This window comes from Pseudoalteromonas sp. GABNS16E, from assembly GCF_028598715.1.
GTDB lineage: Bacteria > Pseudomonadota > Gammaproteobacteria > Enterobacterales > Alteromonadaceae > Pseudoalteromonas > Pseudoalteromonas atlantica.
Map to the genome: position 1 here is coordinate 1 of NZ_JAQREZ010000020.1, position 57671 is coordinate 57671.

A 57671-nucleotide genomic window follows, 5' to 3' on the forward strand; every position below is an offset into this window, starting at 1 on the left:
ATAGCAGTTTCGCTCGCGCGGAGAAAATTGCGATACTGAGAAAAAATCGATCGCAACCATCTTAAATGGTTTCAAACTAAGAACATACCCAAGACAATTTATTAAAAATTAGTTTTCACACAGTCTGTGCCATGAACGGACCTTGATGAATAGTATTGGATAATATTCCATTATCAAAGTGTCCTGTTTGATTACAGCAGATAATTACTGATATTAGAAATATAGGCGGACATCTCTAGATGTCACTATTATGCAAAAATGGATAGATAAATCACTTAACCATAAAATTCACGATACCAGTCAACAAAGTTATTAACGCCCTGTTCAACACTCATTTTAGGCTTATAGCCAGTAACATTAAATAAGTCATCAATATCTGCAAAGGTTTGGTAAACATCGCCCGCTTGCATCGGCATAAAATTTTTCTTGGCTTTAATTCCTAACGCGCTTTCAAGTGACTGAACAAAATCGAGATCATCTTTAAATAAAAAAGCTTCTATTTCTTTATCGACAAAGGGAGATTTACGACTATTAATTAAATCTACTTTCGCTGGAACGATATCGTAGATAACCACCTTATTATGCTGAGCAAGTAAAATGGCATTAGACAAACCAACAAAACCTGCTCCTACTACAGCTATTTTCATTAATACGCTTCTCTAGGAACACTAAAACGCTTAATAACTTTTGGCGCTTGGCAGTTTTCTGCCATTTGCTTAGCACTTAATAATAACCAGTGCTGCCTGTGAGCGTAGCCCATATCTTGCCCGTTAGACACATCGAAACACGTTAAGTTGGCATCATCTGGCACTAAAATAAATCGACCCGCCTTCTCGCCCATCCATAGCCATGCGTTACGCTCTTCTTCTTCATCCGTTGCTAGGTAACTAAAATGCGTTATTGGTAATTGTGAAAACAATAAAAATTGCTCTTTAAATTTCACTAACCCAAGTTCACCGCGCTCACCATGCTGACCTAAGGTGTTTTCCACTTCTTCAATAACATGTTTGGGTGTGCGCAGGGGCTCGGCTAGCCAATATCCTAAGGTACTCACTATTAACCAAGAAGCGACAATTACCATTCCTAAATTAAAAAAGGCGTTTTTCGACCGTAATCGCCATAAACTAACTAACCATATCGCTGCTAAAATAAACGCTAAACCTGCCGCCCACGGGATCATTTCAGGGTATGCGGTTAATGGTTTCACTAATTTTTTATGACCCGTTAATAAACCAATGCAAGCGACAACAAGCACAATAGCAATTAACCATAAAATGCTTTTGCTGATGCGGTTAAACCATAACGGTAGTTTAACTTCATGGTAAGCAATGGTGGTAAACAGCGACAACATCGGCAATGCAGGTAACACATAAACCCCGCGCTTGCCCGGACTAATACTGAAAAAACACACCACAAGCACAACCCAAGCAAACAATATCATCAATACTGGATCTGTTTTTAATTTGTGATAAACATGCTTTAGCGAGCTCAACAATAAAATTGGTAATGGAAACCACATCACGGGAATTACACTAACAATAAAATAATACCAAGGCTCAAGGTGATGCCAGGCATTGGCGTACCGTTCGCCCGTTTGCTTGAACAGAATATTGTTTTTGTACTGAATTAATTCAGGGGTCGCTTGCTCTGCCACCGTAATCATCATCGGTACAAACCAAGCCGCCAACACCAAGAAAAAGGGCACAAAACCTAACCAACAAGCGAAGGTGAGCCTGCCTTTAAAATAGTCTTTATTCGCCAAGCGATAAGCAATGATGGGAATAAACATGAGTACAGGTAAAAAACCTACCCCTTTAGTAATAATGCCGAGCGCCATAAATGCCCACGAAATAAAATACCAGCGCCAATTGGGCCCTAAAATGAAATGACGGATAAAGCCATAACAACCAATCGTTATCCAACACATCACCATCGCATCAATTTGGGCAGCTTTAGCTTGGATCAAAAATTGTGGTGTAATTAATAAAAGTAAAGCGGCATTGCGACCCACGCGAACACTATGGAGTTTTGCCCCAAGATCATACACCAAAAATAAAGTGATCAAGCCACAGATGGCGTTTGGCAGTAAAAATGCCAGTTTTAGGTTGCCAATAAGTGAATAAAAAAGAGCGATTGACCACATAAAAACTGGTGGTTTATCAGGATAAAATTCACCGCCACGCATTGGAAATAGCCAATTGCCAGTGGCAACCATTTCTCTGGCTACTTCAACAAATCGAGGTTCATCAGCAGGCCACGGTGAACGAATACCAATACCTAATAAAATAATAACAGCGGCAAAGGCCAGTAAGATTTTTAAGACGGCGTAATAATCATCTTGTTCGAAGGTTTTTATTATATTTTTCATAACCTAACTTCTTTATAGTTCTTGTACTTTACGACGAAATTGACTGCGATAAAGCAGTGAGCCAATTACCGATGAAACAATAAACAGCGCAATACTGATGAGTATTTTTTCGTGCTCTGATAAACCAATTCCAGCGCCAGCGTAGGCAAAAATTAAGGTTTGTGGAATGTAGCCAATAAAGCTACCAAGAAAAAACCCCTGAGCCGGTACTGTAGTTGCTCCAGCTGCGACATTAGTAAACAAGTTACTGCCGATAGGTAACAACCGAATCATCAATACCTTTAAGGTGGTATTGTCTTTAACCAAGCGTTCAAATTTCATTAAACTTTTATTAAATTTGCGTTGCAAGCTTGAGCGAAACAACCATTTGGCGGCGTAAAATGACAAAATACAACCGAGCTCTGTTGCTACTAACGCTAAAAGTGCCCCTTCAACAGCCCCAAAAGCAAAACCAAACGCAAACGCTAACAATTGGCGTGGCGCACCAAGAGCGGCATAGGCAGCCCCCATCGCCATCAATACAACAACGGCTTGTTTGCCTTGTTCTTTAACAAACTTAGCGACCCAGTTACTGTCAGCGATATGTTCAAAAAAACCTTGTTGAACTGCAAACGCTATCGCAATAAATAACGACAAACTAACAATAAATTTAGCGAGCCTGTTAATCGTCACTAGTGTTACTCGTTTGAATTTCATTAACCATTGGCACTTTGCCACGACGAATAAGCCACATCATGCCTAATACATCAACAATACCGACCCAAGCTCGATTCCAAGCCGTGTATTTTGATAGACCATGTTCACGATCGCGGTGGTTCACTTCTTGCACTTGCACTTCGCCTCCCATACGTTTGACCAAAGCAGGAATATAACGGTGCATATGGTTAAAGTGTGGTAGCCTTAGGTATGTGGCTGTGGGCACTACTTTCAAACCACAGCCGGTATCTGGCACACCATCATGTAAAATAGCATCGCGGAATTTATTAGCAAAACGCGACTGAAAACGTTTCCAAGGCGTGTCTTTTCGGTTTTTACGGTAGCCAATTACGCAAAAATTAGCGGCTTCTATTTGTTGAGCGCGCTCAACTAATTTAGGCAAATCAGCCGGATCGTTTTGTCCGTCGGCATCAAGGGTCGCCATCAAGGTGTATTTCGCCTGTAACACACCCGACACAATCGCTGTGCTTTGTCCGACACTGTAGGCATGTTTGATAGCTTTTACATCACAGCCTAATGTTCTTCCAGTTTCGAGGGCGGTTTCAAAGGTACTATCACTACAGCCATCATCGACAACGATAATCTCAAACGGGTATAAATCAGCAAGGCTGGTATGAATTTCTTCAATAAGATGGCCAATATTTTCGGCTTCGTCTTTGGCAGGAAGTACAACTGATAACATATATAAATCCCTGTTTTTTAGTTATTAGCGATAATAAATTTGCAAATTAATCACCGATAAGTCAAGCAATTAAAGAAACCTATCGGCTAAATAAAAAGTGTCTTAATAAAATATCAGGCAAACCTTAAGATTTACTTAAGAAAAACTGAAAAAATGATTTACAGCACTACACGCAATATTACTCTGAATATTAGGACTCTTTTCTCGGGTAGATTTCATCATACTTTAATGGCTACAAGTCCATTAGTTTTGTTGAGACATTTTTTTTTAACTGTAAAATATTAGAATATCCACGTTCACCAGCATATGTTCAATGTCCGTAACTCGCTCTAAGCAGACTAACCGTCTTTATACCAAAAGAGATTTTGATGACTAAAGCTCAGAAGGCTGAAATATAAATACTCTCTTTCGGAGTTTTTCAAGTTAGTTGTTGCATAAGCTGTACTAGCTCTTTACTTGTACTCAATTTTGTTAATAAACCACTCTTTTATCCCTACTGGCGTTTTAACTTGAAAATCATCATCAACTTCCTTTTTTAGCATCGCTCTGGCCATAGGAGAGTCAATAGAAATGTAATCGTTACGACCATAGATCTCATCAGGGCCAACTATGCGAAAAGCTTTTGTTTCACCATTATCATTTTCAACCTCTACCCATGCCCCAAAGAAAACCTTGCCGACTTGTTGAGGAGAGTAGTCAATAACTTTGACTGCTTCGATGCGCTTTCTAAGGAACCTAATTCGAGAATCTATCTGTCTAAGTAATCTTTTATTTTCTTTATAATCGGCATTATCTGAACGATCGCCAAGGCTAGCAGCCCAAGCTACTTTTTTTGTTATTTCAGGTCTGTAGTCGCGCCAAAGGTAATTAAGCTCTTTATTTAGCTTGTCTAATCCTTCACGCGTTATTAGATTGGTATACAATTAGTTTGCCCCATCCCAATATTACAAATACTGCAATGCTTTTTTAACAGCATCTAAAGTTGCAACCGGGAGAAAGTTATCTTTATCATTACTTGATAATATACTACCGTTTGGCCCCACTTCCAAACCTGCTCGGCGCATAAACTCTTTAGATATGAGGTATTCAAGATCTTCTACTTCTAAGTCAGTCTATTTTGAGTTTGGTGACGAAGACTACCCACCTCCATAAAATTCTATGACTGGACCAATCGGTACTATATCTCCTTTGCTAGTTTTTCAGCTGCTAATGCTTGAGAGGAGAAAATGTTATCTTGAAGCCTAACTATAGGGTCTTTTAATTTTTCTATCCAAATGAAGCTTTCCTTTATTGAAACTACAAAGATTATAATAACCAGACAGCAAATTAAATTTTAGCGTGTGTTATAGATATTACGGCTATAAAAAATCTAAAGCTTTTTTTATAGCGTCAAGGGTAGCCGCTTTAAAAACAGCATGCTTATTTTCATCAATAAGCTCCCCATAATCCGTTGGCGTTAATTTCCATTTGCTTTGAAAGCTATTTGATAATAAATATTCTAATGCTCTGCGCTCTTGATTCGATAGTTTATGCTCAGAACCAAGCCCAGTAGACTTGTAGTCATAAATATCAATTTGAAGGTTTGGTGGAATAATTTCTTGTAGCTTTTTTCGAGTCGCAATTAGCTCGGAAGCTTGAATTTTTGCTAGTAATCGATGCTTTGGATTGTTTATTTCATCTATCCAGTCTAACCCTTGATGCTTTTGCTTACCAAGATCTTTTACTGGGCTGTTCTCTGCAAATGATGCAATAAGTGCTCTATACTTTTCACCCGATTTATTACGAATACTTTGTGCTTTTGGAACCCCTCGTTGAGTGCCTAACTTTGATATTGTAGAAATAGAATAGTCATCAACACCTCTTTTTCTTTGCTCCATACAAACCCTATAGATTGCTTCGAGGGTTTCACTAATCTTAGTAGAGCAACCTTTTTGTAATTCAGTTAGTAGATCTTCAGGTGACATACTCATAACTCACTATTAATTAACGTATTATTTTTATTAATAAATTCGATTTCAGACTTTGAAATCTGTTCATCACCAAGAAGGTCGGAGAGCTTAATATCACAATTAATTACACGACTAACTTTTGACCATGTTTTTAAACGAGACTTTAAAAGGCGCGCTAATTGATTTCCAGCGTGCAATTGTTGCTCTTCTGTGAGTAAGAATAAGCCGGGAGATATTTCATTGAATACAGCCATTTTATCCAACTGTTGAGATCTTGGAATTATGGCATGCGATGCATTGGCCGACTCATAAATCGTTGCATTCTCACAAACCTCTTGAAGTTGCTCAAATGAAGATGTCTCTTCTAAAGATATTTCTATTTCTGAATCACTCATTTTAACGAGGGACAAGCTGTCTTTTTGATTAGCTATTGATTGTGTCATTTTAATTAGCTTGTAGGACGACTGTAAGTCACATAAGAGCATATCCATTTTTTTTGCTGCACTTTCATATTCTGACTCAGTTTTTCTTATTTTTAACTCAAGAATTTTACGCTCTGATAAGTCAATTTTTTCATTTTTTAAATTAGCTACGTATTCTCGGCGATCTAATTCGTCTAAACTTTTCTCAAGCATAGTAATTTTACTTTGTAACTTTGTGCATTGAGATGACTGGGTGTTAGAGTGAAATAATATTTCGTTAGTGATGGATAGCAACCCACCAATAAATGCGGGGCCTGTAATAAAATGACGACAGCGAAGACAATTTTGCGTCCCTAGATAACCAGATGGAGCCGGTACACGTAATGATGTACCACTACCATTAAGTTCTCCGCCATCTTCACAGCGAGTTGCGGCATATGGGCAGATACCATAATCCCTGAAAATGAAGTTCCCTGCTGGAATAGAGTTTGTTAATGAATTTAGTAACTCTTCATTATTTGATACCAATTCATTTTTTACTTTCTCTATTTTATTTTGTTCAATTAAACTCTGAGTAGCGTCAACCCTCGTTTTTAATGCTTCTTTCTCGCCCTGCTCTAATCGCTTTCTAATATCGCCTTGCGTAATTTTGCAGTAATAAATAGACATTACAATTGATGAGTGCCCCACAACTTTCATAACTATTTCAATAGGCATCCCCATTTCCATTATATAAGCCGTTATAAGGCTCACACGCATTGAGTGAGGGGTATACTTAGACTTATACTGATTTAACGTTGCTTCCTTCCCTGATAGCGTTGCAAGCTCTAAATTTGATGGTTGAACATTATAAAGTGCGGCAGCTAACCTTGGTGTTAGGGAATTACCAACACTTTGTGGCTCAATATCCTGATACGCCCTAAATAAAAAACAATTTATTCCTTTAGCCTTAAGTTGCAACTCATTTAAATTTGTTCTTTTACAACTAGACCAGTTCGTAGGGTTATCTATAGGATTATATTTTTGCTGCCACTTACGAAGTTTTACTAACCAATAAATAAGGTCTTCAGGTATCCAAGGTATTGAATAACCTTGACCATTATTACTTGTTTTGTTTGTAGTGATAAACATCCCTGCGTTTTCGTCAGGCATTCTTTTAATAAACGCTTGGTTTTTTGTTAACCCCGAAAAAATAGATTTATTTTTTTCCCAAATTATTTTTCCATTTTGATCAACATTAGCTATTACATCATCTGCTTCACCTGAATCATTATATGCAATCTGACGACCCCGCAATGGAACTTTTGTTAAAGTGAACGTATGCAACCAATTTATTGGAGACCACATATAAAGCTGATCTCCAATCTTTTTTATCACGCAATCAGGGTCACTTCGATCTACTTCCTTCGATGATACTTTCAGCCAATCAGCATCAAATTTTTGCAAATGCTTTAGGTCTTTAAAAGTTTTTGCATTAGCTGGAATTATCCACTCTTGGGCCTTTTTAACAAAGTAATACTGCAAGCAAGGTTTAGTTGACTCAGCGCGTTGCGGAGACATCACACTTGCTGAATTTGATAGCAGCGATAAAGGATTTCTAGCATCCATTACACGAATGATCTCTCCAGTCTCCTCATCTTCACTAGTTAGATCGTTGGTAATTACAAAGTCTAAAAATTCATTCACTGCAATTATCAAGTTACGCCGCATATTATCGGTATTCAACTTTTCTAATTCTTGCTTTAAGGGTCTAATATTAACCTTTTGCTTTGTAAGAAATGCTTCTGGAGTTAAGCTTTTATCGTGTTTTTCTATATAAATTCGAACGAATCGACAAAGCAAAGAGTTTTTAGAACCTCCGCCTAATGCTTGGGTCATAAATTCTTCTATTTTTACAGCCCAAGCTATATATGGTTTTGCAATAAATTTTAAATTGTAAGGCTCTTTTTTACCTAAAAATTTAAACCAATTTTCCCATTCACTTTCCCATACCCCCTGTGGGTCATTTGGTATTTGAGGGTCATCTTGCTTTTTAACAAATGCCCTGTATTCCTTTTGTGATTTAAGAGCTAATGGCTTAATAATACTCTTTAACTTTTTATAGGAATAAAAATCAGGGACATCAAATGTATCTTTATAGCTCACCCACTCATCCTTAAAAACCCTCTCTGGATGTGCAATTAGGCCTGGTATGCTTTTGTAATTTTCTAAATGTAATCTTGAGTTAGTAATACCGTTTTTTTTGCATATTGCTTTGTATTCACCCAATGTTTTTATTGATACAGGTATATTTAATGGAAGGCTCGAGTCACCTTTAAGTTTGCTCATTTAATCTCTCTCATCTTACTACGAATATCTTCTGAGGTTGGTTGTATATATACCAAGCAGGATAGAGAGCTCTTATGATGCATTGCTTTTTGAATTTCAACTTGGCTTAAACCAAGTTGTCGTGCGCGATAACCATATGCATGCCTGTGTCCATGCTCTGTAGTTCCAAGCTCTTTTTGAACTTCCAACCCAATTTTTTTTACTGCTCTTTTATGAATTCGCTGAAAGTTTTTTATCGTTTCAGGCGCTCCTGTGGAGTTGGTAAATGCAAATGGGTGAGTGTCTGTTTTTGCCGGCTCTACCCGTTGATATTTAAGATAGTTAACCCAAGATATTAAAAATTCTTTTGCTTTTTCAGGCGGGTTAAATATCACTTCAAAATAGCCGTCTTTATTTGTGAGTAAAGGTGACTTCCAACCCGCATATAGTCTTTCTGATAATCGGTATGTATTTCTTGGTTTATAGAAAGTGCTTTCGAGTAAGTATTCTCGCCTATTTGCAAAACTACTGTCAGGTGAGCGGCCTATTTCTGGATGATAGACCCTAACTAATGCTTCATCTCGATATATTGGGTGTAAAGTTATATCTGAAACATAAAGGTGAAATAGCTCACTTTTACGTAATCCACCATAATTTAATAACATGGTCATAGCTTGAGATTTATAGTCTGGTGTTGAGCCTTTTACCATTCCAATATAAAGAAGCTTTTCAAAGTGCTCATCGGGGAATTTCATCGCTTTTTCATTATTTATTTTAGGCTCTAATAACCGATCAATGAATCTTACTCTCTTCGCATTAAAGGCAGCGTCATTTTGATTAGATAAATGATTTAGGAACACATTTGCGTGCTTATGATAATATGCACACCAATTTAATCTCTCTTCATAACTGGTTGCTTTTCTGAAGGGGTTTATCCTTGATGAGTCAAACCCTTCCTGTAAAGCTAAAAAATCAGAGTAATGCGTTATATGAAATAATATATTATTTGCATCTCTAGGCTTTCTTGCCTTCCAATACAATCCAAGTTCGTCATCCATTTTATCGTAATCGATTGTTCCTACTAATAGTGCTTTAGTAAAACCTTTTAATAATAAAGTTGAGTTTTCAAAGTTTGGTACGACATCAATATATGTGAGTAGGAGCTTTAAAGAAAATATAGAGCGCTCTTTCCATGACTCACTTTTAGAGCTGTACCAAGCAAGATATCTTATATGTGATATCACGACACCTTTCTCTGTATAAAGAGCTGGTAACTCACAAATACTACCAGCCTCTTTATCATGATACTTTACGTTTATTTTTTGGATGTATGCCATACTTTTTATTATATAGTATATTTACTTTTCCTTAATACTAACTCTTTTCTATCATCTAACAAGTATTAAAGTAGTGATTTTAGTATATATTTGGGTGGGGTTATAATATCAATATAATAAACGCTTACTGCGCCAAATTGATCGTCGTGTTCGGTATTTGCGCAAACGCCTACCCGATTTAAAAGTTATTGATTACTCGCCGCAGCAAGACGATAAAGTATTTTTTGGCGCATGGGTAGAAATAGAAAACGAGCAAGGCGAGGTTAAAAAATTTAGAATTGTAGGGCCTGATGAAATATACGACCGTAAAGACTACATATCAATTGACTCACCTATGGCGCGCGCCCTGATAAAAAAACAAGTAGACGATGATTTTGAGGTACCTACACCGCAAGGTAAAAAAGAATGGTATGTAAATAGTATTGAATATCAAAAATAGTCCCCCATAACATTATTAATAAATAACTACTTTGATTCAGATCAGGTAAATTTTTTATTGTGTAATATATCTCATTAGGATATATATTGGTTTAGCAGGTTTATCTTTAACCTGATTTTTAAGGTAGTGGCTATGTCAAACTTAGTACAGCGCATATGTAGTAATGCCGTATTGTTTGCACTTTTAATGAGTGTGAGTTTGACTCTGCATGCCAATACCACCGAAGTAAGTATAGATAACGCCAGTATATCTAATCATTTTATCGCTTGTGAATTTCCTGACCAAGCAACCCCCGACATTGACTTAGATTCTCATGTTAATGCATTTGCTATTAGGTTGTTTCAACCGCTACCTAATGCTGTTTCATCTTTTTACCAAAGTACAAACCTAAGCCGTCCTTTTAGTACGGCATATCAACGTGGTCCACCTAGCTATTTAATTTAATTCACAATTTTACTTTTTGATTAAATTTTATAACTAATAAGGTGACTACTATGTCTAACTTTAAAGAATTACGTACCCAAAATATTTCTCATGGCGTTATTGCAAGCACGTTTGAAGATCAACAAGCCACTATTGATTTAACATCTCCGGCTTTAACCGTAATCAATAACTTTACCCAAAAAACGCCAATTCGGGCTCAATACGACACTCCTATCAGCGAGGCGCTTAAACAAGTACTAGCAGAGCATTCTGACTATGTATTGGTGACTGATGATGCGCAAAAATTAATTGGTATTGTTTCAAGTGCCGACCTACAAAGCGCTAAAATTACGGCCATTGCACAGCGTTTAAATACCAGCCGCAATGAAGTAAGCTTACGCTACATTATGACACCTACTAGCCAACTTAATGGCGTAAGTATGCAAAGCCTAAGCTATGCAAGTATTGGCGATGCACTACAAACAATGGAGCATCAAGGCAGCATGTTTTTATTAGCAACAACCACTAATAACGAAATATGCGGGTTAATTTCGGCGCGTCAAATAGCTAAAACGTTACACATTCCAGTGCATATTACCCCTATTGCTCACACGTTTAGTGATGTTTTAGAAAGCGTAGAGCACCCTCACTAAAGCGCGCTTTTACGCTTTGTCAGCTCAGCCAAGCCAACCATCTTAAAGCAAGCAAAATTGCTTGCTTTAAGAGCTTTTTATTACAACCTGCTGTGATATTATTCAACTAATAAATACCTGCCAAACTCATTAAATAGCAACTTTAATAAGCTGGGTATAACAGTACCAGAGGGATTTTCTGGTTTTATTTTTTGTATTAAAAGGTTTATGCATGAGCGATATCTCTGCACGTTTAGCCACTGAGCTAAATGCACAACAGCAACAAGTTGTTGCTGCTACAAAATTACTTGATGAAGGCGCAACGGTTCCTTTTATTGCGCGTTACCGTAAAGAAATTACCGGTGGATTAGACGACACGCAATTACGCCTTTTAGAGCAACGTTTGTCGTACTTGCGCGAGCTGGAAGAGCGCCGCAGCTTTATTTTATCAACCATCGAATCACAAAATAAATTAACGCCAGCACTTAGTGCCGATATAACCAGCGCACAAAGTAAAACTGAGCTTGAAGATTTATACCTTCCTTATAAAGCTAAACGTCGTACCAAAGGGCAAATAGCCATTGAAGCAGGCCTTGAGCCACTTGCCGATGCGCTATTTAACGACGCAAACTTAGAGCCAGAGCAACAAGCGCAGCAGTTTATAAATGCCGACAAAGGCATTGCTGATACCAAAGCAGCCCTTGATGGCGCTAAATTTATTTTAATGGAACGCTTTGCAGAAGATGCCAAGTTATTAGCTAAATTTAGAAGCCACATTAGCCAACACGGCGCTATACAAAGCACACTTATTGACGGCCAAGAGCAAGCCGGTAGTAAATACCGCGACTACTTTGACCATCAGGAACCTCTTAAAAAGGTCCCTTCTCACCGCGCACTTGCTATGTTGCGCGCGCGTAACGAAGGTATTTTGCAGCTGAGTATTAATCCAGAGCCAAGCAGCGAAAATGCAGCCCAGCTATGTGCGCAAATGATTGCTGATCACTACCGCTTAGATGTGAAATATAAAGCAGCTAGCGCATGGCTATTAAGTGTTGTGCAGTGGGCATGGAAAATAAAGCTTGGCCTACACCTAGAAAATGAATTTTTAGCAGCCATGCGAGAAAAAGCCGAAACTGGCGCTATAGATGTATTTGCTAAAAACTTAAAAGACTTACTTATGGCCGCCCCTGCTGGGCCACGTACCACGCTTGGTCTAGATCCTGGTTTGCGAACTGGCTGTAAAATTGCCGTAGTCGATGGCACAGGTAAATTGCTTACAACCCAAACTATTTTCCCCCACGCGCCACAAAATCACTGGGAAAAATCGTTACGTACATTAGAGCAACTATGCCGCCAGCATAAAGTAGAACTTATTGCGATTGGTAACGGAACCGCATCACGCGAATCTGACAAGCTAGTAGGCGAACTTATTAAGGCCAATACTGAGCTTAAATTAAATAAAATTATGGTAAGCGAAGCCGGCGCGTCTGTTTACTCTGCGTCTGAATTTGCAGCAAATGAATTTCCTAACTTAGATGTGTCGTTGCGTGGCGCGGTATCTATTGCGCGTCGCCTGCAGGACCCACTTGCCGAGCTTGTTAAAATTGAGCCAAAATCAATTGGTGTAGGCCAATACCAGCACGATGTATCGCAAAGTCAATTAGGCCAAACACTGACCGCAGTGGTAGAAGACTGTGTAAACTCTGTGGGTGTTGATTTAAATATGGCCTCGGTGCCGCTTCTTACTCGCGTATCGGGGTTAAATAAAACCTTAGCGCAAAATATAGTAAATTACCGCGACACTAACGGCACGTTTACTAAGCGTAGCGAACTTAAAAAAGTTGAGCGTTTAGGACCAAAGGCGTTTGAACAAGCAGCAGGCTTTTTGCGTATTAATCAGGGTAAAGACCCACTTGATAACTCATCAGTTCACCCTGAGGCTTATCCTGTTGTTAAACTTATTTGTGAGCGTAACAACCTTGATGTAAATAGCTTAATAGGCAATAGCGAGTTTTTAAATAAGCTGGTTGCTAATGACTACACCGACGAGAAGTTTGGTTTACCTACCGTTACCGACATCATTAAAGAGCTAGATAAGCCTGGGCGCGATCCTCGTCCTGAGTTTAAAACTGCTGAATTTAAAGCCGGTGTAGAAAAAATCACAGACCTAAAACCCGGTATGATTTTAGAAGGTGTGGTTTCTAACGTTGCTAACTTTGGTGCGTTTGTTGATGTAGGTGTTCACCAAGATGGCCTAGTGCATATTTCGGCAATTACTAATAAGTTTATCTCTGATCCGCGCGAAGTAGTAAAAGCCGGTGACATTGTAAAAGTAAAAGTGGTTGAGGTAGATGCCCCACGTAAACGCATTAGCTTTACTATGCGCTTAGATGATGAAATAGACACAAGCAATAAACCCGCTGCCGCGCCACAAAAGCAACGCAGTAATCAGGGTCAGCAACCGCGTGCAGCAAGACCAAAGCGCGATAACGGTAATGCCATGATAGGTAATGCCTTTGCCGATGCATTTGCTAATGCAAAAGTAAAAAAATAATACCCTTTTGCTTCATTAAGTGATGTCTCCTCAAACTAAAAAGCCGCTCATTGAGCGGCTTTTTTAATAATGCTTAGCTGGTTTTAACCAAACGCAGAAAAACCACTCTCGTTTTGGGGTGAGCTAGTCATTTGATAAAAATTGGCTATATGGCCAGCTCGTGCGTCTACTTCTGGGTCGCGTGCTTGCTCTGTATTAGTATCGCTTTGAGACTCCGCAGTGCTGGTTTCGTTTATTGATAACGCACTTTGTGGCTCTTGAGCTTGCGCTTCATCGTCAGCAAGGGCTGATAATTCAGCTTGCGCTGCGGCCATTTTTTGGGTTGCATCAGCGGCAATGGCTCTATCGGCACTAGAAGGTTCAGCAGGGGCAAGTGCGGCTGCTCGTACCGTTTGCATTTTATCTATAGTGGCTTGCGGATCGCCAGGGATTTCAGATACATCAATTTGTACCTCACCGCCAACAGCGTAATTAGTGCCATCTGGTCCACGTTGGTATTCATAACTTGGTGAGCCTGCATACTGCCCACCCACCGATGCATGAGCTTGTTCGTGCACACGCACTTCAGTATCGCGCGCTTTAAGCTCTTCAATTTGCTGCTGTTCTAATTCTAGCTGTTGCTGATCTTGCTCTTCTTCGGGGGTGTCTTCGCTTGCTTGTTGCTGTTCGCTATCTGAATTTTCGCTGCCTTGCTGGCGCTGCTCAACAGCTTGCTCATCACTGAGTTTACCGGTTGCGTCGTAGGTGGCGGCTTCTGCACTGCTTGGCAGTTTTGCTTTATCAGCATCGCTTTGTGCTTTGGTTTCGGTATTACTGGCGCTATTGGGTGCAGGGGCAGGAATAACTTCGCGCAGTTGGTTGTCACGCCGAGCGGTTTCCGTATAAACATTGGCGGTGTTTATATTGATAGACGGAAATGGCGTGACAATATTCATAACGTTTAAACTTTAATATCGATTAGCGTACCAAGCACTTCATCTGCAGTTTGAATAGATTGGGTGTTTGCCTTGGCATTAAACTCTTCAACTTTTAAATTAACAAGCGCTTCGTCAACCCGAGCTGGTTGTGCAACAGGCGCTGTTACAGCCTCTTCAGGTCGCGCAGCTGTTAACTGGCGCTGTTGGGCTAGTTGCGTATCGTCTTGCTCTTCAATGGTGGCACGGTTTATCTCTGCGCTTGCTCGTTCTATACCTTGGCTTGCACGATTAAACCCTTCTACACCACTATTAAATACTGAACCAATAGCCATGCTGTACCTCCAAAAAATAAATATTGTTTAATTATCGCTCACTTCATGGGCAAAATAAAGCTTTAAACAGCACCTTTCTTTAGGCTATTTTAAAGCATTGATTTAACGGCAGATAAAAACTCTTTTTTATGAGAAATAAACGGTGCATGGGAGGCTTTGTCTAGTACTTCGTATTCAAACTCAGTATTTAGTGCTGCCATTTTATTAATTGCTTTGTAAGGTACCAGCGCATCTAAACGGCCAAATATCGCTTTTATAGGCACTGGGCAATGCGCAAACACGTTGCGTAAATCATCATTTTGTAAAATATTTAAACCCGCACTTAACGCCTCACTTTTAGGCGCGCTGTACTGATTTAGCAAGTGCTTTAGCTGCTTTATATCATCGCGTGCCGACTCGCTACCCATGGCCTGAATAGCTAAAAAGCGCTCTATGGTTTTTTCTCGGTGATTAACTAATTGCTCTTTAAATTGCTCAAGCACGCTGGTTTTTATTCCGGGCCAATCATCTGCCTCGGCAAAAAAAGGGCTTGAGGCAACTAAAATTACTTTTGCTACTTTATTTGGCCAATGTTTAGCAATATAAAGTGCAAACAATCCTCCTAGCGACCAGCCCATTACAATAGAGCCAGGGCTAAGTTGCTCGCTTACGATTTCAGCTGCATCGTGTAAATTATAAGGGCTTGGGCAGCTATTGCTGTTGCCAAAGCCAGGCAGGTCAATACTGCGCACCGAGCCACTGTATAAAAACGTTAACTCTGGCTGCACTAATTGCCATACGCCTTGGTTCATGCCCCAACCATGTAATAAAACTAACTCGCTTTGCATATTTGCCTAACCTTAACCAAACTTAGCCACATCATAACGCTTACATTGACGAAAGCAACGCAAGGAGCAACCAATGCAACACTCATTTTTTAATTGGTTATTTCCCTCTTATTGCGTGCAGTGTCAGGGAGTTATTAGTGCTCAAGAGGGATTATGCGACTATTGCTTAGCGGATTTAAGCGTGTTTGATTTAAATAAGCACAGTAACTTATTGCACCGCCCGGATATTGTAGAAATGTTTCCGCATTGCGAGTTTGATAAGCTCTTTGCCTGTGCTTTTTATCAGCCCCCTTTTGAGCATTGGCTTAAACGGCTCAAATTTAATAATCAAATTCACTATAAAAAAGCGCTGCAACAAGTAATTAAACGCCAGCTAACGGTGTTTTTTGAAAATTTAACTACCCAGCCCGACATAGCTATTATTTTACCTTTGCACCAAGGGCGCTTTTTAACGCGCGGGTTTAATCAGGTAAGCCAAGTGTGGCAACCGTGTTTGGCAAAACATATTTGTATAAGTAATGCGCTAATACGCAATAAAGCCACGCAAGCACAGTCACAATTATCTAGATCCAAGCGGGTTAAAAATGTAAAAAATGCCTTTGTATGTACACAAGATATGAGCGGTAAAACGGTGGTTATTGTAGATGATGTAATGACCACAAGCGCCACGCTCAACGCGGCTACCCGGGTATTAAAGCAAGCGGGCGCTAAACAAGTCTGGGCTTTTGCTACGTGTTTAACGCCACTTTAAAGGGGTAGTTAATCACCTCTTACTCTAAATGTGTGGCCAAAAAATAAAGCATTACTGAGTAATCGGCTTGTGCCGTACCAATATCCTCTAAATACAGGGTTATCTGTCATCGCAATAACACTGCCACGCCCGTATGAGTGGGCAATCATGGCTGCTGCACCGGCAATTTGCTGCTCATTTACGCCATCGGTAAACCCTGCTAATAGTGGTTTTTGCGGGTAAGTGAGTATGTTTACAAACGGGGCGGATGATTTTTCTAATAACCAGGTACTATTTTTAAATACAGGCAGCGTTTCACGATTAAGCGAAAACGTTAGTGGATGCGTGGTGTCTACATCGGTATTAAAAATAGCGCCGGCTATACGTTGTCGCCCAGCTAAATGATCTTTATCTGCGTAATTTAGCCCTTGAGTATTAAAAGCGCTGGCTACATCTTGCCTAGATAAATAATTAGCCTTGAGTAATTGCTGATCAGCTAAAAATTTAGCGCCGCCTTTGTGGCCCCAAATTACGCCGCCTTTTCTTACCCAGCTTTTAATAGCAACTTTATCACTATCGGGTAAGCCCGAATAATTGCCATTAGCTAGTACAATGTGGCTGTAATTATTTAAATCTAAGCTACCTAAACGCTCCATTTCTACAATGGTCGGAGAAATACCAACAAAGCGGTCAAGGTAATACCATACTTCACCCGCTTCGTATTGGCTTACGCCTTTACCGCCCACAAGCAGTACTTTTGGCTCGTTTAATACCGCCATAGTGCGCGACCCTAAATCGGCGCCTTTCCCTGTAAGGCCCGTGGTAATAGGCTTTATCGCAATACCAAATTGCGTTTGAGCATCGTTTAAAATAGCCACCCAATCAGGGTTTGTTTGCAGCCCTGCGGGGACAATAATGCTGCCAGGTGCAAAGTCTATTTCGGTGGTGCTGCTTTTAGCTGTTAAGGCGCTTAACGCGACACGCGCTTTAATGCCTTGCTTTAGCAAGCTATTTAGCATTTTAGGCGCTAAGTAATCGTCCCAGGCAAAGCCAAATGCATAACTTTGCTTTAACGCAGCAAATGATGGTTTAACTGCTTTTTGCCACGCAGTGCTGGCTACTTCTAAGCCCCAACTACTTTTTACTTGTGCAAACTCTAAATTAAAAGCATGGGCGAGTGTCCAGCCCGACACATCATAAAATGTGTTATCGGCAAAACTTTTTTGCTCACTAAAAATAGCTTTTACTAAACGAAACTGTGGCTGAGCTAACGGCACAAAATAGCTCTGGGTGCTAAAGTTTTTGCCATTGGCTTTTAGCGCTTTTGTAAGTGGATAGGCGTTAATTTGATGCTGCTTTAACAGGTTTAAAAATAGTTTAATCCGGGTGTTATCTTTAGCGCCCTCAACCACATAGCCTTCAAAACTTTCATCATGTGCTAAATCAACTGCTTGGTTATAAAATTTTGCCTGATAGGTTAATAGCGCCTCGCGGTTATCTACCGCTGCTTTAAAGGTTGACAGGCTTGTTAATAACTGATTTTTAATAGTAAAAGGAAACGTAAGCGTACCATTTATGGTTTCTTGTACATGCCCACGTGAGCTGGCTTGCTCAAATAAAATACCTATACCGCCGTTTACATCGGGGTAGGTTGAACCCTTGCCGTAATAAAAGTCGTCAAAGCTTTCTTCGGTAAAATAAAGGGCATTATTTTTATCTAAAGTTTTAGCATGGTAATTGGCTATGGCTTTAGTAAGCGTTACGTTTTCATCTGGGGTAATTGGGTGCTTGCGACTGGCAATGCCAGGTTGAAAAAAGTAGCTGCTGTTTGGCCCCATTTCATGAAAGTCGGTAAGAATATTTGGCTTCCATTGATGAAATTTAGCAATGCGTGCACGCGACTCCGGGTGTTGTAGTAATAACCAATCGCGGTTTAAATCAAACCAATAGTGATTTGTACGGCTACTTGGCCAGCTTTCTACATGTTCACGCGTTTTAGGGTCGCTTGATAAGTTCATCCCCCGATTACTATTAGCCCAATTGGCAAAGCGAGCCAAGCCATCAGGGTTAAGTGAAGGGTCGAGCAAAATAACGGTATTATTTAATAATTTTTCTATTTCTGGGCCTTGCGCTGCAGCAAGGTAATACGCAACCAATAAAGCGGCATTGCTGCCTGATGACTCATTGCCATGCACACTGTATCCCATCCAAACTACAGCAGGCTCATTTTGTGTGTTTTTAGCTTGCTCACTGTTTGTTAAACGGGCTAAGTGCGCTTGGCGAATTTGCTCTAAGTTAGCTAGTTTTTCAGCGCTGCTAATACTTAGCATCACAAGCGGACGTTGCTCGTGTGTGCGCCCTATTACTTCAAAGTTTATACGATTACTTTTTTGCGCCAGAATTTCCATGTAACGCACCAGTTGGTCGTGCCTTACATGCCACTCACCTACTTCGTAACCAAGTACGTCTTGTGGGGTGGGTATTATTTTATCAAACTCTACATCTTGTTCAAAATAATACGAAAGTGGTTTTGCCATACTTGAAAAGCTAAGCATTGCCACCATTATAGTTACTATCCAGCGCATATAAATCACTCTAAAAATGTTTGTTATTTGCACGCTAGCATTGCTTAAAATAGATGCCAACTTTTTACGCTCAACACTAGCCGCAACACGATGAGCGGAGTATGATATGCAGTATCCGAGTAATTTAGTCAAGTATAGACGGTTTTATGATTTCTATTTCCGAAACAGCACAAGCGCATTTTGCTAAACTTTTAGCAGATCAAGCACAACAAACTAATATTCGTGTGTTTGTTGTAAACCCTGGTACATCACAAGCGGAATGTGGTGTTTCTTATTGCCCAGAAGACGCCGTAGAAGACAGCGATATTCGTCTTAACTTTAATGGTTTTGATGCCGTAGTAGATACAGAAAGCGCTCCTTTTTTAGAAGAAGCTGAAATTGATTTTGTTACCGACAAAATGGGCACTCAGTTAACTTTAAAAGCACCTAATGCAAAGGCACGTAAACTAGGCGATAACGCATCGCTAAATGAGCGTGTTCAACACATGCTAGAAACCGAAGTAAACCCGCAGCTAGCTAACCACGGTGGCCAAGTAAGCCTAGTTGAAGTAACCGCTGAAGGTATTGCAGTACTTCAATTTGGTGGTGGTTGTAATGGCTGTTCTATGATCGATGTAACGCTTAAAGAAGGCATCGAGAAAGAAATGATTGCAAAGTTTGATGAAATCACCGGTGTTGCCGACATTACCGAGCACCAAGCGGGCGATCACTCTTATTACTAAGCAATAATGTTAAAGCCGCTTATTTATCGCTTAGGGAGTAACCCTAAGTTGAGTTTAACGCGCTTTTTTCGCGGCTTAGCACTGTTTGTGCTAGCCGTGATATTTATTGCCCTTGGCTACTACACCCACTTTAGTTTACAAATTATAGGTGTGGTTATTTTAATCCCGGCATTATTTTTTGCTGCATGGGGTTATAGCGGTATTTTTGCCAATCGTTTCTCGCAAGTTTTAAAAGATATGGGGCCAAAAAATCACGACCCCGACCTATGGAAATGACACGTTCGCTTAATCTAGCAGCTGATTAGTTGCTTTTAACTGCAAATACTTAATAATTAACGTAACGCCGCGCATAAGCATAAAGCAACTCATAGCCAGCCATAACGCATTATTTTGCCACTCTATAAACACCCAAAACACCCCAAAAAAGCCAATAGCAGCTGAAAGAATCATACTGTTACGCATATTTTTTGCCCGTGTAAGCCCTACAAATACGCCATCAAACAAAAAACAGCTCATTGCTAACATAGGCAATACTATTACCCACGGTAAGTAATTTGTCGCAGCTTCTATCACCTCGGGTACATTGGTTAAAAGCTTAATAATAGCGCTGCCAAACACAGCAAAAAATACGCTGTAAAGCACGCCAAAAAGCATCCCCCAAAACACACTTATTTTTACCCATAATCTAATGTTATTAACGCTTCGCTGGCCTTTAGCTTGACCAACTTTGGCTTCGCTTGCATAGGCTATTCCATCAAGTGCAAAGCTTACCAACATTAAAAAGTTAAGCAACACGGCATTCGCTGCAAGCGCTGTTTCACCTATGCGGGCGCCATAAAAGGTCATAAAGCTAAAGCACAATTGCAAAATTAAAGAGCGAATAAATATATCTCTATTTAAACTAAGTAGCTCTGCCATTTTGCTAACACTGAGCCAGTTGGGCACGCTTAGCTCCACGCCTTGCTTTTTAGCGAGCTTAATCACTAGTAGCAACGCAAAAGCCAACGCGCTGTAATCCGCAATTAACGACGCCCACGCGGCTCCCGCTACTGCCCAGTCTAAATACACCACAAAATATATATCGAGCACTATGTTGGTAATATTGGTCACTAGCAGCAAGTAGAATGGTCCTCGCCCATAATGTACGCCAAGCATCCAGCCAAGCAGCACTAAATTACAAAGTGCGGCAGGGGCACTAAATATACGAATACTATAATACTGATATGCTTGAGCAAGAACCTTACTATTTGCGCCTGATAAAAATGCAATAGCTTGTTTTATCAAAGGCGATAAAGCTATAAGCGCTAACGCCACACACACGGCAAGTAATAAGCTGCGTTTTAAAAGCGCTGCCAACTGTGTTAAGTTATTTTGCCCGTATGCTTGGGCCACTAACCCTGTGGTGCTCATACGTAAAAAACCGGCGAGCCAAAATAAAATAGAAATAACAGCTGAGCCAAGTGCGATGCCCGCTAAGTAATGCGCGCTACCTAAGTGGCCAATAACAGCGGTATCAACAATTCCTAACAGTGGGACAGTAATATTTGATAATATCATTGGACCCGCTAGCAACAGCAAGCTTTTATGGTGTGCATTATTATGTTTAAGAAATTGTTTCATTTAGTTTTAATTACTCTCATTTGTTTATCAGTACGTGCTCATGCGGCGGTTATTTTACAGTATCACCATGTAAGCGAAACCCTTCCGGCTGTGACCAGTGTAAGCGCAAATACGTTTACCAAGCATTTGAGCTACTTAAAAGAGCATAATTTTAATGTTATTGCACTAAATGAGCTAATAAGCGCTATACAACAAGGCAAAACCTTACCTGAGAAAACAGTCGCTATCACCTTTGACGATGGTTACAACAATAACTACGAACAAGCTGCGCCTATTTTAGAAAAATTTGGTTACCCCTATACTATTTTTGTAAACCCTACCCTTATTGATGAAGGCAAAGGCTACGTAATGGGGTGGGATAAATTAAAAGAGCTCGCAGGCAAAGGGGCGTTAATTGCCAATCACACTGCCCAGCATGACTACCTGCATATTAAGCTAAAAGATGAGAGCGATGCACAGTGGCAAGCACGTATAAAACAAGATATTTTGCATTCTCAACAGCGTATTAAAGAAGAAATAGGCCACGACTATAAATACCTAGCGTACCCGTATGGTGAGTTTAATAACAAACTACAAGCGCTTGTAGAAGAGCTTGGCTTTATTGGCATTGGTCAGCACTCAGGCGCTGTAAATAAAAACGCTAACTTTACCCGCTTACCGCGTTTTCCAGCCTCTGGCTTTTACAGTAAATTAGATACGCTAATTACAAAATTAAACTCTCGGTCGTTTAGTATTAAAACCCTAGATTACCAAGACAGTGTAACCTCACAAAACCCACCAACGCTCAGCATTGAGTTTGAAATGGGTGATTTTCATAAAAGTCAGTTTGCGTGTTATGTCTCAAGTGTTGGGCAGGCTAAGTTAACTTGGATAAACGACACAACTGTAAAAATTGACTCACCAAAGGCGCTAAATAAAGGCCGTTCACGCTTTAATTGTACCGCCCCTTCTATTGAGCACCCTGGTAGTTACTATTGGTTTTCGCAGCCGTGGGTTATTCAGTAGCAATTACACTTTTATAGTCTGATGCAATAAGCGCTGGGTTACTTTATCAAGCGCAACAATTTCGTGAGCGGCGCCTAAATCAACCGCCGCTTTGGGCATTCCCCACACCACAGAAGAAAACTCATCCTGTGCAATGGTGTAACCACCCGCTTGTTTAATACTAAGCAAGCCCTTTGCTCCATCGCTCCCCATACCGGTTAGTAGCGCTGCCACAATGTTTTTTGCACCGCACTCAAGTAACGAGTTAAATAATACATCTACCGCCGGTTTATGGCGGTTAACAGGCTCAGAATCATCAAGCTCGCAATATAAACTTGCCCCTCTTTTTTTTATGCTTAAGTGCAAACCTCCTGGGGCTATATAAGCCCATCCCGCAGTGAGCTTGTCGCCGTGCTGCGCTTCTTTTACGTTAATTGCACAGGTGCGGTCCATACGCTGGGCAAACGAGGTACTAAATACCGGAGGAATATGCTGGGTAATCACAATCGCAGGGCAATTGGTCGGCATTTTTATAAGCACTTCTTTTATTGCTTCTGTACCCCCTGTTGAAGCCCCTATCGCTATTACCTTGTTTAATAAAAATTGTGCATTGCTAGGTAAAGGCTCGCTCACTGTGCTTACCTTTTTAAAACTTCTTACCCTTGCACCTGCTGCCACGCGCACTTTTTGCTGCACAACATATGCATATTGACTCATTTGCTGCTTAACATTCACCGTTGGCTTGGCAATAAAATCCACTGCACCAAGCTCAAGCGCTTCTAAGGTGATAGGCGAGCCTTGCTGGGTTAGTGTAGAAATCATCACAACGGGAATAGGTCTTAAGCGCATTAGGTTTCTTAAAAAGCTAATGCCGTCCATTTTTGGCATTTCGACATCGAGGGTAAGCACATCTGGATTGAGCAATTTAATCATTTCTCGTGCTTGATAAGGGTCTTCAGCACAGCCAACAACCTCGATATCGCTAGCCTGAGATAATATTTCGCTCAGCAAACGCCTTATCAGTGGTGAATCATCTATTATCAGAACTTTAACCATTACGACTCCTAAAACAGCTCTATGTTAGTCTCGGTGGCTTTATCTTGTTGCTTAAGGTTTTGCAGGTAGCGCACTTCGCGTTTTTCAATTGTATTGTTGTGCAAATTCTTCAGCTTTTTTACGTGGACTTTGCCCGTATGCGGATGAAAAAAAATTTTCGAGGCCATGGCCCCCCCATATCTTGTGCGACAAGATTGAGCGACTCTTCCTGAATATACGCATTAGCAAAGCTAATATTACCAATCCCTATGTCAGTCATTGCGCTAATTATTTTGCCGCCACCAAAGAGTTTTATTTTTAAATTTTTTCGCGCAGCACCACCTTTGAGTACTTCGTTGATCAGGTATTCCATTGCCCAGTTTCCGTAGCGGCAGCTCAAACTATGGGCACTGTTTAATTCTAGGCCTTTTTTTACCGGCAACATAAAATGATTTACGCCACCTATACCGGCTTTCTCATCGTAAACACACGCGGCTATGCACGACCCAAGCACTGTAGAAATAAGCTCATCATTTTTTGAGACATAAAATTCGCCAGGTAATATTTTTGCCACCACGCTTGTGCGCCCTGCATCCCAGTAACGTTTTATATGTTCAAACCCTGGGAGCACCGGCCTAAACTGTGCGTGCATTGTGTTGCTTTTGATACATGGTTTTCCCTAAATTTTTAAACTCAGAATGCTCTTTTCCCATACTCTCTGAGTGCCCTAAAAACAAATAACCGTCACGATTAAGTGCATTTGCATAACGTTTAAATAAGGTGTCTTTTGTTTCTTTATCAAAATAAATAACCACGTTACGACATAAAATTAAGTCAAACTGCCCTTTCATGGGCCATTCTTGTAAAAGGTTAAGGCGTTTAAAAAAAATGTGTTTATTTAACTGTGGTTTTACTTTATATGTTTGCCCATCTTTGCTTTTTAAAAACCACTTTTTAAGTACATTGTTTTCTAAGCCATTTACATTAGCCGCGGTATAAATACCCGCTTGTGCTTTGGCTAATACATTAGAATCTAAATCGGTTGCTAAAATTTTTACATCCCAAGAACTTGGGAATAAATCGGCAAGGGTTATTGCTAAGCTGTAAGGCTCTTCGCCTGTAGAGCAACCCGCTGACCATACGCGTACTCGTTTTGTTACTTTGTTACTGCTAAGTAACTGCGGCACTATGGTGTTTTTTAAAAACTCAAAGTGGTGGGGCTCTCTAAAAAAGGAGGTTAAGTTAGTGGTAATAGCATTAATAAATGCGTCAAACTCAGCCTCTTTATTATTGTGTAAGTACTCTAAGTATTGAGAAAAGTTTTTAAGTTTATGCTCTCTTACCCTTCTTGCTAAGCGGGAATACACCATTTCGCGTTTATGATCGCCAAGCACAATTCCGCACGCGTTATAAACTAAAGTGGCAATGTCTTTAAAATCTTTATCGGTACATAAAAATTCTTTCATTGTCATACCATCCCTTGTAAAGCAGGCTTGCTAGGGTATTAACTAGCAAGCCAGTAATGACTAAAACTCTTCCCATTCATCTGCTGAGTCTATAAAGTTTTCGCCTTTGGGTTGGGTATTTTTTAAATAGCCACTAGGTTGGCGCGCAGGGGGCGCTGAGCGTTCAAAGTGCGTATTTGGTAATGTGTTCATGCCTTGCTGCCCGAGTGAAAAAAAGTGCAATAACTGACGCATCTCGTTTGCTTGCTCAGCCATTGACTCGCCCGCCGCAGACGCTTCTTCTACAAGGGCCGCATTTTGCTGGGTCATTTCATCCATTTGGGCAACCGCTTTATTGACTTGCTCAATGCCTGCGCTTTGCTCTTCAGAGGCCTCGGTTATATCCGAAATCATTTGCGTAACACGTTGTACGCTTGAAACAATTTCTCTGAGTGTTTCGCCCGACTCATTTACAAGCACAGAGCCATCGGTTACTTTTGCAACGCTGTCTCTAATAAGCTCTTTAATTTCTTTGGCTGCTCCAGCTGAGCGCTGCGCTAAATTACGCACCTCACCAGCAACAACGGCAAAGCCACGGCCTTGCTCACCCGCTCTGGCTGCTTCAACGGCGGCGTTAAGTGCCAGTAAATTAGTTTGAAAGGCAATTTCATCAATCACGCCAATAATGTCTGCAATTTTTTTACTCGACTCGTTAATGGCCGACATACTCGTTACAGCCCTATTAACTACTTCACCACCTTGAATTGCTTTCTCACAGGTTTCTTCGGCTAAATCGTTAGCGACTTTTGCGTTATCTGCATTTTGCCTTACGGTACTGGTCATTTCTTCCATACTTGAGGCGGTTTCTTCAAGTGATGAAGCTTGTTCTTCGGTACGCTGGCTTAAATCGGCGTTGCCTTGCGAAATTTCCTCTGCGCCACTGGCTACTAACGTGGCCGATGAGTTAATTCGGTTAATCACATCGGTCAATTTATCTGCTGTGGTATTAGCATCTTGCTTGAGCTTATCGAACGAGCCTTGATACTCTTTTTCTATGCGTTTTGATAGGTCGCCATTGGCCATTGCATCAAGCATTTGCGCGGTATCACTAACGGCATCATCAACAATTTCAACTAAGCTGTTTAAGCCCTGCGCTAAGCGTAAGAAAAAGCCTTCTTTTCCTTTTTCATCTACTCGGGTTTCTAAATCGCCATTACCTGCATCGCTGACTAATTGTGCAATTTCTTTTTCTATTGCAACTTCGCCCGTTCTATCTTCCCACTCAACTACGGTGCCTATGCGTTCTTGTTCTGGTGTAAAAATAGGGTTTGCAACTAAACCAAAGGTGCGCCCGCCTACTTTTATTTCGGCTCGGTAAGTTGTTGTAAGCTTAGCTAGTAGGTTTTGTTGATGAGCCGGATTTTTATGGAATATATCAATGTTTTGCTGCATTAAATTGGTGCTATCAAAGTTTGGCAGCTCCTTTTTCAAATCATCTTCAGCAATACTCATCATCGATTTAACCGCGTTGTTCATGTATACAATTACATTTGAAGCATCGGCTATCATGGTGTTTGTTGCTACGGTATCAAGGGCTTGTTTTACTCGTAAGTTTTCTTGTGCTTCAGCACGTTCTTGCTCTGCTTTTGCTACGCTATCGGTAATATCTTCCCACTCAACAATAGTGCCTAAATGCTTACCTTCATGGTTTATCCACGGTGTAGCAATTAAACTAAAAATAAGCCCCGCTAAACGTAACTCAGTTTTATAAGGTTGTTTTAAGTTTTTTAATAGTTCGCGTTGATGAGCTGGGTGCTTATGAAAATCATCAACACACGTGCCTATTAAATTATCAACAGAAAAACTAGGTAGCACACCTTGCAACTCAGTTTCTCGCGCTTTGAGCATTAATTTAACCTGATCGTTTACAAATACAATATTTAGGTCTTTATCGGCAATCATTACATTGGCTTGGCAAACAGTTAACGCACTTGCTAAATCGGCAGCCTTTTTAGACTCGCGCTCTAGCTGTTTTTGCGCGGTGATATCACTGGCGTATTTAATAACTTTATAAGGCTTGCCGTTTAAATCGAAAATAGGGTTATAAGAGGCTTGAATCCATACTTCTTGCCCTTGTTTGCCTATTCGCATGTACTCGCCCGAGTCGTACTCGCCTCGTCCTAACTTATCCCAAAATTGTTTATACTCGTTTGTTTTAGCGTATTCTGGGTCGACAAATAATTTATGATGCTGGCCTTTTATTTCGCTAAGTTGATAGCCTAAACCATTTAAAAAATTGTCATTGGCAGTAATAATTGTGCCATCAAGATTAAACTCAATCACCGCCTGAGATTTACTAATTGCCTCAAGTTGGCCTTGCGCTTCAGCGGCCTGTTTCTTTTGTTCGGTAATGTCGGTAGCAAATTTAATTACTTTTAGCACTTGCCCTTAGCTATCAATAATTGGGTTATAGGTAGCTTGGATCCATACTTCTCGCCCTCCATTAGCAAGACGCTTAAACTCATTAGAAATAAACTCACCACCGCGCAAGCGTTGCCAAAAATTTTTATACTCGCTGCTTTGTGCTTCATCTGGTTCAACAAACATAGAGTGGTGCTGCCCTTGCACTTCCTCTAAACGGTATCCCATTGCATTTAAAAAGTTTGAATTAGCCGTAATTATTCTGCCACTGGGTTCAAACTCAATAACCGCTAATGATTTATTTAATGCATTAACGATTAAGTCATTACTTGATTCTGACTGCTTCGGATTACTAAACCATCCCATGCCCATCACCACCTTTATGTTTGTTTTTGTTGCTACATAGCGCTGTGGCTATATATCCATTGTTCTTTGTAAATCAATTAACGAGACCATTTTTTCGCCCACGTTCACCAGCCCTGCGACATATTCACAATTACTCGAATCAGACAGGCTAGGGACGGGCTTGGCGTCTTGCTCTGCAATGCTGTAAACATCTGACACCGCATCTACTGCGATGCCCATTATTTTTGAATCGTTTTCAAAAATAACTTTTACAACAATAACAACTGTTAATGGCCCATATTCAGTGCTTGGCAGGCCAAAACGTAAGCGTAAATCTATTATTGGCACTATGGTGCCGCGAAGGTTTATCACTCCTTTAACAAAATCCGGCGCGTTGGGCAGTACGGTAATTTCTTCCCAGCTTCTGATCTCTTGCACGGTTAATATATCTACGCCGTATTCTTCGCCAGCCATAATAAAGGTTAAAAACTGCTTAACGCCTTGCTGTTGCCCTAAATCAATTTTGTTGTTTAGCTCGCTTTGTTCACTAATCATGAAGCCTCCAGAGGTGTTTTAGATTCTATGATTAGCTCTTGGCTACCTGGTTTTTTAAGCCCTGATAATTTTATTAAGCCGCTAATATCAACAATTAACGATACACGCCCGTCGCCTAAAATAGTTGCTCCAGACACCCCATCTACTTTTTGATAATTGGCCTCTAAACTTTTTATTACTACCTGCTGCTGCGAAAGTAAGTCATCAACCAGCAAACCCACTTTTTGGTTATCGGTTTCAACAACCACCAGCAAGGTTTTGTCTAATGACTCTATGGCGTTTTGATGATTAAAAATTTGATATAAGCGTAAAATAGGAATGTATTCGTCACGCAGCCTTAGTACATCTAAGTCTTTACCCACTCGGCTTACTTTAGTGATATCAATCTGTAGTGATTCAACAATAGAAATAAGCGGAATAATATAAGTATGCTGGGCAACTTTAACTAATTGACCATCTAAAATGGCAAGTGTAAGGGGCAGCCTAATTGTAAAGGTAGAGCCAACGCCAGGCGCTGATGAAACCTCAACCGAGCCATTTAAAGATTGAATATTGCGCTTAACAACATCCATTCCTACACCACGCCCAGATAAGTCGCTAACCGCATCGGCGGTAGAAAAGCCAGGCATAAAAATAAGCTCGTTAATTTCATCATCTGTTAAATTACAATCAGCGGTGATCAGCTCATTAGCAATGGCTTTTTCTTTAATTTTTTGCGTATTTAAGCCTTGCCCATCGTCCATTATTTCTATCACGATATTGCCGCCTTGATGAAAGGCATTTAAGGTCACGGTGCCCACAGGGTCTTTACCTGCGGCAACCCGCTGTTCAATTGTTTCAAGGCCATGATCGAGCGAATTTCTGACTAGGTGCACCATAGGGTCAGATATTTTTTCCATTACCGTTTTATCTAGCTCGGTTTGCTCGCCTAATAATTTTAACTCCACCTGTTTATTTAGTTTTTGCGCTATATCGCGCACTAAGCGCGGAAACCGGCTAAATACAAAGTTAATCGGTAACATACGAATACGCATAACATTTTCTTGCAGGTCTCGGGTATTGTGCGCCAGTTGTGCCAAACCTTCTTGTAATGACGTAATGGTTGATTCGCTAATTTCTTGCTCGCTCAACTGATTTAACATGGCTTGTGTTATCACCAGCTCACCGACCATGTTTATTAACGAGTCTACTTTGTCTATTCCTACTCTTATGGAGGTAGACTCTGGTGCTGATGTTGGCTTTTTATCGGCTGTGGGTTTGCTTTTAGGTTTGTCGGGTGCTTTTTTAGCATCGCTAATAGACGGTGTTTGAGCTGTGCTGTCGTTGCTCTTTTCATCAGGGTTGCGGTGTGAGACGTGTCTTCATCAAATAACCCGCCACAGAGCTCTATTTTTATATCGGCATCATCTTCTACCCATTCAAATACCTCTTTAATGGCGGCTTCTTTTTCGCTGGTATTTAAAAAAAGCGCCAGTGTAAGTAGCACTCGTCACTGCTTAAGTCTTTAATATCTGGGATATCGTCTAAAAATGCCTGTGTTTCAAGCTCGCCGAGTTCAGCTAATTCGCTGATCATAAATAAAGGCTCGTTGCCTGTTTTAAAAAGGTGATGATGCGGTTTAAAATCAATTTGAAAGGTATTTACCTCAGCAGCAGCCGTGACTTCGCTAACCTCGCTTGGGGCTGAATCGGCTTGCATTTCGAGTACAATTTCAAACTGTTTTTTTAAGGTTGTAGCGTGTGATAAATCAGGCTCTTGCTCTGCTTGCAGCTCACCGAGTAACCCACGCAAGCAATCAACAGCTTTAAGCAATAAATTAACGTGCTCGGTGGTGAGTTCGCGCTCACCTTGGCGTATTTGATCCAGTAGGGTTTCTAGCACATGGGTAAACTCAGCAACAGAGTTAAAGCCAAAGGTGCCACTGCCCCCTTTAATTGAGTGCGCAGCTCTAAAAATAGTATTTATTGTTTCTAAGTCTCCTTCGCCGGGCTCTAAATTTAATAGCTCGGCCTCCATTGTATCTAGGCCTTCAAAACTTTCTTCAAAGAACACTTCAAAAAATTGACTTAAATCTATACTCACGCCGCACTCCTCAGTTAACGAATTACTTTTTTAAGTACCGCTAGTAACTGATCTGGGTTGAAAGGCTTTACAATCCAGCCTGTTGCGCCAGCTGCTTTACCTTCTACTTTTTTATCTAATCCTGACTCTGTGGTTAGAATCAGGAAGACCCCTGAGCTCTCTGATAAGCGTAATGCCATCCATAATGGGCATATTTACATCTGAAATTACCGCATCAAAACTTTGCTGCTTGGCAATCGCGAGGGCTTCGCTGCCATCTTTTGCTTCGGTAACATCAAAACCTGCGGTTTTAAGCGTAAAGCTCACCATTTGACGCATTGACGCAGAATCATCAACCGCTAAAATTTTCTTCATATAAACCTCTAACCTTTACTTTCAAGTGTTAAATATTGACTTAAGCCAAGTTGATTAATGGCGTTTTGAAGTGCATCACTGCTGCCTACCCATACAATTTTATGGTGTATGGTAAGTAGGTGTTTTTGTAAGGCACACAAAAGTTGAATTGACGCGGTATCGGCTGAAACAACCTCACTGACATCTAAACAAATATCGTTGTTACTATTGAGTTCTTGTAATAAATCTTGGTGAAGAGTCTCTACTTGCATAATCGCAAGTTCGCTTGGAAGTTTTAGCATTTTTTCAGGACTTTCCCTGTCAATTCAATTCATAACAAAAGCTTAGCCTTAGTTATTAAAATTGCCATAAAAGGCTCAAAAAAATTAATAAAACTTTTAAAAGTGGCGCTAAAAAGCAAAAAAGGAGCTTAAGCTCCTTTTAAAATTCGTGAAAATTTTAAAACTAGTTTTTATAGTAATCCGCTATTTGTTTAAATTCGCTAATGAGTTGAGTGGTATTAATAAGGGGCACATTTCCTTGTTGGAACTCAGGCTTAAATATGGCTCTTACCGCTCCATTTTCATCAACTAAAGCCACCGAAGCACTATGATCGACCGCATATTCTGATTCTTGCGAGTCACTAATGGCATAAATTAGGCCAAGCTCTCTAACCACGGGGAATAGGTTTTTGTGCTCACCCGAAACAGCTAAAAAATCAGGGTTAAAATAATCAATATACGCTTTGCGCTTTACCGGCGTATCGCGTTGAGGGTCTACCGACATAAACCAAATTTGCAGTGGGTATTCGTTATGTAACTTTTTATACACGCTGTTTAGTTTAGCAAGCGTTAATGGGCAAATATCTGGACAACTGGTATAGCCTAAAAACACTAAGTTCCACTGCCCCAAAAATTGCGCTTTGGTGACTAACTCACCGTTTTGGTCGTTAAGAGTAAAATCAGAAAGAGGCTTTGCTTGCTCATACACTAAGGCTTGCACATCGGGTGCACTATTTTGCTCTGAGCAAGCGACTAATAAAAACGAAAAAATTACAACTAAGCTAATCCGTAACTGCTTCATAAAGGGAGCCATTTATCTATAAATAAGATCACGAAGAGTACCATTAAATGCACAATTGAAAAGCGAAATAAGTCCATTGCGGTGTCATCGCTCGGGGCTAATTTAAGCTTAACTGCTTTATACAAAAAGAGTGCATTGAGCACACATGCGCCTACTAGATAAATATCGCCCGACATACCAATTAAATAAGGTAATACGCATACAAGTGCCAGTAATATGGTGTAAGCCACAACACAAGTTTTACAAAAGTCGATACCGTGAGTCACTGGCAACATAGGAATTTTAGCGCGTTCGTAATCGCTTTTGCGTGCTATTGCCAGTGCCCAAAAATGCGGTGGGGTCCACGTAAATATAATCATTACTAGTAACCATGGCGCGGCTGCCATTTGATTGGTTTCAGAAACCCAGCCCAATAAAGGAGGCATTGCCCCAGCCAAGCCACCAATCACAATGTTTTGCGGTGTGGCACGCTTTAAAAAAGAGGTATAAATAAAAGCATACCCAACTAATGCAAACAAAGTAAGTACGGCTGTTAGGGTGTTTGCCCAAAGCATTAGCATTATAAAACCAGCAACCCCTATCACGCCTGCAAAGCTTAGCGCATGGGTTTTACTAAGCCGGCCTTTGGCTACAGGGCGGTGGCGTGTACGCGCCATTTTTGTATCTATTTCGCTATCAACAACATGATTTATTACCGCCGCAGCGCCAGAGAGCAAACCAATGCCTAATAAACTAATAAATTGTACTGCAATGCCTCGCCCTACATCAGGCGCCAGTGCCAAGCCAACCCAGGCAGTAAGTACCAACATAGCCACTACTTTAAACTTGCTAATAGCTAAGTAATCTTGCAGTAAATTATAAGCACGTTGAATAAAAGGGTGTGCGCTAATAACCTGTAGTTCTTTTTTGTCGAGTGTGAGTGCCATAATTATTCCCCTTTAAGTGCGTGCTTTTAGGTAGTAACACAACCTAACCATAGTCAATAACAAGATAGCTGCCATTAAATTGTGCGCCAGCGCCACTCCAAGCGGAAAGTGCCAATGCACCACCGCAAGCCCCAAACTAATTTGGCAAAGTAGCGCAACAAGCACGCTGACAGTACAGTGTTTTATTTTTGCAGATTGCGCCTGACTGTATATACGCCACATAATTAGCGCCAACACAATACATGTAACTAGCGCCCAAATTCTGTGTAGTAAATGAATAGACATACGCGCCTGTTGCGATAGCACTCCGTACTCATAATTACTGTGCTCAAGCGGCAGCTGAAACACACTACTGAGTGAAAATGGCTGCGCATAACTACACAGCGGTAGGCCATTACAGTGTGGCGCCGCATAATTTGCTGCAAGCCACCCACCTAATGCAATTTGAATAACCAACACAGCCAATGCAACTAAGCTCAATGAAAAATAGCCTTTAGCGCTACTATCTCCGCCCTCTATGGGTTTAGTAGTTAAACGCAGGTATAAAAGAGTGATTAGCGATAAAATACTAAATCCCCCCAGCAAATGCCCCATCACAATGAGCGGTTGCAAGTTCATAGTAACGGTCCACATACCCAGCGCAGCCTGAAATATAACTAACAATAATAAGGCTAGCGGTAATTTAACCGGCGTGTTTGAGTAATGGCGCTTTACAAAAGCCAACACAAATAGCGCTAAAATAAGCAATCCCAGCGCGCCTGCAAAGTAACGGTGGATCATTTCTTTCCACGCTTTGGCGGTTTCAAACATCATATCTGGATAACTTTGGGTAGCCAGTGCGATATCGGCTTCATGCTTTGGTACAGTTAAAAAGCCATAGCAACCGGGCCAATCAGGACAACCAAGACCTGCGTCACTTAAACGTGTATAAGCACCTAGCCCTACCACTAACAGCGCAAGTAAACCCGTTGCAAGTACCCAGTTTTTATAATTTTTATACATAGGAATCTCCCATTAACAATGCGCTATTAATTAGCTTGAACGAGAATAGTTAAGTAGTTTTTTTAAATCTTTTAATAAACCTTTTTGCACTAAACGGTTTTCTTGTGGCTGCTCTTTAAACGGATACTCAAGCACCACTAAACCCATATGATCGATTAAATACAGGCTAGCGGGCTGCAAATTTTGTTGCGCGTTAAAGGTTTTCCAAGGAATGTTTTTAACTTTAGGCGCCCCCATTACAGCCATATCAACCTTGCCCTGATTTTTTCCTAAGGCGATATATAAGTTATCAAGTGCATTGAGCTGCTCATTGCACGAAGCATTACATTTATTGGAGTAATTAAGCGCAATTGTCCATTGCTTAGGGTTATGTTGCTGCCAGTTTTCAAGCTTTACTTCGTGCTGTAAAAACTCGCCATTATTGGTAATGGCGCTCGGCAACCAGTCTAGTTTTAGCGCACCGTATGCAAGTACTAGCGGTACAGCGCAACATACAACAAACAAAACTAAGGGGTTATTTTTCATTGTTAGTCCTCTTTTTACTGGCAAAAATGGCCACCACTACACAGGCTAAGGCTATTAAAAACCATTGCACTGCATACGCTTGGTGCTTTTGCGGACTCATCACCACCGCTTTATAATGCGGTATAGCTAGCGCATCTCCAGCACCTTGACGATAAGCCATAAAATTAAATAACGATTGATTACTCTGCTCACTTAGCTTTTTTAAATCTATTGCTTGAATTCGTTTTTGAAGGTCTTGTTTTGTCGAATTGGTTTGTAAGTTAAAGCTCGTTAAATTTTGCTCTTTTATCTGCGCTTTAAGCGTAATATTACGTTTAGGAAGTTGAATGTTAGGTAGTTCGCTGCGTGAAATAGGCGCTTTTACCCACCCTAAATTAACGAGTAAAGCGCCACTTGCTTGGCTTGGCTTAAATAAAACCAATAAATCGTAACCGACTTGCCCTTGGTAAACTTGGTTATCTAAAAGCCAGTATTGTTGATTTATTATTTTTCCGACAAGCTCAACCACTACACCTGTTTTATTCCACTTTGAAGGCATTGCCTGTAATTGCTGCCAGCTCATTACGCCTTGGGTTTGCATGTTAGCTATAGCTGTTAGCTGTTGCTGCTTTTGCTCAGCCCTTGCTAATTGCCAATACCCTAAACGTACACATACCAGCACCACAGCTACCACAACGCAAAGTGCGATAAATGAGCTAAGCTTTTGTTTACGCCTTAAAATTAACTGCATAAAGGGTCAACCCAGTGATTATTAAAATTATTATTGTGCTGCTGTTACTATTTATACTTTTCAACTTGTTTAGAGCGTTATTTATTATGGTGACCGATAAATCTGGCGGTCGGCCTATGTCGCATTTTTTAGGCCGTCGCGTGCTGTTTTCTGTGGTGGTTTTGGTGATGGTGATAGCCGCTGTAAAACTTGGTTTTATAAAGGCTAATCACTCGCCATTAGCCGTTACAACACATACACAAAAACAAATAAACACAGCCACACCACATCAACAAAATGCCAATACCAAGCCGCTGCTTGAAACGCAAAATGTTTATCTTTCGTAAAGTGGCCTTTTAAAATACGCACAAAAACAACAAACAAAATGATGGCGCCAAGGGTCACATGCATGCCATGAAAACCTGTCAGCAAAAAGAATGTATTCCCGTAAATGCCTGCATCTAATGTTAAGTTTAAGTCGTTGTAGGCATAAATATATTCTTCCACCTGCAATGCTAAAAAGCACACACCCAATAAAATGGTTGCCCCTAGCATCACCTTTAGTGGTTTACGTTTATTGTTTTCAATGGCTACGTGAGCAAAATGCAAAGTAACCGAAGACGCTAATAAAATAAGCGTATTAATAAGGGGTAAGCCTTGCCACCCCATAGCTTGCGTAGTTTCACCTGCGGGTGTGGTTAGTAGTGGCCATACGGCCTCAAAGGTCGGCCAAAGCACCTCGTTGGTCATCGCATTATTCCCAGCGCCGCCAAGCCAAGGCACCGACAATATGCGGGCGTAAAATAATGCGCCAAAAAAGGCCATAAAAAACATAACTTCAGAGAATATAAACCAGCTCATGCCTTGTCGAAATGAGCGGTCCATTTGCGCTGAATATAAGCCCTGATCAGACTCGCTAATTACATTTTTAAACCAGCTAAAAATCATATACAGCAGCACTGCAATGCCTGCATATAGCAGGTACACACCGCTGCCCCCTTCACTTTCTAAGTTCATGACTGTTAAAGCCGCACCCACTGCAATAAAAAATAACGCCACCGCGCCCACTATGGGCCAAGGACTTTGCTCGGGTACGTAGTAGTTTTCATAATCTTGATTCATGTTACTTGCTCCTAGTTTTACACTAGACATGCAGGCTAGTTATTACTTGCTACTAGCTGCTCACTAATATCAAATACGGTGTACGATAAAGTTAGCTCTTCTACATCGCTCGGCAGTGCAGTATCAACATAAAACAGCAGCTTAAACTCAAGTTCTTCACCCGCTTTTAGGGGTTGTTGATCAAAGCAAAAGCACGCTATTTTATGTAAGTACTTGGCTGCCTTTCCGGGCGATACAGAAGGCACCGCTTGCATTACTTTATCAATATCACTGGTGTTTTTTGCGCTAAATATCACCTCACGCATGGCACCTGGTTTCACATCAACACTGTATTCTTTAGATTTAACAATAAACGGCGCACCACTTTGCGCATGGGTTGTAAAGCTCACACCTATTTCTCGATTTTGTGCAACCTGTGTACTTTGTTTAGCTTGCTCAAGCGACGGCTTGCCATTAAGCCCAGTTATGTCGCAAAACACGTCATATAAGGGCACTAAGGCAAATGCAAAAGCAAACATACCTATACAAATAAGAATTAGGCGCTTTAATAGCGGTGCATGTGTCATTATTTAATTTCCGGCGGCGTAGAAAAAGTATGATACGGCGCAGGAGAGTCCACTTCCCACTCTAAACCTTCAGCACCATCCCATACTTTTGCAGGGACTTTATCGCCCCCTCGGGCACATTTAATTACCACCGCCACAAAGAGTAACTGCGATAAACCAAAGGCAAACCCACCTATGCTTATGATTGCGTTAAAATCAGCAAACTGCAGGGCGTAATCGGGAATACGGCGCGGCATGCCTGCCAGCCCTACAAAATGCATAGGGAAAAACAATACATTTACGCTTACCAGCGACAACCAAAAGTGCCACTTAGCCAAGGCAATGTTGTACATGTTGCCCATCCACTTAGGCAGCCAATAATAAGCCCCCGCCATAATCGAAAATATTGCCCCCGTAACTAACACGTAATGAAAGTGCGCCACCACAAAGTAAGTATCGTGATACTGAAAATCAGCAGGGGTTATAGCCAACATCAGCCCCGAAAAGCCCCCTAGAGTAAACAGCACAATAAAGGCAATACTAAATAGCATGGGCACTTCAAAACTTATTGACCCTCGCCACATAGTGGCTACCCAGTTAAATACTTTTACCCCTGTAGGCACTGATATCAGCATGGTCGCGTACATAAAAAATAGCTCGCCAGCAACCGGCATACCGGTCGTAAACATATGATGCGCCCACACTATAAAGCTCAGTAATGCAATAGAGGAGGTTGCGTAAACCATTGAAGCATAACCAAATAGTTTTTTACGTGAGAATGTAGGCACTATGGTCGAAATAATACCAAAGGCGGGTAAAATCATGATGTACACTTCGGGATGGCCAAAAAACCAAAATATGTGCTGAAACATCACCGGATCGCCGCCGCCTGCCGCATCAAAAAAGCTGGTTCCAAAGTATTTATCGGTGAGCACCATAGTGACCGCTCCGGCCAGTACGGGCATAACAGCAATTAATAAAAATGCGGTTATTAGCCATGTCCAAACGAATAATGGTAGCTTCATCCATGTCATGCCTGGGGCACGTAAATTAACAATGGTCACAATAACGTTTATTGCGCCCATAATTGAGCTAATCCCCATAATGTGCACTGCAAACACAAACATTGCGGTGTTGTCGTTACTGTACGTTGTTGAAAGCGGCGCATAGAACGTCCAGCCAAATGCGGGGCCGCCTCCAGGCATTAATAACGAGGCCAATAAAATTAAAAAAGCGAAGGGTAAAATCCAAAAGCTCCAGTTGTTCATTCTGGGCAGTGCCATATCTGGCGCGCCAATCATAAGCGGTACCATCCAGTTAGCAAGTCCCGTAAAGGCTGGCATTACAGCACCAAACACCATAATTAAACCGTGTACTGTGGTCATTTGGTTAAAAAAGTGTGGGTCTACCAATTGTAATCCTGGCTGAAATAACTCAGCCCGAATAACCATGGCCATTGCACCACCAATTAAAAACATAGTCAGCGAAAAAATTAAGTACATGCTGCCAATATCTTTATGGTTTGTTGTGTATAACCAACGTTTAAAACCTTTGGCTGGGTGATGGCCGTGGTGAGCGTCATTGGCGTTAGGTTGTTCTACTATGCTACTCATTAGTTCGCCTCCGCATCAAGTGCTGCCTGAATTTCACTAGGTTGGATGACATCACCCGTTTCATTACCCCACGCATTACGTTTATAGGTAATTACCGCTGCAAGTTGTTTAATTGAGAGTTGCTTTGCAAATGCCTGCATTGCAGTTCCTGGGCGGCCATGAATCACTACATCAATGTGATCTTTTATATCACCCAAAACAATGGGACTGCCTTTTAACGCAGGAAATACGCCCGGTAAGCCCATACCTGTAGGTTGATGACACGCAGCGCAACTTGCCATATACACTTGCTCACCTAGTGTCATTAGCTCTTCTTTAGGAATTGTTGTCTCAAGCAATGCTGCATCAGCAAGTGCGGCTTTTTGCTTAGCTTGCTTAGCATCTGCAAGCCATGCGTTAAAGTCCTCTTGCGATTTAGCTTCAACCACCACGGGCATAAAACCATGATCTTTACCGCACAGCTCTGCACACTGTCCTCGGTAAATACCTTCTTCGTTAATGTTGGTCCACGTTTCGTTGATAAACCCCGGGTTGGCATCTTTTTTAACGGCAAAATCGGGTACCCACCAAGAGTGGATAACATCATCAGAGGTCATTAAAAAACGCACCTTTTGATTAATTGGCAGTACTAAAGGTTTATCAACCTCAAGTAAGTAATTGGGGTTTTTATTAGCAAGGTTGGCTATTTCGTCTTGAGGGGTAGATAAAATAGAGTAAAACTCTACGTCTTCGCCCATATATTCATAATGCCACTTCCACTGTGACCCTGTAATTTTAATGGTTAAGTCGGCCTTACTGGCATCTTCCATCGCAATGAGGGTTTTAGTGGCAGGGATTGCCATGGCAATTAAAATAACAAACGGAATGGCAGTCCAAAGAATTTCTACTTTGGTACTTTCATGAAATTGGGCAGGAACTGCCCCTTTAGATTTACGGTGATGAATCAGTGCCCAAAACATTATTGCGAACACTATCACCCCAATCACACAACATATTAAAAATATGGTCATGTGTAGCTGATATACATTATTACTTATATCGGTTACGCCCTTGCGCATATTGTATTGGCTATTAGCCAGCACTTGCTGCGGGAACATAATCAACACAAGCCACAAGGTAGAGGTCAGTTTACCCATGTGACGGCTCCTTTGATGCTATTGCGAATGCAAAGCGAAGAGGCATACGGCTTAAACGCCAATTCGTTATTTTTATTTTTTAACCAATCTTATTTTTAATTGGTATCGCTAGGACAACAAAAGGTTTGTGTATATTGTGTGTTCTCATAACTAAAAAGCTGTGAGTTATTGTTAGTCCAGCACATTAATGATTAGCTAAAAAACGTACAACAAGCAAGTTTTAGTATAAAAAACAATCAAGTGATATTTTAAGATTGACTAAATGACGGCGTATTAAATTGTTATTTAACAGCCAAGACACGAGCAAAATTAAGGGATGTAACACGCTTAGGAAGGTAAAAGTATGAGTGAAAAAAAGTTTACAGCCTAAATAATTTTAGGGCGCTTTGAGATGGTGGAAGATTTGTTTTTAAAACAAAAATGCACACTAAAAAGTGCGCATTTATAAATATTACTTAAAAATAGTTAAAAATTACATCCAGTCGGCATTTCTTATTACGCCAACGGCTAACCCTTCAATATTAAAAGATTCGTTTTCAAGGTCTACTTCAATTGGCGTAAACTCTTCGTTTTCGGCGTGTAATAATACTTTTCGGCCTGCTTTTTCTAGGCGTTTTACGGTTACGTCTTCATCTACTCGTGCAACCACAACTTGGCCGTTTTCTGCTGTTTGAGTACGGTGTACGGCAAGCAAGTCACCATCCATAATACCTATATCTTTCATACTCATGCCGTTAACACGCAATAAAAAGTCGGCGGCTGGTTTAAACATAAGTGGGTCTATTTTACAGTGACTCTCAACATGTTCTTGCGCCAAAATAGGCGAACCCGCTGCAACTCTACCTATTAATGGTAGACCTAGTTGCTCAGGCTCCTCTTCTTCAACCAATTGAATACCACGGCTTGCGCCTGGTTTCATTTTAATAACACCTTTTTTGGCAAGCGCTTTTAAGTGCTCTTCTGCGGCATTGGCACTTTTAAAACCGAGTGTTTGCGCAATTTCGGCACGTGTAGGAGGCATACCAGTGTCTTTAATAAAAACTTTTATTAGTTCGAGTATTTGAGCTTGGCGTTTAGTTAATGGTCGCATACAACTGGTTTTCCATACAGTACATTTAACTGTGAGTATATACAGTTAAATAAAAATCGCAAATTTAAATTGTGCTTTAAAATAGCTAAATACACCGCACTTGGATAAATTTTAGGTAATTACAGACGTTCAGTATTTAAAGTGCTATAAATTTGCTTTCAATATAAAGGAGTAATTATGAGTATTTGGCATCAACCCATCACATTAGAGCTTTGCAAACAGTTAGATGAGGGAATAAACGGCCAAGGCACGCTAATGAAAACCATGGGCATAGAAATAACCGAAATAGGAGATGATTACCTGGTGGCTACCATGCCTGCTATTCCTGAGCATCATAATCCTATTGGTATGGTACATGGTGGCGCAAATGTGGTACTTGCCGAAACCGTAGCAAGCTACGCCGCTAACTTTGTCGTGGACTTTACAAAATTTTATTGTGTTGGACAGGAAATTAGCGCCAGCCACTTAAAGGCTTCTCGAAATGGCACTTTAACCGCCGTTACTCGTGCATTTCATATTGGTAAGCGCAGTTCTGTATGGGAAATAAAAATAACCAATAGCCGCGGCGAGCTTTGCTGCGTATCAAAAATGACCGCAGCGGTTGTCGAGCGCAAATAATTAACTATGGCTACTTTTCGATAGGGTAAATCGTTATTTCCATACCAGCGCCAATGGCAGATATACGTAGCAATGTATCTGCATGTAGAGCTTGGTTAAAACACTTAGGTGACGTGCCCGACTCAAAGCCTATATCAAACGTTCTGCGCGAACAGCTTAGCCACTGTTTAAGCGCATTACGTGAACACGACTCTATTAATTCACATAAGTGGTTGATTGCTTTGTCTGGCGTGGTTATATCACCTGAGGCTTCAATACGCGCCAATTGACGATATTCGTCTTTGTCATAATGCAAAACCATCGCGTTTTTCTTTAAGTCTGCCACTAGGGCGCTAATATCTTGTTTAGACTCAAGCTCTAGATCTACATTTAAAAATTGAATTTCCGACATTGTCTGCTTTTTACCCTCTTATAGTTTCATCGCAAACTTTAACGCAGTTTTACTTTTATACCAAATCAACAAAGCGCTAAACATGGCTTTATTCATAGAAAATACCTGTTTAAACGCCATTGGCACCTAATTTGCCTTATAAAACGGGTTAGGCTAGTTACGCTTAATTTTACCGTTTATGTATGAAAGTTATACACACACTGTGTAATTAAACGCTTCAGGAGGACAATTATGGTAGATCATGGCCCGCAAATTAAAAACGACGATCAGTACGATGCGCTTCGAGATGAAGGCATGAGCAAACAAAAAGCCGCGCGCATTGCTAATAGCAATACTCATAAAACCGCTGTCAAAGGCGGCAAAGCCTCAAAGTATGAGCTGCGCACTAAAAAGCAGCTGTACAATAAAGCTAAAGAGCTCGGCATTAGCGGCCGCTCAAAAATGAGCAAACAAGGGCTAATAAATGCCTTACGTGAGCATTAAACACAGCCTCACTGATTTTTTACCGCTCCTTTTTATTATTTTTATAAAGTTAGAGTAAGCTTATGAATAACTGCGACAAAATGCCGCAGTAAAAGCATGGGCTGCTGTAATACACTAACGCTAAAAATAATAAGAAGCAAAAATGAAAAAACAACTATTTAAGCGCGCTCGAAAACTACATAAGTGGCTAGGCTATTTACTTGCCTTACAAATTTTAGCTTGGCTTTTAGGCGGCTTAGTAATGAGCGCGATACCACTTGAATACGTACACGGTAAGCACCTTGCTAAGCGCATACTTACAAACCCATTTACTCAGGCAGATTACCCCACATCACTCGATAATATTACTGCCCAAGTGCCTAACCCCACGCAAATAGTGTTTGAGCACTTTTTAACGACCCCGCTTATTACTGTTATTAATAGTGGCGAGCAGCAAAGCTTTAATGGTTTAACGGGGCGCCCTTTTCAGCCACCTACTAAAATACAAATTACCGCTAATGCACAAGCGCATTTAATCATCGACGCTAAGCCAATTAGCACAACGCTTTTAAAACAAGGCACTCGAGAGGTGGGATACAAAACAAATGTGTGGCAAGTACAATTTAACGACACCTTTAATACCACGCTGTATTTAAATGCAATTAACGGCAAAGTTATCACCGTTCGCAGCACACTATGGCGCATATTCGACTTTTTTTGGATGCTACACATAATGGATTACGACGAGCGAGAAGATTTTAACAACCCGCTTCTCATCAGTTTTGCAGCCACCAGCGTACTATTTTGTTTGTGCGGTATTATTTTATTAATACAAAACGTTAGGCTAAAAAAACTTACACGTGTTGGTCAATCAAAATAGGGTTGCCGTCTGGGTCGGTAATAATAAAACTTTTATCACCCACAGGTTCAACCTGGATATGAGCGTTTTGAAAATATTCGCTAAGCGCATCAACATCCTTAAACTCTGTAACGGTTTGTGCGTTTTGATCCCAGCCAGGATTGAAGGTCAGCATGTTTTTATCAAACATACCCGAGAACAAGCCAATTAAATGCTCACCGTTTTTCATCACTAGCCAGTTTTGCTCTATCTCACCTGCAAACTCGCTAAAGCCCAACTTTTCGTAAAACGCTTTTGAGGCTCTAATATCTTTAACTGTTAAACTTATTGAAAAAGCACCTAGCATAGTCATCTCCTCGCTATTTTTTATATCAGTATAGAGTGTACTAAGCATTGCGGATTAAAATTTGTTCAGGCTTTATCTTTTAGCAGCAAAACTTTAGACTAGCGCCTCCTGTAGTTCACGTATGTGATGGATATGCTTAAATTTATTTTGGCCTTTGTGGCTTGTTGTATTTGTTTTTCTGCATCGAGTGAAGAATTTACCCGTTTTTCAACGGCTAAAAGGCACTTAATTAAAACCCTACCCAAAAACGCCAAAAGCCTTTACTGCGGCTGCGACATTAAAAAACAAGGTAAAAAGCTAATCCCCGACCCTAGCAACTGTGGTTATATTCCGCGTAATACGTTAACTTCCTCTGGCAAGGTTAATGTACGTGCACTGCGTATAGAGTGGGAGCATATAGTGCCGGCGTGGGAATTTGGTCACCAGTTACAATGCTGGCAAAACGGTGGTCGTAAAAACTGTCGCAAGGTCAGTGCTAAATTTAGAAAAATGGAAGCCGATATAAACAATTTAGCCCCTGCTATTGGCGAAATTAACGCAGATCGCTCTAACTATAGCTTTGGTATGCTTAGCGAAAACGCCACCCAATATGGCCGCTGCCAAGTAAAGGTTAACTTTAAACAACGCGTTGTAGAGCCTCCTTTTTATGCCCGTAAGCGCATTGCCGACACCTACGCCTATATGCAAAAAACATACGGCTTAAAAATATCAGCTAAACAACAAAAACTATTTGATGCCTGGCAAAAACAAGCATTTGCAGATAAAAGCAGCGCAAGTAAGCTGTAGTACACCTAAATGTATACACTCATTTACATAATTTAGGGGCTAATACGTTGAATAAATGGGCGGGTGTTGTAGTATTTTAAACAACTTATTTACAAAAAGTAGTTTTGTATGTTTAAAAATAATAAAGCAACACTCGCTATTATTGCTGCACTTTCAAGCCTAACGCTTGTGGGCTGTGGCGGTGGTAGCAGCATGAATGAAACGCCCGACCCTGTCGTCACACCTCCTGCAAGCACAGCCCCAACTTGGACGGCAGGTGTATTTGAGCCATCGGATGAGTTAAAAAACTTTTGCGAAAACCCACGCACAGGTAACGATCCGTTTAATAATAATGAGCCCTACCCTGACCAAGCCGGTTCGGCCCTTTACGAAAAGCTTTGGCTTCGCTCGTGGAGCGACGAAACCTACCTTTGGTATGATGAAATAGCCGATAACGACCCTGAAAACTTTGCTACAGTGGCCGATTATTTTGCCCAACTAAAAACCGAAGAACTAACCGACTCTGGTGATAAAAAAGATAATTTTCATTTTTCAGAGCCTTCTGAGGACTACTTTCAAGAAGCGCAATCAGGTGTAACCTCAGGCTATGGTATAAATTGGGCATTTATTGGCGACCCAGCTGATAGAATTTTACGTGTTGCCTACCTAGAAGACGACTCACCAGCAAGCCAAATTGGTTTTCAACGTGGCGATACCGTACTTGAAGTTGATGGCGTAAGCATTAATACCAGCACACAAGCAGGCGTAGATACCTTAAACGAAGGATTATTTAGCCCCACTAATGGCGACTCGCACACCATCGTGGTGCGCAGTAACGATGGCGCTGAAAAAACCTTTAACGTAACTGCCGGCAACATAGAGCAAACACCGGTTCAAAACGTAAAAACCATTACCACAACAAATGGCACTAGCGTAGGGTACATGCAGTTTAATAGCCATATAGGTATTGCCCAAGAAGGCTTAATTGCTGCCGTTAATAAATTTAAAACCGATAACGTGGAAGAGCTTGTTATCGACTTTAGATATAACGGAGGCGGTTTATTAGCGCTTTCTTCGCAGCTGGCTTACATGGTGGCGGGCAGCGCCAACATTCAAAACCGTATTTATTACCAAACTCAGCAAAACGATAAACAACCGGTAGAGTCGCCTTTTCCGTTTATAGATGAAGAAATTGATTACTCAACTTTTTTTAGCACTGGCGAAAACCTCCCCGATTTAAACCTATCTAAGGTGTATGTGCTTAGTACATCGGGTACGTGTTCAGCCTCAGAAGCCTTTATTAATGGCTTAAAAGGCATTGACGCCGAGGTAGTGCTCATTGGCGACACAACCTGCGGTAAACCATACGGTTTTACCCCAACACATAACTGTGGCACCACCTATTACACCATTCAATTTAGCGGTATTAACAGTAAAGGGTTTGGTGAATATGCAGCAGGCTTTACGCCAACGCCTACACCACAGTTTGATGCTGATGTAAAAGGCTGTGTAGTCAGTGACGACTTTGATAATCAACTAGGCGATCCAAACGAGGGGATACTCTCTACTGCGCTTTATCATATTGATAATAACGGCACGTGCCCTGTTAGCACCGCCTCTGCAAGTATTAAAACGCAAGTACAAAGCGCTGCTGGCGATAGCAAGCAGCTATTACCTTTAAACGCACCTAATAACGTTAACCGTGGCAATATGGATTTAACCTGGCCTACGTTAAATAAGGATAAGTAATGGCTAAACTACTGGCAATATTAACCTTATTATTTATTGGAGGCTGTAACAGTATGAGTAATGCCACTGCTAAGCCTGCACTACTAACCGAGGTAAACCCAGGCGTTATAGCCACGCTCCAGCAAGCGATTATAAAAGCAAAGGGCGGCACACTAGTTACGCTGGCCGACACCGTTTTTACTAAACGCAGCGAACTATTACTAAGCCATGGAAATAGTAAAGACTCAAATGGTATGCCCATAATGGGCGCGCATAATATCAAGCCAGAAAAGTTTGTTTTACAAATAATCGACAAGCAGTGCGTGCTTTATTATCCTAAAAAAGATATATCTATTGAGCTTAAAAACGTAAATTGTAAAGCACGATAAAATACTATTAAAAAGGCACACAGCATTTATGCTGTGTGCCTTTATCATTTTTCACTTGGTTTATAAGTCTTGATGCGGACCAAACACTTCGTAATGAATATGCTCGTTTTTAACACCTAGTGCCAGTAACTGGCTTTTCACAAACGCCATAAACACAGCGGGGCCGCATAAGTAAAAATCGCCATATGTAAGAGGTAACTGTGCTTTTATGGCAGTTAAGTCCATTAACCCTGTAAAATCAGCCCCTTCACTACTTTGATTAAACCACGTAATAGTTTGCAAGCTGTTATAAGCCGCACTTAATTCATTTAAATAGTGTGCAAACGAGTGCTGCTGCGTATTTTCGCACGCATGTAAATACATAATATTTTGCTTAGAGTTATCGCTTAATAGCGTTTCGAGCATCGCAAGCATTGGGGTTTGCCCTACACCTGCTGAAATAAGTACCGCTGGTTTTTTACTATTTCGTAAAAAGAAATCTCCTGCAGGCGGGTACAGTTCAACTACGTCGCCTTGAGCTAGTGAGTGTAAATAATTAGACACCATGCCAGGCTTTGGCTGTAGCTCTTTTTTAACGCTAATACGGTAGTTTTTACCATTGGCTTTTTGTGAAATAGAATACTGGCGAATCTCTTCATATTCAGCGCCCGCTGGTTTAACTTTAACCCCTAAATATTGGCCAGGTTTATGGGTAATCACCGCTTTGCCATCTATAGGCGTTAGTGTAAAACTTGTGACGAGTGCTGATTCAGCCTGTTTGTTGGTTATTTCAAATTGGCGCGTGCCCGCCCATCCGCCGTGTTTATTTTTACTGTGCTCATATAAAGCCGCTTCTTCGGTAATACAAATATCAGCAAGCAGTGCGTAAGCTTCACGCCATGCGTATTCTACATCTGGTGTAAACTGCTCTGGTATTAGCTCTTTTAAGGTGCCAATTAAGTGAGCACCAACAATGGGGTAGTGCTCTGGTAAAATATTTAAACTGGTGTGTTTATGGTTAATGCGCGCTAATGCCTCTTTTAACACCGCTAAGTTATCAATGTTTTGGGCGTATGCCGCTAAGGCGTTAAACAAAGCAAATTGCTGGCGCCCGGTGTTTTGGTTGGTCATATTAAAAATATTTTTAAGCTCTGGGTTATGGCTAAATAGTCGCTTATAAAAATGATCGGTCACAACCGTGCCGGCTTGCGTTAATAACGGAACAGTGCTTTTAACAATCTCAATGGTTTTATCAGATAACATAATGTAGTCCTGTAGGTAAACTAACCACGGCGCCCATCAACACGACGGCGCGTTAATATAGGTGTGCAGTAAATTAAAAATAACAAAAAAGCCACTAACCACAGCAAGGCACTGATCTGCCAAGCAAAGTGTGGCGCAATAATTAAGGGGAGTATGGAGCGAGTAATAGCTGCCACCAGCACAAACGCAAAAGCAACAGATATATATTTAGGTGTATTAAGCGTACGCCCTGTATGCCCTAGCGATACACGGGTCATCATGGCTAAAATCATCATCCCTATTGTGCCAATAGTGATAAGGTGGAGCGCATCTTTAAAATGTACTTCGCTTGTGTAAAAGCTCATTGCAATCATCATTAAGCCAACACCTAAAGCAAAATAAGAAAAATGCAAAGACCATAATAAAGGCACTTTTAGCACGTTTGCATGCCACCAAAGTTTTGCGCGAATTAAGTGAAGCGCAGCCACTATTGCAACAATGAATGCAGGGCTAATTGAGCTTAAAAATAATTTACTGATAAAAAATAAAGTAATTGCCAATATTGATAAATACAGCATTGCTTTATCAATTTTAGAAGTGTGTACTTGCTCGCTAAGCGCTAGGCCTTTAGCAGTAAAAAAAGGAATAACCCGCCCTGCTACAATGCCGACCAGTAAACTGACAACCAGTACCGCAGTGTCAACCACAGCTAATGCAAGCCGCATGTTGTTATTTAAAACAAGTAGTAAATAAAGAGTATTAAGGGCGCACAACACGCTTAAAATAACTAAAAACGGGTAATTATTTTTACTGCGTGCTGTTAATAGCATATTAGCCAGTGCCGTAATTGCCCCAAGCCACCATGCTAGCTGTAGCAAAGTAACAAGCCATAAATTAGCATTAGCAAAATCAGCCAGCTTTATAAAAAATGCTAAACGAGCACTTATCCATACAAAAGTAAGTAGCATAAGTGCTTTGCCACTTATACTTTCAACGCCTGTCCAAGTTTGTGCCGCCGTAAGTAAAAAACCGACTGCTACCACTCCTGCAAAGCCAAATAGCATTTCGTGCGCGTGCCAAAGTGTGGCTGGCATGGTTAAGTGCCAACTAGCATAGCCCGTTAAAATAAGTAACCAATACCCTATCGATAAAAATGCCAGCAAACCGCCTGCTAAAAAGTAGGGTCTAAATGCAAGCATCCATAACGGCCATTTTGTTACGTGATGAATAGCTATGTGCGCTGGCATTGGCTCTGTTAAATTTAGTGGGCGCATTAGCGTACTTCCTGCCCTAAACCATGTTGAGCAACACAACGCAGCACATAACTAACTTTTAAAATAGCTGCCACTACAATCGTACTAATATGCGCTGATATTTGTACCTGCATCGAAAAGTGCTCTGCGTACGGGTAACTAATTAAAATGCTCACAACCATACAAATACCGCTAAGCCCTAATACTGTATTAGCAGTAAATAATAGCGTTCTAAAAAATGCGCCTAACTCAACCTGGTTGTTTACATTATTTAGTGTAAGTGTGTTCATAACTACCTCAGTAACCATTAACGTCACTTAGCTATTACACATAACGTGCCAATAAAATAAAACATTAATATTCAGCAAGTTAAATATAAACACTTTACAAATTGAGTCTTTATGACACACTCTAATTTAAATCATAAAAACACGAATAGGTCATTTTGACATGAACCAGCAATTCAACCTTACCCAAGTGGCTTTAGAGCTTGCCCAAAGCACGCTGCACGAGCACAGCTTTGATCAATTATTGGCAACGGTTGAACGTGTAATACCTAGCGATGCCAGCGCATTACTTGTCGTGCAGGGCGAGCAACTTAAACCCTTAGCCATCAAAGGTCTGATGCCCGACAGCCTTGGCAGGCGCTTTAAAATAGCAGAGCACCCACGATTAGCGGCCATTTGTAGTGCAAGCCACGCATTACAGTTTGCACACGACTGCCCCCTGCCCGACCCATACGACGGCCTACTGCTGGCCAAAACGGGCGATATTCCTGTGCATGCTTGCTTAGGCTTACCCCTTTACGATAAAAGCACTTTGCTAGGCGTGCTTACATTCGATAGCTTAAACGCAAATGCCTTTAGCAGAATTAGCGCAGATACACTCAGTACCTTACAAACACTGTGCAGTGCGCATTTTAAAACAGCCCTAGAGCTTGCCTATTACAAACACCATGCACAGCATTCAAACGCCCTTGTACAAGCGCTAACGCGTGATGCGCTTACTCGCGATGGCGGCGAAATTATTGGCCAAAGCCCTGTAATGCAAACGCTTAAAAATGAAATAAAACTCGTAGCGGCCTCTAATTTTAGTGTATTGGTGTTAGGAGAAACGGGCGTAGGAAAAGAGCTAGTAGCGCGTAATATTCACTTAAATTCTGCCCGAAAAGATCAACCGCTGATTCACTTAAATTGTGCTTCACTCCCCGAAAACCTTGCAGAGAGTGAGTTTTTTGGCCACGCCAAAGGCTCATTTACTGGCGCACAAAATGCCCGCCAAGGTAAGTTTCAGCTAGCTGATGGTGGCACGTTATTTTTAGACGAAATTGGCGAGCTACCATTGGCTATGCAAAGCAAATTATTGCGGGTGTTGCAAAGTGGTGAAATACAAACAGTGGGAGAAGACACGCCAAAATATGTGGATGTAAGGGTAATAGCAGCCACTAATCGTGATTTAAAACATGAGGTAGCGCAAGGCCGCTTTAGAGCCGATTTATATCACCGGCTAAGTGTTTACCCTATTACCGTGCCGCCACTTAATAAACGCGAGCACGACATAACTTTATTGGCTGGTTATTTTATTGAACAAACTGCCCGTAAATTAGGTATAAAACAATTAAAGCTAAGCACTGAAGCGCAAGTATTGCTCAACCAATACAGTTGGCCTGGTAATGTACGCGAGCTTGAACATGTTATTAGCCGCAGCGCATTAAAAGCTAAACAAAGCCAGTGGCAAAACCCAATAATAACAATTACAAGCGAGCACTGCGATTTAGCCCAACAACCAAACAACAACGCGCACGTTAGCACGCCAATTACCGCCCACATTGCTCATCATCAGCCCTTAAAACAAGCCGTTGAATCTTTGCAATTTACAGTTATAACCGAGCAACTAAAGCAGCATAATTATAACTGGGCAGCAACTGCAAGAGTGCTGGAACTCGACAGAGCCAACCTAGTTAGGCTTGCCAAACGCTTAGGCATTAAAGTTAAAAAAACTATTTAACGTGTGGCATGTTACTAAAGTAGGTTTTTAATAACGCAGCAAAGGCTTGCACTTTGGCCGTGCGGTGTACTAAATGGTGAGTAACCAACCAAGAGTCAAACTCCCAATGTAATTTGTCGTGCAATATAGGCACTACGTCGGGGTTATTTTCTATCGCGCTTTGATGCAACCCCCCTATGCCTAAGCCTTTAATAACCGCGCGCGCCGCTTCTGAGGTTTCTGATACTCTTAATTTAATTTGCGACTGAGGAATAAACTCATCAACCCAGCTAAAGTACGGTACACGCGCATTAAATCCCGCAATACCCGATATAAAATTATGCTGCTTTAAGTCATCTAAGGTTTTTGGCATGCCGTGTTTAGCAATATAACGTTTGTGAGCATAGAGGCCGGCCGATAGCTTAGCTAAGTGCTGCGCTATATAGTCGCCTTCATCAGGTTTGGGGCCTACACGTATTGCTATATGAGCTTGTCCGTGGTCAAGCCTTAGGCGCTTTTGCTCTAAAATCACTTCTAGCTGCACTTGCGGGTGCAATGTTTGAAACTGCTCACACACGTTGCTTAGCATATCCATAAAACCACTTACGGTAGTCAGTAACAAGCTCCCTCTGAGCTCACTATCGGCTGCGGCAATGGCATTATGTAAACCTTCGAGTGAGTTATCTATTGCTTGTGCGGTTTCAAATAATTTTGCCCCGCTTTCGGTTACTTTATATCCGCGCGCATGGCGATGAAATAACCGTACATTTAAGTTTTTCTCTAAGTTATTTATGCGCCTCAACACTGTGCTATGGTGCACACTTAGTGCCTCTGCTGCGGCGGTCAAAGTACCTAGCCTTGCCACTTCAAAGGCAACTTTTACGTCTTGCCAGTCGTCAAATTTTATTGCCACGCTACCCGCCTTCTACTTATGTGCATATACGCACATAAGTGTTGCGTTTATTCGGGTTTTCTACAAGCAAAAATTTGCTACATTAGTGTCATACCCAACTAATAAAAGGTCTTAATCATGTCAGCACCAAAAATTATCGCGCTCGCGGGTAGCCTGCGTAAAGATAGCTTTAACCAAAAACTCATTAACGAAGCAGCTCGTTTTGCTCTGCAAACAGGTGCTGAAGTGGAAGTAATTACACTCGCCGAGTTAAATTTGCCATTATTTAGCGAAGACATTGAAGCGCAAGGCACACCTACCGATGCACAACTATTAAAAGATAAACTGCGTAATGCTGATGGTATTTTACTGGCAAGCCCAGAGTACAACGGCTCAATTACTGCTGCACTTAAAAATGCAATTGATTGGGCATCGCGAACTGAGCAAGGCGCAGTCCCCGCATTTCGCAACAAAGTAGTGGCGTTATTTGCTACATCACCAGGTGGTTTGGGTGGTTTGCGCGGCTTAAACCATGTACGCGATATTTTAAGTGGGATTGGCTCGTTAGTACTTGCCGATCAGCTCGCTATCCCATCAGCATTTACTGTATTTGACGAAGATGGAAAAATTAGCGACCCAACCACTGCAGAAAAAGTTAGCGTATTAACGCAGCAGCTCGTTTCTATTGCTAGTAAATTAAGCTAATTTTTACGATTGTGTCGCTGCTAATTTAGCAGCGATAAAATCGGTGTGCGCTACATATAAAAGCCCAGCCACTTTGCGTATTACATACTCTTCTTGAGGGTCTATCTCTCCATCGGCATACGCCAATCGCCATAATAGCTCAATTATTTCAATGCGCTGCGCCGCACTGCAGTGATCGTTAATCTGCTTAGAAAATTGAAAGTAATCAATAGCCCCATCTAAGCTACCAGCGGCATTAGTGGTGAGCTCATCAACTTCCGATTCTGTTAAATTAAAGTATTTTTTTAAGGTTACAGTCAGGGTGTGTTGTTCATCATGGTCGAGCTTAGAATCAGCACGCATTACTTCAATAAGCAGCGCAGCAACCGCTGTTTTTAGATCATGCTGCTCTATGCTTGGCTGTTGCTCGTCAAAAGCGGCAAACAGTTGTTTTATTTGTTTGAACATCACATATTCTCTTTTTGGGTGTTAGACTTAACTTAAATACATCGCACTTAATGCTTTATTAATGGGTATTAAGTTCGCAAATTAAAGGATACATTTTTATGAAAGGCTTATACACACCGCATTTAGTTGTTGGCGCTGCATTGCTAGCCTTTTCTGGTATAGGGAGCGCCTTTGCAGAAGTGGGCGAAAAAGAAAAGTCATACGACTTTGATAACAAAGTACATTACTACCAAACCAAAATTGGTGAAGACAACTATAAAATAGAAATACAATCAGACGACTACAAACACTTTGCTAATCAAAGTATGTTTTTACTGCGCCACGCAGACAGATTATGCCGCGGCAGAACCTTTATGTTAAAAGTGCTTGAAGGCGTGCAAGAGTACGAACGTTTTCCTACTAAACCACGCGCTTATCAACCACCATTAAACGTTTTACTACAATGTGACGCACCCGAGAAAAAAGAAAAATAGTTTATTTTTCGTAGCCCCACGGCGCTGCTGGTGGAGTAATTGGTTTAGTTAAATCAAAGTCCACCTTAAACTCGCGCCCTTGGCGAATTAACCGATACGTAAAAACCTCAGGATAAATATACATTTGCCATGTATTACCTGCCGACTGCGCTATCCCTTGTGCTACAAATAACTCTTTAGAGTATTGATCGGCCGGGAAAGACTGCATTTGTGCAAAACCCGCATCAAGGGTATGACCGCCATACATAGTTGAAACATCGTCGCTGCCATCTTCATGGCGATGATCGTGCTTTAAGCTCAAACCACTGCCCGTTTTAGTAATGATCCATGTACGCGATGCATCATCTCCCACATGAAATGGTACTTGCAGCTCGCTATCAGTACATTTGCGTACATGCATAATTAGTTTTTTATTCTCGAATGAGCTTGGGCCTTTTGCGTTATCTACGCTTACTTTGCCCTCAAACGCTTTACCACAATGCGCAGCTATATTATTAAAAAATGCATCGTGTGTTGGTATAGATACCAAAGGCGCAGGACGCGCGATAGCCGCTGTTGAGGCAAGTAATAACGTTGCTGCCGTTAATAATTTCATAAAGTACTCTTATAATAGTTTTTTAATACCATAGCGGTTTAAGTTAATAATGGGAAATAGCTGCGACAAGTGGCTTTTCTGCTCTGTTTTTCATTAATGTTAAAAGTGAATAATGGAAGTCTTGAAAAATCACCTCACCCCATATTCGCGAATAAACACCAAAATTTGTATTATCTTGCACAGTCGTTTTTAAAGTTAAAATCGTATTGCCGCTTTTATCTTCACTTAACGCATACCCACCATAAAGAGGTGAAAAGTATTCGCCGCCTAGTTTTACGTGTTTATCGAGTGCATCATCGGGAATAGCATCAGGGTCTATCTCAAATCTATAAAGCATCTGTTTATTTGGCTGCCAATCCGTAATCACTTCTTTAAATGTAACTCCTTTTTGCCATTTACTCGTTCTAACAGCCCCAACCCCCTTAGCATTCATATTTGCCTCTAAAGGTTTAGGTACACCTATTAATTGGGTAAGCGAAAATGGCAATTCTTGTGGCTCTATGGTGCTTACATTTGCAAGCTGCTGCCATACACGATTTATAGGCGCTTCAATAACTATAGAGTTGGTTACTTCATACGTTTTTGATAAGTGTAAATAATTTACCTCAATAGGTGAGAGCAATACAGGAAGCAAAGCTATTGAAAGTAAAGGCCTGTTAGCGTTTTTTGTTTGACGGTTTTTAATAAAGCCTGCCAGTAAACCACCCATACTTGCAAAGAGCATAAAGGCAGGCAAAGCCATTGCCACACAAATACTGCCTTCAAGCAGTGTAATAACGCTTACAAGTAAAAAAACAAAAATTGGCTGCCAAGCAATTGTCACCATTTGCCTTTTAGTTAATGTATTTGAGCTTTTAAATTCAAAATGAATACGAATATAGCCAATTGCAACGGGCACTAAAAACATAAATGAAATAGATACAAGGCTACTTAAATTATAAGTATCAAGCAGCTCCACAAACAGCCGCATAAATATGCCGTAAAGCGTACCAAGTAAAATACCAATTGATTTAGGAGATTGAATTTGCATTGAATTTCTTATTATTTGAGTAACCATTGAACCTAGCAGATGCGCTATTTCAGTTCAATTAAAATACATAAACCACTACTTAGACTAAAGGATAACAGCCTTGTTTTTACAATGTTTCACCAAATTAGAACACATAAAAAACAAATCAACACACTGATTTTAAACAAAATATACTTTACATTTAAGAATGCCAACACAATGATTTAGCATAAAATAAAGCCATACACGACCTTTTGCCTATACATTCCTGAGTAAAAGCTGATCTACTCTGCTCCTTCACTATTCATTTGCTTTAACAAAAGCCGTATTAATAAATAAGCAACGAGTAACAGGAGGGACTATGTCAGTAACCCCAAAGGGTAACGAGCCAGAAAAAACAAGCGCACCGCACGTAGATGATGCCAACAGCTATCAAAATAAGCATAAACCAAGTTCAGAATTTAATACCCGCGACGAATACCTAGAGCACGAGCTGCAAATTATGCAGCCTAAGCGCTGGCGGCCTAATTTACCATTTAGAGACTACCGCTTTGAATTTGAAGACACGATTCCTGCCATGGCGGGCACCATTGGTAAAGTCGTTATGGTGGGTGCTATTGCCGCTACTTTTGCAGCGCCACTGGGTTTAAGTGATGCGTTTGTGTTAGAAAACGTACGCTATGAATTACTGATTGTTTCTATTTTTATTATTTTGTTTTCAGGCTTTATCTTACCTACCGCTAACTTAGCGGGTACTCATGGGCCACTTATTCCTCTTATTCCTATTGTGGTTGCCGCTGGCGGCCATCCTATGGCGTTTGGCTTACTGATTGGTGCCTTTGGCTTTATTTTAGCCATAACCAAAGGAGGGAGCTTGCTGGCACGCTTAACCAGTAAAGGTGTGTGCGGGGGCTTACTTATATATTTAGGCTTTATTGGCACAATTTCGCAGGTTAAAAAGCTGTTTGCATGGGCTGAGGCCATAGATATGGCGCACATTGCATTTATTGTTATTTTGGCGACCATTTTATTGTATGCGTTACTTGAGCACTTTAAAAAGCGCTGGTTAGCTGTGCCGCTTAGCTGCCTTATTGGCGGTGTGGTTGCATTTGCACTCGGTGCGCCGTTTGAATTTAATACCGCGCCGGGCTTACCAAATATGAACCCAGCTTATTGGTGGGGCGAAAACACAGGCTGGATGCTTGGCTTACCTACGCTTGAAAGCTTTGTGGTTGTGCTGCCATTTGCGGTATTGGCTGTGGCTATGTGGTCCCCGGATTTTTTAGGGCATCAAGTATTTCAAAAAATTAGTTACCCGCAACGCACTGAAAAAGTTCAAATGAACATAGACGACACCATGCTAAGCGCATCGGTTAGACAAACCTTTGGCTCGCTGGCCGGTGGTGCTAACTTTACCTCATCCTGGGGGACTTACATTGTCCCTGCCGCTATTGCTAAACGCCCTATCCCGGCGGGCGCCATTTTAACAGCCGTATTTTGTATTATTGCGGGTTTATGGGGCTACCCAATGGATTTAGCCATTTGGCAACCCGTGCTGTGTGTTGCGCTTATTGTAGGTGTGTTTATTCCGCTGCTTGAGGCGGGTATGGAAATGACACGCGAAGGTAAAACAACGCAATCGGCCGCTATTGTTGTGTTTGCGTCAAGCTTGGTTAACCCTGCTTTTGGTTGGTCACTGACTATGCTGCTTGATAACTTAGGCTTAATTGGCTGTAAAGAGCGCAGTGCTAATTTAACTAAAATGAGCCGCTGGGTTATTCCGCTAATTATGTTTGTTATTTTAACTACCGTTATGGCTATTGTTGGTATGCTGCCAGGCATACCTGCGCTAATGGCAGATTTTAGACATTAATAATTTGAAGAGTTAAACATAAAAAAAGCGCGGCTTATATACTCAGCCGCGCTTTGTTTTCATATGTAATTAATTGCTTTTCGTTACTGCCAAGGGCGCTCAGCAGCAAGTTGTTTTTCAAACGCATCAATTTGTGGATTTAGCGTTTCGGTCACACCAATAAAATCTAAGCCACTTAATAAACGCTCTTTTACGTCTTTACGAATATCAAAACTAATTGGCGCAAACTTATCGCTTGTTAGTGTTTGGTTTTCAAGATCGATTTGAATGTTTATATCGTCGTGCTGCTCGCTAAGTACAAACAATTGCTCAAGCGTATCAGCGGGTAGCGCAATGGCTAGCATTTGGTTGTTGCCACAGTTATTAAAGAAAATATCAGCAAAGCTTTCCGCTAAAATTACTTCAAAACCATATTGCTTAAGCGCCCACGGTGCATGCTCGCGTGATGAGCCACAACCAAAGTTGTCGCGCGTTAATAATATTTGCGCGCCTTGGTAGCATGGGCGGTTTAAAATAAAATCAGGATTTGGTTCGCCGTTTTCTAGGTAACGCCAATCATAAAACAGTGCTGCATCAAAACCATCACGGCTAGTTGATGTTAAAAACTGCTTTGGAATAATTTGGTCTGTATCTACATTGTTTTTATCAAGTGGGGCCATTAAGCCACTAAAAAATACGCTCATTAGGCTTCTCCTCTTATATCAACAAAGTGACCATGTATTGCAGCAGCGGCTGCCATTGCTGGGCTTACTAAGTGCGTACGCCCGCCACGGCCTTGGCGGCCTTCAAAGTTACGGTTAGAGGTAGATGCACAGCGTTTGCCCGCTTCTAAGCGGTCGTCGTTCATTGCTAAACACATTGAACAGCCCGGCTCGCGCCACTCAAAACCTGCCGCTTTAAAAATATCGGCTAAGCCTTCGTCTTCGGCTTGCTTTTTAACAAGGCCAGAGCCCGGTACGATAAGTGCTTCAATGCCTGCGACTACTTGCTTGCCTTCAACAATTTTTGCCGCGGCACGTAAATCTTCAATACGGCTATTAGTACACGAACCAATAAAGACTGTATCTACTTTTGCGCTTGATAATTTATCGCCGGCTTTTAAGTCCATGTATCTAAGTGCGCTGCGTATAGCATCGGCTTTAATT

Annotated in this window: 57 protein-coding genes and 6 pseudogenes (1 of these 63 running past the window's edge); 19 read left to right on the forward strand and 44 right to left on the reverse strand. The window is 41.1% G+C overall.

What is annotated here, in order from left to right:
- Nucleotides 1-275 precede the first annotated feature (275 nt).
- From PSI06_RS09860 to gmtY, 9 genes and pseudogenes are all read right to left on the reverse strand, one after another.
- Nucleotides 276-473 (reverse strand): annotated as a pseudogene (locus PSI06_RS09860) (protein CapI); the annotation flags it as partial.
- Nucleotides 474-488: 15 nt separating this feature from the next.
- Nucleotides 489-647 (reverse strand): annotated as a pseudogene (locus PSI06_RS09865) (UDP-glucose 6-dehydrogenase); the annotation flags it as partial.
- Nucleotides 647-2368, reverse strand: coding sequence for an ArnT family glycosyltransferase (locus PSI06_RS09870; RefSeq protein WP_024603946.1), 1722 nt, complete (start codon nucleotides 2366-2368; stop codon nucleotides 647-649). The pseudogene PSI06_RS09865 and the gene PSI06_RS09870, both read right to left, overlap by 1 nt.
- Nucleotides 2369-2380: 12 nt before the next feature.
- Nucleotides 2381-3034: a TVP38/TMEM64 family protein gene (locus PSI06_RS09875; RefSeq protein WP_024603947.1), complete on the reverse strand. Its 654-nt coding sequence runs from the start codon at nucleotides 3032-3034 to the stop codon at nucleotides 2381-2383.
- Entirely contained in the window at nucleotides 3030-3767 is a 738-nt protein-coding gene (locus PSI06_RS09880; RefSeq protein ID WP_024603948.1) for a glycosyltransferase family 2 protein, read from the reverse strand. The genes PSI06_RS09875 and PSI06_RS09880 overlap by 5 nt, the downstream gene beginning before the upstream one ends.
- A gap of 452 nt (nucleotides 3768-4219) precedes the next feature.
- Entirely contained in the window at nucleotides 4220-4690 is a 471-nt protein-coding gene (gene greB, locus PSI06_RS09885) for a transcription elongation factor GreB (protein WP_039489102.1), read from the reverse strand.
- Nucleotides 4691-5125: 435 nt separating this feature from the next.
- The gene (gene gmtX / locus PSI06_RS09890) at nucleotides 5126-5731 is read right to left on the reverse strand and encodes a gamma-mobile-trio protein GmtX (protein WP_039489168.1); all 606 of its coding nucleotides are present in this window, start codon (nucleotides 5729-5731) and stop codon (nucleotides 5126-5128) included.
- 2 nt (nucleotides 5732-5733) lie between these two features.
- Nucleotides 5734-8466: a gamma-mobile-trio integrase GmtZ gene (gene gmtZ / locus PSI06_RS09895; protein WP_039489104.1), complete on the reverse strand. Its 2733-nt coding sequence runs from the start codon at nucleotides 8464-8466 to the stop codon at nucleotides 5734-5736.
- Nucleotides 8463-9782, reverse strand: coding sequence for a gamma-mobile-trio recombinase GmtY (gmtY, locus tag PSI06_RS09900; protein ID WP_039489106.1), 1320 nt, complete (start codon nucleotides 9780-9782; stop codon nucleotides 8463-8465). Before gmtY ends, gmtZ begins: the two co-directional genes overlap by 4 nt.
- 106 nt (nucleotides 9783-9888) lie before the next feature.
- On the opposite strand from gmtY, the pseudogene PSI06_RS09905 reads away from it, so the two are divergent.
- The 4 genes and pseudogenes from PSI06_RS09905 to PSI06_RS09920 form a co-directional block, all read left to right on the forward strand.
- Nucleotides 9889-10221 (forward strand): annotated as a pseudogene (locus tag PSI06_RS09905) (GreA/GreB family elongation factor); the annotation flags it as partial.
- Nucleotides 10222-10353: 132 nt separating this feature from the next.
- Nucleotides 10354-10665, forward strand: coding sequence for a hypothetical protein (locus tag PSI06_RS09910; protein WP_126008493.1), 312 nt, complete (start codon nucleotides 10354-10356; stop codon nucleotides 10663-10665).
- 50 nt (nucleotides 10666-10715) lie between these two features.
- On the forward strand, nucleotides 10716-11297 hold the full coding sequence (locus PSI06_RS09915) for a CBS domain-containing protein (RefSeq protein WP_273605016.1): 582 nt from the start codon (nucleotides 10716-10718) through the stop codon (nucleotides 11295-11297).
- A gap of 211 nt (nucleotides 11298-11508) precedes the next feature.
- Nucleotides 11509-13830 carry a Tex family protein gene (locus PSI06_RS09920; protein WP_273603689.1) on the forward strand — a complete coding sequence of 774 codons (2322 nt, stop codon included), beginning with the start codon at nucleotides 11509-11511 and terminating at the stop codon, nucleotides 13828-13830.
- An 83-nt stretch (nucleotides 13831-13913) separates the two neighbouring features.
- Here PSI06_RS09920 and PSI06_RS09925 read toward each other — a convergent pair whose 3' ends face one another.
- The 3 genes from PSI06_RS09925 to bioH form a co-directional block, all read right to left on the reverse strand.
- On the reverse strand, nucleotides 13914-14765 hold the full coding sequence (locus PSI06_RS09925; RefSeq protein ID WP_273603688.1) for a putative metalloprotease CJM1_0395 family protein: 852 nt from the start codon (nucleotides 14763-14765) through the stop codon (nucleotides 13914-13916).
- A 5-nt stretch (nucleotides 14766-14770) separates the two neighbouring features.
- Entirely contained in the window at nucleotides 14771-15079 is a 309-nt protein-coding gene (locus PSI06_RS09930) for a hypothetical protein (protein WP_004588240.1), read from the reverse strand.
- A gap of 89 nt (nucleotides 15080-15168) precedes the next feature.
- The gene (gene bioH / locus PSI06_RS09935) at nucleotides 15169-15906 is read right to left on the reverse strand and encodes a pimeloyl-ACP methyl ester esterase BioH (RefSeq protein ID WP_273603687.1); all 738 of its coding nucleotides are present in this window, start codon (nucleotides 15904-15906) and stop codon (nucleotides 15169-15171) included.
- A 73-nt stretch (nucleotides 15907-15979) separates the two neighbouring features.
- Here bioH and PSI06_RS09940 point away from each other — a divergent pair, with 73 nt between their 5' ends.
- Nucleotides 15980-16657, forward strand: a complete 678-nt coding sequence (locus PSI06_RS09940) for a ComF family protein (RefSeq protein ID WP_273603686.1) — start codon at nucleotides 15980-15982, stop codon at nucleotides 16655-16657.
- 8 nt (nucleotides 16658-16665) lie between these two features.
- Here the strand turns inward: PSI06_RS09940 and PSI06_RS09945 are convergent, their stop codons facing one another.
- On the reverse strand, nucleotides 16666-19221 hold the full coding sequence (locus PSI06_RS09945; RefSeq protein ID WP_273605017.1) for a M14 metallopeptidase family protein: 2556 nt from the start codon (nucleotides 19219-19221) through the stop codon (nucleotides 16666-16668).
- A 146-nt stretch (nucleotides 19222-19367) separates the two neighbouring features.
- Between PSI06_RS09945 and nfuA the strand changes: the two genes are divergently transcribed.
- Complete coding sequence (gene nfuA / locus PSI06_RS09950) at nucleotides 19368-19943, forward strand: Fe-S biogenesis protein NfuA (RefSeq protein WP_096042447.1); 576 nt, start codon at nucleotides 19368-19370, stop codon at nucleotides 19941-19943.
- A 6-nt stretch (nucleotides 19944-19949) separates the two neighbouring features.
- Nucleotides 19950-20219, forward strand: coding sequence for a hypothetical protein (locus PSI06_RS09955; RefSeq protein ID WP_138541002.1), 270 nt, complete (start codon nucleotides 19950-19952; stop codon nucleotides 20217-20219).
- 9 nt (nucleotides 20220-20228) lie between these two features.
- Here the strand turns inward: PSI06_RS09955 and PSI06_RS09960 are convergent, their stop codons facing one another.
- A complete protein-coding gene (locus tag PSI06_RS09960; protein WP_273603684.1) occupies nucleotides 20229-21500 on the reverse strand; it encodes an MATE family efflux transporter in 1272 nt (423 codons plus the stop codon).
- Between the two features lie 42 nt (nucleotides 21501-21542).
- On the opposite strand from PSI06_RS09960, the gene PSI06_RS09965 reads away from it, so the two are divergent.
- Nucleotides 21543-22568 (forward strand): polysaccharide deacetylase family protein, encoded by a 1026-nt coding sequence (locus PSI06_RS09965; RefSeq protein ID WP_273603683.1) that lies wholly within the window; start codon nucleotides 21543-21545, stop codon nucleotides 22566-22568.
- Nucleotides 22569-22571: 3 nt separating this feature from the next.
- On the opposite strand, the gene PSI06_RS09970 is transcribed toward PSI06_RS09965, so the two are convergent.
- The 14 genes and pseudogenes from PSI06_RS09970 to PSI06_RS10030 form a co-directional block, all read right to left on the reverse strand.
- Entirely contained in the window at nucleotides 22572-23603 is a 1032-nt protein-coding gene (locus PSI06_RS09970) for a protein-glutamate methylesterase/protein-glutamine glutaminase (protein ID WP_273603682.1), read from the reverse strand.
- Nucleotides 23604-23611: 8 nt separating this feature from the next.
- Nucleotides 23612-24234 (reverse strand): annotated as a pseudogene (gene cheD, locus PSI06_RS09975) (chemoreceptor glutamine deamidase CheD).
- A complete protein-coding gene (locus PSI06_RS09980) occupies nucleotides 24218-25048 on the reverse strand; it encodes a CheR family methyltransferase (RefSeq protein ID WP_054983326.1) in 831 nt (276 codons plus the stop codon). The pseudogene cheD and the gene PSI06_RS09980 overlap by 17 nt, the downstream one beginning before the upstream one ends.
- Before the next feature lie 60 nt (nucleotides 25049-25108).
- Complete coding sequence (locus PSI06_RS09985; protein WP_407073069.1) at nucleotides 25109-27469, reverse strand: methyl-accepting chemotaxis protein; 2361 nt, start codon at nucleotides 27467-27469, stop codon at nucleotides 25109-25111.
- A 6-nt stretch (nucleotides 27470-27475) separates the two neighbouring features.
- Nucleotides 27476-27814, reverse strand: a complete 339-nt coding sequence (locus PSI06_RS21690; protein ID WP_004588229.1) for a PAS domain-containing protein — start codon at nucleotides 27812-27814, stop codon at nucleotides 27476-27478.
- 48 nt (nucleotides 27815-27862) lie between these two features.
- The gene (locus PSI06_RS09990) at nucleotides 27863-28348 is read right to left on the reverse strand and encodes a chemotaxis protein CheW (RefSeq protein WP_004588228.1); all 486 of its coding nucleotides are present in this window, start codon (nucleotides 28346-28348) and stop codon (nucleotides 27863-27865) included.
- Nucleotides 28345-30430: pseudogene (locus PSI06_RS09995) on the reverse strand (chemotaxis protein CheA). The gene PSI06_RS09990 and the pseudogene PSI06_RS09995 overlap by 4 nt, the downstream one beginning before the upstream one ends.
- A 14-nt stretch (nucleotides 30431-30444) precedes the next feature.
- Nucleotides 30445-30784: pseudogene (locus tag PSI06_RS10000) on the reverse strand (response regulator).
- Between the two features lie 8 nt (nucleotides 30785-30792).
- Entirely contained in the window at nucleotides 30793-31065 is a 273-nt protein-coding gene (locus tag PSI06_RS10005) for an STAS domain-containing protein (RefSeq protein WP_004588224.1), read from the reverse strand.
- A 163-nt stretch (nucleotides 31066-31228) separates the two neighbouring features.
- On the reverse strand, nucleotides 31229-31846 hold the full coding sequence (locus PSI06_RS10010; RefSeq protein WP_004588223.1) for an SCO family protein: 618 nt from the start codon (nucleotides 31844-31846) through the stop codon (nucleotides 31229-31231).
- Nucleotides 31843-32772 carry a heme o synthase gene (cyoE, locus tag PSI06_RS10015; RefSeq protein ID WP_004588222.1) on the reverse strand — a complete coding sequence of 310 codons (930 nt, stop codon included), beginning with the start codon at nucleotides 32770-32772 and terminating at the stop codon, nucleotides 31843-31845. The genes PSI06_RS10010 and cyoE overlap by 4 nt, the downstream gene beginning before the upstream one ends.
- Before the next feature lie 12 nt (nucleotides 32773-32784).
- Entirely contained in the window at nucleotides 32785-33774 is a 990-nt protein-coding gene (locus PSI06_RS10020) for a COX15/CtaA family protein (protein ID WP_024033913.1), read from the reverse strand.
- 30 nt (nucleotides 33775-33804) lie between these two features.
- Nucleotides 33805-34299 carry a hypothetical protein gene (locus PSI06_RS10025; RefSeq protein WP_004588220.1) on the reverse strand — a complete coding sequence of 165 codons (495 nt, stop codon included), beginning with the start codon at nucleotides 34297-34299 and terminating at the stop codon, nucleotides 33805-33807.
- Nucleotides 34289-35029 carry an SURF1 family protein gene (locus tag PSI06_RS10030; protein ID WP_004588219.1) on the reverse strand — a complete coding sequence of 247 codons (741 nt, stop codon included), beginning with the start codon at nucleotides 35027-35029 and terminating at the stop codon, nucleotides 34289-34291. The genes PSI06_RS10025 and PSI06_RS10030 overlap by 11 nt, the downstream gene beginning before the upstream one ends.
- Before the next feature lie 14 nt (nucleotides 35030-35043).
- Here PSI06_RS10030 and PSI06_RS21480 point away from each other — a divergent pair, with 14 nt between their 5' ends.
- Nucleotides 35044-35355 carry a DUF2909 domain-containing protein gene (locus PSI06_RS21480; protein ID WP_095206665.1) on the forward strand — a complete coding sequence of 104 codons (312 nt, stop codon included), beginning with the start codon at nucleotides 35044-35046 and terminating at the stop codon, nucleotides 35353-35355.
- Here PSI06_RS21480 and PSI06_RS10040 read toward each other — a convergent pair.
- From PSI06_RS10040 to lexA, 5 genes are all read right to left on the reverse strand, one after another.
- Nucleotides 35255-36130 (reverse strand): cytochrome c oxidase subunit 3, encoded by an 876-nt coding sequence (locus tag PSI06_RS10040; protein WP_004588217.1) that lies wholly within the window; start codon nucleotides 36128-36130, stop codon nucleotides 35255-35257. The genes PSI06_RS21480 and PSI06_RS10040 overlap by 101 nt on opposite strands.
- Before the next feature lie 35 nt (nucleotides 36131-36165).
- Nucleotides 36166-36696, reverse strand: a complete 531-nt coding sequence (locus PSI06_RS10045) for a cytochrome c oxidase assembly protein (protein WP_273603681.1) — start codon at nucleotides 36694-36696, stop codon at nucleotides 36166-36168.
- Nucleotides 36696-38288, reverse strand: coding sequence for a cytochrome c oxidase subunit I (gene ctaD / locus PSI06_RS10050; protein ID WP_273603680.1), 1593 nt, complete (start codon nucleotides 38286-38288; stop codon nucleotides 36696-36698). Before ctaD ends, PSI06_RS10045 begins: the two co-directional genes overlap by 1 nt.
- On the reverse strand, nucleotides 38288-39424 hold the full coding sequence (coxB, locus tag PSI06_RS10055) for a cytochrome c oxidase subunit II (protein ID WP_004588214.1): 1137 nt from the start codon (nucleotides 39422-39424) through the stop codon (nucleotides 38288-38290). The genes ctaD and coxB overlap by 1 nt, the downstream gene beginning before the upstream one ends.
- A 472-nt stretch (nucleotides 39425-39896) precedes the next feature.
- Entirely contained in the window at nucleotides 39897-40514 is a 618-nt protein-coding gene (lexA, locus tag PSI06_RS10060) for a transcriptional repressor LexA (RefSeq protein WP_004588213.1), read from the reverse strand.
- 177 nt (nucleotides 40515-40691) lie between these two features.
- Here lexA and PSI06_RS10065 point away from each other — a divergent pair, with 177 nt between their 5' ends.
- On the forward strand, nucleotides 40692-41132 hold the full coding sequence (locus PSI06_RS10065) for a PaaI family thioesterase (protein ID WP_004589367.1): 441 nt from the start codon (nucleotides 40692-40694) through the stop codon (nucleotides 41130-41132).
- 10 nt (nucleotides 41133-41142) lie between these two features.
- Here PSI06_RS10065 and PSI06_RS10070 read toward each other — a convergent pair whose 3' ends face one another.
- Nucleotides 41143-41523, reverse strand: a complete 381-nt coding sequence (locus tag PSI06_RS10070; protein WP_004589368.1) for a hypothetical protein — start codon at nucleotides 41521-41523, stop codon at nucleotides 41143-41145.
- A gap of 231 nt (nucleotides 41524-41754) precedes the next feature.
- Between PSI06_RS10070 and PSI06_RS10075 the strand changes: the two genes are divergently transcribed.
- Entirely contained in the window at nucleotides 41755-42006 is a 252-nt protein-coding gene (locus tag PSI06_RS10075) for a DUF7218 family protein (protein ID WP_273603679.1), read from the forward strand.
- Nucleotides 42007-42148: 142 nt separating this feature from the next.
- The gene (locus PSI06_RS10080; protein WP_273603678.1) at nucleotides 42149-42865 is read left to right on the forward strand and encodes a hypothetical protein; all 717 of its coding nucleotides are present in this window, start codon (nucleotides 42149-42151) and stop codon (nucleotides 42863-42865) included.
- On the opposite strand, the gene PSI06_RS10085 is transcribed toward PSI06_RS10080, so the two are convergent.
- Nucleotides 42840-43190, reverse strand: a complete 351-nt coding sequence (locus tag PSI06_RS10085) for a VOC family protein (protein WP_054983318.1) — start codon at nucleotides 43188-43190, stop codon at nucleotides 42840-42842. The genes PSI06_RS10080 and PSI06_RS10085 overlap by 26 nt on opposite strands.
- Before the next feature lie 126 nt (nucleotides 43191-43316).
- Here PSI06_RS10085 and PSI06_RS10090 point away from each other — a divergent pair, with 126 nt between their 5' ends.
- From PSI06_RS10090 to PSI06_RS10100, 3 genes are all read left to right on the forward strand, one after another.
- Entirely contained in the window at nucleotides 43317-43976 is a 660-nt protein-coding gene (locus PSI06_RS10090; protein ID WP_273603677.1) for an endonuclease, read from the forward strand.
- A gap of 108 nt (nucleotides 43977-44084) precedes the next feature.
- Nucleotides 44085-45704 (forward strand): S41 family peptidase, encoded by a 1620-nt coding sequence (locus tag PSI06_RS10095; RefSeq protein WP_273603676.1) that lies wholly within the window; start codon nucleotides 44085-44087, stop codon nucleotides 45702-45704.
- Nucleotides 45704-46072: a hypothetical protein gene (locus PSI06_RS10100; RefSeq protein ID WP_055255272.1), complete on the forward strand. Its 369-nt coding sequence runs from the start codon at nucleotides 45704-45706 to the stop codon at nucleotides 46070-46072. The genes PSI06_RS10095 and PSI06_RS10100 overlap by 1 nt, the downstream gene beginning before the upstream one ends.
- A gap of 60 nt (nucleotides 46073-46132) precedes the next feature.
- Here PSI06_RS10100 and hmpA read toward each other — a convergent pair whose 3' ends face one another.
- Genes hmpA through PSI06_RS10115 form a run of 3 tightly spaced genes read right to left on the reverse strand, consistent with a single transcriptional unit; the run spans nucleotide 46133 to nucleotide 48836 of the window.
- Nucleotides 46133-47314, reverse strand: a complete 1182-nt coding sequence (gene hmpA / locus PSI06_RS10105) for an NO-inducible flavohemoprotein (protein WP_273603675.1) — start codon at nucleotides 47312-47314, stop codon at nucleotides 46133-46135.
- A 20-nt stretch (nucleotides 47315-47334) separates the two neighbouring features.
- Complete coding sequence (locus PSI06_RS10110; RefSeq protein ID WP_273603674.1) at nucleotides 47335-48567, reverse strand: NnrS family protein; 1233 nt, start codon at nucleotides 48565-48567, stop codon at nucleotides 47335-47337.
- Nucleotides 48567-48836: a hypothetical protein gene (locus PSI06_RS10115; RefSeq protein WP_273603673.1), complete on the reverse strand. Its 270-nt coding sequence runs from the start codon at nucleotides 48834-48836 to the stop codon at nucleotides 48567-48569. The genes PSI06_RS10110 and PSI06_RS10115 overlap by 1 nt, the downstream gene beginning before the upstream one ends.
- A 160-nt stretch (nucleotides 48837-48996) precedes the next feature.
- On the opposite strand from PSI06_RS10115, the gene norR reads away from it, so the two are divergent.
- On the forward strand, nucleotides 48997-50553 hold the full coding sequence (gene norR, locus PSI06_RS10120) for a nitric oxide reductase transcriptional regulator NorR (RefSeq protein ID WP_273603672.1): 1557 nt from the start codon (nucleotides 48997-48999) through the stop codon (nucleotides 50551-50553).
- Here the strand turns inward: norR and PSI06_RS10125 are convergent.
- The gene (locus PSI06_RS10125; RefSeq protein WP_004589379.1) at nucleotides 50546-51445 is read right to left on the reverse strand and encodes a LysR family transcriptional regulator; all 900 of its coding nucleotides are present in this window, start codon (nucleotides 51443-51445) and stop codon (nucleotides 50546-50548) included. The two genes, norR and PSI06_RS10125, sit on opposite strands and share 8 nt — an antisense overlap.
- 117 nt (nucleotides 51446-51562) lie before the next feature.
- On the opposite strand from PSI06_RS10125, the gene PSI06_RS10130 reads away from it, so the two are divergent.
- On the forward strand, nucleotides 51563-52129 hold the full coding sequence (locus tag PSI06_RS10130; RefSeq protein ID WP_004589380.1) for an NADPH-dependent FMN reductase: 567 nt from the start codon (nucleotides 51563-51565) through the stop codon (nucleotides 52127-52129).
- Between the two features lie 3 nt (nucleotides 52130-52132).
- On the opposite strand, the gene PSI06_RS10135 is transcribed toward PSI06_RS10130, so the two are convergent.
- Nucleotides 52133-52576 carry a tellurite resistance TerB family protein gene (locus PSI06_RS10135; protein WP_004589381.1) on the reverse strand — a complete coding sequence of 148 codons (444 nt, stop codon included), beginning with the start codon at nucleotides 52574-52576 and terminating at the stop codon, nucleotides 52133-52135.
- Between the two features lie 98 nt (nucleotides 52577-52674).
- Between PSI06_RS10135 and PSI06_RS10140 the strand changes: the two genes are divergently transcribed.
- Entirely contained in the window at nucleotides 52675-53049 is a 375-nt protein-coding gene (locus PSI06_RS10140) for a hypothetical protein (protein WP_004589382.1), read from the forward strand.
- A gap of 1 nt (nucleotide 53050) precedes the next feature.
- Here PSI06_RS10140 and PSI06_RS10145 read toward each other — a convergent pair whose 3' ends face one another.
- On the reverse strand, nucleotides 53051-53644 hold the full coding sequence (locus tag PSI06_RS10145) for a hypothetical protein (RefSeq protein ID WP_004589383.1): 594 nt from the start codon (nucleotides 53642-53644) through the stop codon (nucleotides 53051-53053).
- A gap of 43 nt (nucleotides 53645-53687) precedes the next feature.
- The gene (locus PSI06_RS10150) at nucleotides 53688-54674 is read right to left on the reverse strand and encodes a hypothetical protein (RefSeq protein WP_004589384.1); all 987 of its coding nucleotides are present in this window, start codon (nucleotides 54672-54674) and stop codon (nucleotides 53688-53690) included.
- A gap of 340 nt (nucleotides 54675-55014) precedes the next feature.
- Between PSI06_RS10150 and PSI06_RS10155 the strand changes: the two genes are divergently transcribed.
- A complete protein-coding gene (locus PSI06_RS10155) occupies nucleotides 55015-56526 on the forward strand; it encodes a DUF3360 family protein (RefSeq protein ID WP_004589385.1) in 1512 nt (503 codons plus the stop codon).
- Between the two features lie 83 nt (nucleotides 56527-56609).
- On the opposite strand, the gene leuD is transcribed toward PSI06_RS10155, so the two are convergent.
- Nucleotides 56610-57209 (reverse strand): 3-isopropylmalate dehydratase small subunit, encoded by a 600-nt coding sequence (leuD, locus tag PSI06_RS10160; RefSeq protein ID WP_004589386.1) that lies wholly within the window; start codon nucleotides 57207-57209, stop codon nucleotides 56610-56612.
- On the reverse strand, nucleotides 57209-57671 hold the 3' end of the coding sequence (gene leuC, locus PSI06_RS10165; protein ID WP_004589387.1) for a 3-isopropylmalate dehydratase large subunit. The gene runs 938 nt beyond the window's last position; the window shows 463 of its 1401 coding nt (coding positions 939-1401); its start codon lies beyond the right edge, outside the window; the stop codon is at nucleotides 57209-57211. Before leuC ends, leuD begins: the two co-directional genes overlap by 1 nt.

Coding starts and splice junctions, on each gene's coding strand:
- PSI06_RS09870 (WP_024603946.1), bottom strand. CDS start 2,368: ATGAAAAATATAATAAAAACCTTCGAACAAGATGATTATTACGCCGTC.
- PSI06_RS09880 (WP_024603948.1), bottom strand. CDS start 3,767: ATGTTATCAGTTGTACTTCCTGCCAAAGACGAAGCCGAAAATATTGGC.
- gmtX (WP_039489168.1), bottom strand. CDS start 5,731: ATGTCACCTGAAGATCTACTAACTGAATTACAAAAAGGTTGCTCTACT.
- gmtZ (WP_039489104.1), bottom strand. CDS start 8,466: ATGAGCAAACTTAAAGGTGACTCGAGCCTTCCATTAAATATACCTGTA.
- gmtY (WP_039489106.1), bottom strand. CDS start 9,782: ATGGCATACATCCAAAAAATAAACGTAAAGTATCATGATAAAGAGGCT.
- PSI06_RS09910 (WP_126008493.1), top strand. CDS start 10,354: ATGTCAAACTTAGTACAGCGCATATGTAGTAATGCCGTATTGTTTGCA.
- PSI06_RS09915 (WP_273605016.1), top strand. CDS start 10,716: ATGTCTAACTTTAAAGAATTACGTACCCAAAATATTTCTCATGGCGTT.
- PSI06_RS09920 (WP_273603689.1), top strand. CDS start 11,509: ATGAGCGATATCTCTGCACGTTTAGCCACTGAGCTAAATGCACAACAG.
- PSI06_RS09925 (WP_273603688.1), bottom strand. CDS start 14,765: ATGAATATTGTCACGCCATTTCCGTCTATCAATATAAACACCGCCAAT.
- PSI06_RS09930 (WP_004588240.1), bottom strand. CDS start 15,079: ATGGCTATTGGTTCAGTATTTAATAGTGGTGTAGAAGGGTTTAATCGT.
- bioH (WP_273603687.1), bottom strand. CDS start 15,906: ATGCAAAGCGAGTTAGTTTTATTACATGGTTGGGGCATGAACCAAGGC.
- PSI06_RS09940 (WP_273603686.1), top strand. CDS start 15,980: ATGCAACACTCATTTTTTAATTGGTTATTTCCCTCTTATTGCGTGCAG.
- PSI06_RS09945 (WP_273605017.1), bottom strand. CDS start 19,221: ATGCGCTGGATAGTAACTATAATGGTGGCAATGCTTAGCTTTTCAAGT.
- nfuA (WP_096042447.1), top strand. CDS start 19,368: ATGATTTCTATTTCCGAAACAGCACAAGCGCATTTTGCTAAACTTTTA.
- PSI06_RS09955 (WP_138541002.1), top strand. CDS start 19,950: ATGTTAAAGCCGCTTATTTATCGCTTAGGGAGTAACCCTAAGTTGAGT.
- PSI06_RS09960 (WP_273603684.1), bottom strand. CDS start 21,500: ATGATATTATCAAATATTACTGTCCCACTGTTAGGAATTGTTGATACC.
- PSI06_RS09965 (WP_273603683.1), top strand. CDS start 21,543: ATGTTTAAGAAATTGTTTCATTTAGTTTTAATTACTCTCATTTGTTTA.
- PSI06_RS09970 (WP_273603682.1), bottom strand. CDS start 23,603: ATGGTTAAAGTTCTGATAATAGATGATTCACCACTGATAAGGCGTTTG.
- PSI06_RS09980 (WP_054983326.1), bottom strand. CDS start 25,048: ATGAAAGAATTTTTATGTACCGATAAAGATTTTAAAGACATTGCCACT.
- PSI06_RS21690 (WP_004588229.1), bottom strand. CDS start 27,814: ATGGGATGGTTTAGTAATCCGAAGCAGTCAGAATCAAGTAATGACTTA.
- PSI06_RS09990 (WP_004588228.1), bottom strand. CDS start 28,348: ATGATTAGTGAACAAAGCGAGCTAAACAACAAAATTGATTTAGGGCAA.
- PSI06_RS10005 (WP_004588224.1), bottom strand. CDS start 31,065: ATGCTAAAACTTCCAAGCGAACTTGCGATTATGCAAGTAGAGACTCTT.
- PSI06_RS10010 (WP_004588223.1), bottom strand. CDS start 31,846: ATGAAGCAGTTACGGATTAGCTTAGTTGTAATTTTTTCGTTTTTATTA.
- cyoE (WP_004588222.1), bottom strand. CDS start 32,772: ATGGCACTCACACTCGACAAAAAAGAACTACAGGTTATTAGCGCACAC.
- PSI06_RS10020 (WP_024033913.1), bottom strand. CDS start 33,774: ATGTATAAAAATTATAAAAACTGGGTACTTGCAACGGGTTTACTTGCG.
- PSI06_RS10025 (WP_004588220.1), bottom strand. CDS start 34,299: ATGAAAAATAACCCCTTAGTTTTGTTTGTTGTATGTTGCGCTGTACCG.
- PSI06_RS10030 (WP_004588219.1), bottom strand. CDS start 35,029: ATGCAGTTAATTTTAAGGCGTAAACAAAAGCTTAGCTCATTTATCGCA.
- PSI06_RS10040 (WP_004588217.1), bottom strand. CDS start 36,130: ATGAATCAAGATTATGAAAACTACTACGTACCCGAGCAAAGTCCTTGG.
- PSI06_RS10045 (WP_273603681.1), bottom strand. CDS start 36,696: ATGACACATGCACCGCTATTAAAGCGCCTAATTCTTATTTGTATAGGT.
- ctaD (WP_273603680.1), bottom strand. CDS start 38,288: ATGAGTAGCATAGTAGAACAACCTAACGCCAATGACGCTCACCACGGC.
- coxB (WP_004588214.1), bottom strand. CDS start 39,424: ATGGGTAAACTGACCTCTACCTTGTGGCTTGTGTTGATTATGTTCCCG.
- lexA (WP_004588213.1), bottom strand. CDS start 40,514: ATGCGACCATTAACTAAACGCCAAGCTCAAATACTCGAACTAATAAAA.
- PSI06_RS10065 (WP_004589367.1), top strand. CDS start 40,692: ATGAGTATTTGGCATCAACCCATCACATTAGAGCTTTGCAAACAGTTA.
- PSI06_RS10070 (WP_004589368.1), bottom strand. CDS start 41,523: ATGTCGGAAATTCAATTTTTAAATGTAGATCTAGAGCTTGAGTCTAAA.
- PSI06_RS10075 (WP_273603679.1), top strand. CDS start 41,755: ATGGTAGATCATGGCCCGCAAATTAAAAACGACGATCAGTACGATGCG.
- PSI06_RS10080 (WP_273603678.1), top strand. CDS start 42,149: ATGAAAAAACAACTATTTAAGCGCGCTCGAAAACTACATAAGTGGCTA.
- PSI06_RS10085 (WP_054983318.1), bottom strand. CDS start 43,190: ATGCTAGGTGCTTTTTCAATAAGTTTAACAGTTAAAGATATTAGAGCC.
- PSI06_RS10090 (WP_273603677.1), top strand. CDS start 43,317: ATGGATATGCTTAAATTTATTTTGGCCTTTGTGGCTTGTTGTATTTGT.
- PSI06_RS10095 (WP_273603676.1), top strand. CDS start 44,085: ATGTTTAAAAATAATAAAGCAACACTCGCTATTATTGCTGCACTTTCA.
- PSI06_RS10100 (WP_055255272.1), top strand. CDS start 45,704: ATGGCTAAACTACTGGCAATATTAACCTTATTATTTATTGGAGGCTGT.
- hmpA (WP_273603675.1), bottom strand. CDS start 47,314: ATGTTATCTGATAAAACCATTGAGATTGTTAAAAGCACTGTTCCGTTA.
- PSI06_RS10110 (WP_273603674.1), bottom strand. CDS start 48,567: ATGCGCCCACTAAATTTAACAGAGCCAATGCCAGCGCACATAGCTATT.
- PSI06_RS10115 (WP_273603673.1), bottom strand. CDS start 48,836: ATGAACACACTTACACTAAATAATGTAAACAACCAGGTTGAGTTAGGC.
- norR (WP_273603672.1), top strand. CDS start 48,997: ATGAACCAGCAATTCAACCTTACCCAAGTGGCTTTAGAGCTTGCCCAA.
- PSI06_RS10130 (WP_004589380.1), top strand. CDS start 51,563: ATGTCAGCACCAAAAATTATCGCGCTCGCGGGTAGCCTGCGTAAAGAT.
- PSI06_RS10135 (WP_004589381.1), bottom strand. CDS start 52,576: ATGTTCAAACAAATAAAACAACTGTTTGCCGCTTTTGACGAGCAACAG.
- PSI06_RS10140 (WP_004589382.1), top strand. CDS start 52,675: ATGAAAGGCTTATACACACCGCATTTAGTTGTTGGCGCTGCATTGCTA.
- PSI06_RS10145 (WP_004589383.1), bottom strand. CDS start 53,644: ATGAAATTATTAACGGCAGCAACGTTATTACTTGCCTCAACAGCGGCT.
- PSI06_RS10150 (WP_004589384.1), bottom strand. CDS start 54,674: ATGCAAATTCAATCTCCTAAATCAATTGGTATTTTACTTGGTACGCTT.
- PSI06_RS10155 (WP_004589385.1), top strand. CDS start 55,015: ATGTCAGTAACCCCAAAGGGTAACGAGCCAGAAAAAACAAGCGCACCG.
- leuD (WP_004589386.1), bottom strand. CDS start 57,209: ATGAGCGTATTTTTTAGTGGCTTAATGGCCCCACTTGATAAAAACAAT.